At 59.9% G+C, this 55,853-nt stretch carries 55 protein-coding genes and 2 tRNA genes (2 of these 57 cut by a window edge); 17 read left to right on the plus strand and 40 right to left on the minus strand.

Annotation, left to right across the window (positions count from 1 at the left end; all coding sequences use genetic code 11):
• The 7 genes from L7A15_RS00535 to L7A15_RS10720 all read right to left on the minus strand — a co-directional run.
• On the minus strand, positions 1 to 1,034 hold the 5' portion of the coding sequence (locus L7A15_RS00535; RefSeq protein WP_237207862.1) for an App1 family protein. The gene continues 52 nt to the left of window position 1, outside the view; 1,034 of the gene's 1,086 nt are visible here — the first part of the coding sequence; its start codon is at positions 1,032 to 1,034; the stop codon falls past the left edge of the window.
• Between the two features lie 141 nt (positions 1,035 to 1,175).
• Positions 1,176 to 1,616: a hypothetical protein gene (locus L7A15_RS00540; protein WP_237201310.1), complete on the minus strand. Its 441-nt coding sequence runs from the start codon at positions 1,614 to 1,616 to the stop codon at positions 1,176 to 1,178.
• 110 nt (positions 1,617 to 1,726) lie between these two features.
• Positions 1,727 to 2,767 carry a winged helix DNA-binding domain-containing protein gene (locus L7A15_RS00545; RefSeq protein WP_237212235.1) on the minus strand — a complete coding sequence of 347 codons (1,041 nt, stop codon included), beginning with the start codon at positions 2,765 to 2,767 and terminating at the stop codon, positions 1,727 to 1,729.
• Between the two features lie 94 nt (positions 2,768 to 2,861).
• Complete coding sequence (locus L7A15_RS00550; RefSeq protein WP_237207864.1) at positions 2,862 to 4,262, minus strand: glycoside hydrolase family 1 protein; 1,401 nt, start codon at positions 4,260 to 4,262, stop codon at positions 2,862 to 2,864.
• 43 nt (positions 4,263 to 4,305) lie between these two features.
• Entirely contained in the window at positions 4,306 to 4,761 is a 456-nt protein-coding gene (locus L7A15_RS00555; RefSeq protein ID WP_237207865.1) for a 23S rRNA (pseudouridine(1915)-N(3))-methyltransferase RlmH, read from the minus strand.
• Positions 4,758 to 5,936, minus strand: coding sequence for a class I SAM-dependent methyltransferase (locus L7A15_RS00560; RefSeq protein ID WP_237207866.1), 1,179 nt, complete (start codon positions 5,934 to 5,936; stop codon positions 4,758 to 4,760). The genes L7A15_RS00555 and L7A15_RS00560 overlap by 4 nt, the downstream gene beginning before the upstream one ends.
• A 33-nt stretch (positions 5,937 to 5,969) precedes the next feature.
• On the minus strand, positions 5,970 to 6,650 hold the full coding sequence (locus tag L7A15_RS10720) for a DUF1801 domain-containing protein (protein ID WP_336603513.1): 681 nt from the start codon (positions 6,648 to 6,650) through the stop codon (positions 5,970 to 5,972).
• 91 nt (positions 6,651 to 6,741) lie between these two features.
• On the opposite strand from L7A15_RS10720, the gene L7A15_RS00570 reads away from it, so the two are divergent.
• Complete coding sequence (locus L7A15_RS00570) at positions 6,742 to 8,100, plus strand: amidase family protein (RefSeq protein ID WP_237212236.1); 1,359 nt, start codon at positions 6,742 to 6,744, stop codon at positions 8,098 to 8,100.
• A gap of 76 nt (positions 8,101 to 8,176) precedes the next feature.
• Here the strand turns inward: L7A15_RS00570 and L7A15_RS00575 are convergent, their stop codons facing one another.
• Positions 8,177 to 9,172 (minus strand): acyl-CoA thioesterase, encoded by a 996-nt coding sequence (locus tag L7A15_RS00575; RefSeq protein ID WP_237201315.1) that lies wholly within the window; start codon positions 9,170 to 9,172, stop codon positions 8,177 to 8,179.
• 566 nt (positions 9,173 to 9,738) lie between these two features.
• Between L7A15_RS00575 and L7A15_RS00580 the strand changes: the two genes are divergently transcribed.
• The 3 genes from L7A15_RS00580 (at position 9,739) to L7A15_RS00590 (ending at position 12,310) form a co-directional block, all read left to right on the plus strand.
• Complete coding sequence (locus tag L7A15_RS00580; protein WP_237212237.1) at positions 9,739 to 10,830, plus strand: hypothetical protein; 1,092 nt, start codon at positions 9,739 to 9,741, stop codon at positions 10,828 to 10,830.
• Between the two features lies 1 nt (position 10,831).
• Positions 10,832 to 11,353 (plus strand): NUDIX hydrolase, encoded by a 522-nt coding sequence (locus L7A15_RS00585; protein ID WP_237207869.1) that lies wholly within the window; start codon positions 10,832 to 10,834, stop codon positions 11,351 to 11,353.
• A gap of 216 nt (positions 11,354 to 11,569) precedes the next feature.
• Positions 11,570 to 12,310, plus strand: a complete 741-nt coding sequence (locus L7A15_RS00590) for a hypothetical protein (RefSeq protein WP_237207870.1) — start codon at positions 11,570 to 11,572, stop codon at positions 12,308 to 12,310.
• Between the two features lie 159 nt (positions 12,311 to 12,469).
• On the opposite strand, the gene L7A15_RS00595 is transcribed toward L7A15_RS00590, so the two are convergent.
• Complete coding sequence (locus L7A15_RS00595) at positions 12,470 to 13,723, minus strand: MFS transporter (protein ID WP_237207871.1); 1,254 nt, start codon at positions 13,721 to 13,723, stop codon at positions 12,470 to 12,472.
• A 107-nt stretch (positions 13,724 to 13,830) separates the two neighbouring features.
• Here L7A15_RS00595 and L7A15_RS00600 point away from each other — a divergent pair, with 107 nt between their 5' ends.
• Both L7A15_RS00600 and L7A15_RS00605 read left to right on the plus strand, forming a co-directional pair.
• Complete coding sequence (locus L7A15_RS00600; protein WP_237207872.1) at positions 13,831 to 14,523, plus strand: LysE family transporter; 693 nt, start codon at positions 13,831 to 13,833, stop codon at positions 14,521 to 14,523.
• Positions 14,524 to 14,581: 58 nt separating this feature from the next.
• Positions 14,582 to 14,851, plus strand: a complete 270-nt coding sequence (locus L7A15_RS00605; RefSeq protein ID WP_237207873.1) for a type II toxin-antitoxin system RelB/DinJ family antitoxin — start codon at positions 14,582 to 14,584, stop codon at positions 14,849 to 14,851.
• Positions 14,852 to 14,958: 107 nt separating this feature from the next.
• Here the strand turns inward: L7A15_RS00605 and L7A15_RS00610 are convergent, their stop codons facing one another.
• Complete coding sequence (locus L7A15_RS00610; protein ID WP_237207874.1) at positions 14,959 to 15,945, minus strand: dienelactone hydrolase family protein; 987 nt, start codon at positions 15,943 to 15,945, stop codon at positions 14,959 to 14,961.
• A gap of 120 nt (positions 15,946 to 16,065) precedes the next feature.
• On the opposite strand from L7A15_RS00610, the gene L7A15_RS00615 reads away from it, so the two are divergent.
• Positions 16,066 to 16,638, plus strand: coding sequence for an NADPH-dependent FMN reductase (locus L7A15_RS00615; RefSeq protein ID WP_237207875.1), 573 nt, complete (start codon positions 16,066 to 16,068; stop codon positions 16,636 to 16,638).
• Here L7A15_RS00615 and L7A15_RS00620 read toward each other — a convergent pair.
• Entirely contained in the window at positions 16,635 to 16,985 is a 351-nt protein-coding gene (locus tag L7A15_RS00620; RefSeq protein ID WP_237212238.1) for a DUF2200 domain-containing protein, read from the minus strand. The genes L7A15_RS00615 and L7A15_RS00620 overlap by 4 nt on opposite strands.
• A 48-nt stretch (positions 16,986 to 17,033) precedes the next feature.
• A complete protein-coding gene (locus tag L7A15_RS00625) occupies positions 17,034 to 17,672 on the minus strand; it encodes a DUF1643 domain-containing protein (RefSeq protein ID WP_237220840.1) in 639 nt (212 codons plus the stop codon).
• 235 nt (positions 17,673 to 17,907) lie between these two features.
• On the opposite strand from L7A15_RS00625, the gene L7A15_RS00630 reads away from it, so the two are divergent.
• Entirely contained in the window at positions 17,908 to 18,378 is a 471-nt protein-coding gene (locus L7A15_RS00630) for a DUF3817 domain-containing protein (RefSeq protein ID WP_237212240.1), read from the plus strand.
• A 126-nt stretch (positions 18,379 to 18,504) separates the two neighbouring features.
• On the opposite strand, the gene L7A15_RS10730 is transcribed toward L7A15_RS00630, so the two are convergent.
• Both L7A15_RS10730 and L7A15_RS00635 read right to left on the minus strand, forming a co-directional pair.
• Positions 18,505 to 18,852 (minus strand): DUF952 domain-containing protein, encoded by a 348-nt coding sequence (locus L7A15_RS10730; protein ID WP_369127736.1) that lies wholly within the window; start codon positions 18,850 to 18,852, stop codon positions 18,505 to 18,507.
• Positions 18,837 to 19,385: a GNAT family N-acetyltransferase gene (locus L7A15_RS00635; RefSeq protein WP_237212241.1), complete on the minus strand. Its 549-nt coding sequence runs from the start codon at positions 19,383 to 19,385 to the stop codon at positions 18,837 to 18,839. Before L7A15_RS00635 ends, L7A15_RS10730 begins: the two co-directional genes overlap by 16 nt.
• A 260-nt stretch (positions 19,386 to 19,645) precedes the next feature.
• Here L7A15_RS00635 and L7A15_RS00640 point away from each other — a divergent pair, with 260 nt between their 5' ends.
• Complete coding sequence (locus tag L7A15_RS00640; RefSeq protein WP_237212242.1) at positions 19,646 to 20,371, plus strand: phosphotransferase; 726 nt, start codon at positions 19,646 to 19,648, stop codon at positions 20,369 to 20,371.
• A gap of 81 nt (positions 20,372 to 20,452) precedes the next feature.
• Here the strand turns inward: L7A15_RS00640 and L7A15_RS00645 are convergent, their stop codons facing one another.
• Both L7A15_RS00645 and L7A15_RS00650 read right to left on the minus strand, forming a co-directional pair.
• Entirely contained in the window at positions 20,453 to 20,800 is a 348-nt protein-coding gene (locus L7A15_RS00645; protein ID WP_237212243.1) for a type II toxin-antitoxin system PemK/MazF family toxin, read from the minus strand.
• Positions 20,797 to 21,021: a ribbon-helix-helix domain-containing protein gene (locus tag L7A15_RS00650; protein ID WP_237187891.1), complete on the minus strand. Its 225-nt coding sequence runs from the start codon at positions 21,019 to 21,021 to the stop codon at positions 20,797 to 20,799. The genes L7A15_RS00645 and L7A15_RS00650 overlap by 4 nt, the downstream gene beginning before the upstream one ends.
• 122 nt (positions 21,022 to 21,143) lie before the next feature.
• Here L7A15_RS00650 and L7A15_RS00655 point away from each other — a divergent pair, with 122 nt between their 5' ends.
• Both L7A15_RS00655 and L7A15_RS00660 read left to right on the plus strand, forming a co-directional pair.
• Entirely contained in the window at positions 21,144 to 21,947 is an 804-nt protein-coding gene (locus L7A15_RS00655) for a tRNA threonylcarbamoyladenosine dehydratase (protein WP_237201326.1), read from the plus strand.
• A 1-nt stretch (position 21,948) separates the two neighbouring features.
• Positions 21,949 to 22,737: a TatD family hydrolase gene (locus L7A15_RS00660; RefSeq protein WP_237212244.1), complete on the plus strand. Its 789-nt coding sequence runs from the start codon at positions 21,949 to 21,951 to the stop codon at positions 22,735 to 22,737.
• 120 nt (positions 22,738 to 22,857) lie between these two features.
• Here L7A15_RS00660 and L7A15_RS00665 read toward each other — a convergent pair whose 3' ends face one another.
• The 14 genes from L7A15_RS00665 to L7A15_RS00730 all read right to left on the minus strand — a co-directional run bounded on the left by L7A15_RS00665 (position 22,858) and on the right by L7A15_RS00730 (position 35,724).
• Entirely contained in the window at positions 22,858 to 23,085 is a 228-nt protein-coding gene (locus L7A15_RS00665) for a helix-turn-helix domain-containing protein (RefSeq protein ID WP_272878551.1), read from the minus strand.
• Positions 23,082 to 23,558 (minus strand): DUF2975 domain-containing protein, encoded by a 477-nt coding sequence (locus L7A15_RS00670; protein ID WP_237207880.1) that lies wholly within the window; start codon positions 23,556 to 23,558, stop codon positions 23,082 to 23,084. Before L7A15_RS00670 ends, L7A15_RS00665 begins: the two co-directional genes overlap by 4 nt.
• Before the next feature lie 138 nt (positions 23,559 to 23,696).
• Positions 23,697 to 23,772 (minus strand) — tRNA-Ala (locus L7A15_RS00675).
• Position 23,773: 1 nt separating this feature from the next.
• Positions 23,774 to 23,846 (minus strand) — tRNA-Ala (locus L7A15_RS00680).
• A 202-nt stretch (positions 23,847 to 24,048) separates the two neighbouring features.
• Positions 24,049 to 24,501 (minus strand): ribosome silencing factor, encoded by a 453-nt coding sequence (gene rsfS, locus L7A15_RS00685; RefSeq protein WP_237187886.1) that lies wholly within the window; start codon positions 24,499 to 24,501, stop codon positions 24,049 to 24,051.
• Positions 24,502 to 24,561: 60 nt separating this feature from the next.
• A complete protein-coding gene (locus tag L7A15_RS00690) occupies positions 24,562 to 25,689 on the minus strand; it encodes a hypothetical protein (protein ID WP_237207881.1) in 1,128 nt (375 codons plus the stop codon).
• A gap of 89 nt (positions 25,690 to 25,778) precedes the next feature.
• The gene (gene nadD / locus L7A15_RS00695) at positions 25,779 to 26,468 is read right to left on the minus strand and encodes a nicotinate-nucleotide adenylyltransferase (protein ID WP_423817289.1); all 690 of its coding nucleotides are present in this window, start codon (positions 26,466 to 26,468) and stop codon (positions 25,779 to 25,781) included.
• 93 nt (positions 26,469 to 26,561) lie between these two features.
• The gene (locus L7A15_RS00700) at positions 26,562 to 26,813 is read right to left on the minus strand and encodes a hypothetical protein (RefSeq protein WP_237187884.1); all 252 of its coding nucleotides are present in this window, start codon (positions 26,811 to 26,813) and stop codon (positions 26,562 to 26,564) included.
• A gap of 140 nt (positions 26,814 to 26,953) precedes the next feature.
• A complete protein-coding gene (locus L7A15_RS00705) occupies positions 26,954 to 28,225 on the minus strand; it encodes a glutamate-5-semialdehyde dehydrogenase (RefSeq protein WP_237187883.1) in 1,272 nt (423 codons plus the stop codon).
• A 100-nt stretch (positions 28,226 to 28,325) separates the two neighbouring features.
• Positions 28,326 to 29,429 carry a glutamate 5-kinase gene (proB, locus tag L7A15_RS00710; protein WP_237208121.1) on the minus strand — a complete coding sequence of 368 codons (1,104 nt, stop codon included), beginning with the start codon at positions 29,427 to 29,429 and terminating at the stop codon, positions 28,326 to 28,328.
• A 199-nt stretch (positions 29,430 to 29,628) separates the two neighbouring features.
• Positions 29,629 to 31,245 carry a GTPase ObgE gene (gene obgE / locus L7A15_RS00715; RefSeq protein ID WP_237187882.1) on the minus strand — a complete coding sequence of 539 codons (1,617 nt, stop codon included), beginning with the start codon at positions 31,243 to 31,245 and terminating at the stop codon, positions 29,629 to 29,631.
• 210 nt (positions 31,246 to 31,455) lie between these two features.
• The gene (rpmA, locus tag L7A15_RS00720; RefSeq protein ID WP_135013898.1) at positions 31,456 to 31,713 is read right to left on the minus strand and encodes a 50S ribosomal protein L27; all 258 of its coding nucleotides are present in this window, start codon (positions 31,711 to 31,713) and stop codon (positions 31,456 to 31,458) included.
• 53 nt (positions 31,714 to 31,766) lie between these two features.
• Positions 31,767 to 32,078 (minus strand): 50S ribosomal protein L21, encoded by a 312-nt coding sequence (rplU, locus tag L7A15_RS00725; RefSeq protein ID WP_135013897.1) that lies wholly within the window; start codon positions 32,076 to 32,078, stop codon positions 31,767 to 31,769.
• Positions 32,079 to 32,454: 376 nt separating this feature from the next.
• Positions 32,455 to 35,724 carry an Rne/Rng family ribonuclease gene (locus L7A15_RS00730; protein WP_237207882.1) on the minus strand — a complete coding sequence of 1,090 codons (3,270 nt, stop codon included), beginning with the start codon at positions 35,722 to 35,724 and terminating at the stop codon, positions 32,455 to 32,457.
• A gap of 541 nt (positions 35,725 to 36,265) precedes the next feature.
• Between L7A15_RS00730 and L7A15_RS00735 the strand changes: the two genes are divergently transcribed.
• Complete coding sequence (locus L7A15_RS00735; protein WP_237187880.1) at positions 36,266 to 36,886, plus strand: vitamin K epoxide reductase family protein; 621 nt, start codon at positions 36,266 to 36,268, stop codon at positions 36,884 to 36,886.
• A 64-nt stretch (positions 36,887 to 36,950) separates the two neighbouring features.
• Here the strand turns inward: L7A15_RS00735 and ndk are convergent, their stop codons facing one another.
• From ndk to L7A15_RS00760, 5 genes are all read right to left on the minus strand, one after another.
• Positions 36,951 to 37,367 (minus strand): nucleoside-diphosphate kinase, encoded by a 417-nt coding sequence (gene ndk, locus L7A15_RS00740; protein ID WP_237187879.1) that lies wholly within the window; start codon positions 37,365 to 37,367, stop codon positions 36,951 to 36,953.
• Between the two features lie 158 nt (positions 37,368 to 37,525).
• Complete coding sequence (locus L7A15_RS00745) at positions 37,526 to 37,963, minus strand: DUF4233 domain-containing protein (protein ID WP_237201333.1); 438 nt, start codon at positions 37,961 to 37,963, stop codon at positions 37,526 to 37,528.
• A gap of 10 nt (positions 37,964 to 37,973) precedes the next feature.
• On the minus strand, positions 37,974 to 39,398 hold the full coding sequence (locus L7A15_RS00750) for a bifunctional folylpolyglutamate synthase/dihydrofolate synthase (RefSeq protein ID WP_237201334.1): 1,425 nt from the start codon (positions 39,396 to 39,398) through the stop codon (positions 37,974 to 37,976).
• Positions 39,399 to 42,701, minus strand: a complete 3,303-nt coding sequence (ileS, locus tag L7A15_RS00755; RefSeq protein ID WP_237212245.1) for an isoleucine--tRNA ligase — start codon at positions 42,699 to 42,701, stop codon at positions 39,399 to 39,401.
• A gap of 727 nt (positions 42,702 to 43,428) precedes the next feature.
• On the minus strand, positions 43,429 to 44,538 hold the full coding sequence (locus L7A15_RS00760) for a hypothetical protein (RefSeq protein WP_237212246.1): 1,110 nt from the start codon (positions 44,536 to 44,538) through the stop codon (positions 43,429 to 43,431).
• 300 nt (positions 44,539 to 44,838) lie between these two features.
• On the opposite strand from L7A15_RS00760, the gene L7A15_RS00765 reads away from it, so the two are divergent.
• The gene (locus L7A15_RS00765) at positions 44,839 to 45,051 is read left to right on the plus strand and encodes a tautomerase family protein (protein WP_237212247.1); all 213 of its coding nucleotides are present in this window, start codon (positions 44,839 to 44,841) and stop codon (positions 45,049 to 45,051) included.
• Positions 45,052 to 45,170: 119 nt separating this feature from the next.
• Positions 45,171 to 46,076 (plus strand): restriction endonuclease, encoded by a 906-nt coding sequence (locus tag L7A15_RS00770; RefSeq protein WP_237212248.1) that lies wholly within the window; start codon positions 45,171 to 45,173, stop codon positions 46,074 to 46,076.
• Positions 46,077 to 46,168: 92 nt separating this feature from the next.
• Here the strand turns inward: L7A15_RS00770 and L7A15_RS00775 are convergent, their stop codons facing one another.
• Positions 46,169 to 47,608: an APC family permease gene (locus tag L7A15_RS00775; RefSeq protein ID WP_237212249.1), complete on the minus strand. Its 1,440-nt coding sequence runs from the start codon at positions 47,606 to 47,608 to the stop codon at positions 46,169 to 46,171.
• A 272-nt stretch (positions 47,609 to 47,880) separates the two neighbouring features.
• On the opposite strand from L7A15_RS00775, the gene pdxY reads away from it, so the two are divergent.
• The gene (pdxY, locus tag L7A15_RS00780) at positions 47,881 to 48,735 is read left to right on the plus strand and encodes a pyridoxal kinase PdxY (protein WP_237207884.1); all 855 of its coding nucleotides are present in this window, start codon (positions 47,881 to 47,883) and stop codon (positions 48,733 to 48,735) included.
• A 104-nt stretch (positions 48,736 to 48,839) separates the two neighbouring features.
• On the opposite strand, the gene L7A15_RS00785 is transcribed toward pdxY, so the two are convergent.
• Together L7A15_RS00785 and L7A15_RS00790 are read right to left on the minus strand one after the other, a co-directional pair.
• On the minus strand, positions 48,840 to 49,649 hold the full coding sequence (locus L7A15_RS00785) for a hypothetical protein (protein WP_237207885.1): 810 nt from the start codon (positions 49,647 to 49,649) through the stop codon (positions 48,840 to 48,842).
• A 111-nt stretch (positions 49,650 to 49,760) separates the two neighbouring features.
• Complete coding sequence (locus L7A15_RS00790) at positions 49,761 to 50,567, minus strand: SDR family oxidoreductase (RefSeq protein ID WP_237201342.1); 807 nt, start codon at positions 50,565 to 50,567, stop codon at positions 49,761 to 49,763.
• A gap of 123 nt (positions 50,568 to 50,690) precedes the next feature.
• Here L7A15_RS00790 and valS point away from each other — a divergent pair, with 123 nt between their 5' ends.
• Positions 50,691 to 53,330, plus strand: a complete 2,640-nt coding sequence (gene valS / locus L7A15_RS00795; protein ID WP_237207886.1) for a valine--tRNA ligase — start codon at positions 50,691 to 50,693, stop codon at positions 53,328 to 53,330.
• Positions 53,331 to 53,479: 149 nt separating this feature from the next.
• The gene (locus L7A15_RS00800) at positions 53,480 to 54,052 is read left to right on the plus strand and encodes a hypothetical protein (RefSeq protein ID WP_237187862.1); all 573 of its coding nucleotides are present in this window, start codon (positions 53,480 to 53,482) and stop codon (positions 54,050 to 54,052) included.
• A 71-nt stretch (positions 54,053 to 54,123) separates the two neighbouring features.
• Here the strand turns inward: L7A15_RS00800 and L7A15_RS00805 are convergent, their stop codons facing one another.
• Positions 54,124 to 54,753: a DsbA family protein gene (locus L7A15_RS00805; RefSeq protein ID WP_272878648.1), complete on the minus strand. Its 630-nt coding sequence runs from the start codon at positions 54,751 to 54,753 to the stop codon at positions 54,124 to 54,126.
• A 78-nt stretch (positions 54,754 to 54,831) separates the two neighbouring features.
• On the minus strand, positions 54,832 to 55,853 hold the 3' portion of the coding sequence (clpX, locus tag L7A15_RS00810) for an ATP-dependent Clp protease ATP-binding subunit ClpX (RefSeq protein WP_237201344.1). 265 nt of this gene lie beyond the right edge of the window; the window shows 1,022 of its 1,287 coding nt (coding positions 266-1,287); its start codon lies beyond the right edge, outside the window; it ends in the stop codon at positions 54,832 to 54,834.

Raw genomic sequence — 55,853 nt, forward strand, 5'->3', positions numbered from 1 at the left:
CCTTCGAGCCAGAGGTCGCCCTTGACGATGTCTCGGGCCCGGTGATCGCCCCAGACCCGCCCGGAGGACAGCACAGACTCCCCGAAGGTGAGGTTTCGGATCAGGATCGCCTCGACGTTCTGGGGGTAGCGCACAGCGAAGCCGTTGTAGATTTCGGGGTCGCGCTGCCCGTCGTCGCCAATGAGGATCCAGCGCATATGGGGGAACTCAGCGGCCAGCCGCCGTAGGGCATTGACCTTGTGCTGGGAGCCGGAGCGGAACCAGCGGTCGGGGGTGGGCCCCCAGTCGGTGAGCAGGAAGGTGCCCTTGGGGTAGCCGTTGCGGTGGAGGAAACGACGCAGGGTGGGGGTGACGTTCCAGGCGCCGGTGGAGAGGTACATGAAGGGGGCCTCCGGGTGGGCCCGGTGGAGGCGGTCCATCATGACGGCCATGCCGGGAGTGGCACTGCGGGCGTGCTCGTTGAGGACGAAGCTGTTCCAGGCGGCCACGAAGGGGCGGGGCAGGGCGGTGTTCATGACGGTATCGTCGACGTCGCAGATAATCCCGAGGGTCTGTTCCTCGGGCACGATGTAGACCGAGGTGGTTGCCAGCTGGCTGCCGGGGGTCTGCATAGTGACCGTGTGCAGGCCAGGGCTCAGGTCTACTTCCAGCTTGACGTCGACCACTCCCCCGCGGTCGGCGTAGACCGTAAACGACCTGCCCTCAATATCAATCACAACCTTGGCGTTGGCAATAGCAACAGAGGTAAATGACCGCCACCCGCGCACCGGGTCAACGGTGGGGTCTTCTTTCTCAACGGAGTTGAAGAACTCCTCAAAGAGGTCGGTCTTGTAGAGGGCCCGCCCCAGAAGACGGACCCAGCCCCGGGTGCCGTAGCCGACGCTCGGCACGATTACCGGCTCCAGCCCGGCCTTCTTGGCCCTGCGCTCCCGGAATGAGTGGATGTTATCTCCGATTCGGTAGCCGATATTGACGGCTTCATCGGCGGCCTCAGCGACAATGGTTCGGATTTCGTGTGCCCCTGGTGTGGTCATACCCCTAGTATTTCATCTTCCTGGCTTGCCTATCACAGGTGGGCCCGTGGTTTGTGTTACTCCGAGTGAGACAGAAGGTGAGCACCGTCTTTGGTGCCCACCTTCTTTGTGTGCTGTGTGTGATGGATGGTCGGGGCCGTTTTAGTCGACCTTGAGGACGCAGGTTGCGCTACCGGTGCCGTCAGCCTCGTTGGCGTGGTTGACGTGGTCGCCTGCTTCTAGGGCGTAGCCGGTGCCCTTGATGGCGCAGGTTACGTCTGCGTTAGGGTCGGCTGCTGACACGGCAACGCGGATGGTGGAGCCTGCCAGGTCTGAGAGCTGGTCGTAGGTCAGCTGGTAGAAAGCTTCGCCCTCAAATTCTGCCTTGTTGCCGTCAAAGCTCATCTGATCCTGGTAGACGGTGACGGTGGCGGGTGCTTCCTTGCCGTCGAGCTGGGCAGTTACCTCGAAAGTGATGTCATCGCGGCCACCCCAGCCGTCAATTTCTTGGAAGCCCATGCCGGGAACGATGGTTTGAGCGCAGCCTGCGAACAGGGCGGTCGCCGCAAGCGCGGATACAAGGGTAACTTTTTTCTTTGCCATATATAAAAATATAGCGTCTTCACAGGCAGTTAGGGTAATGCTACGCGCGGGTGTCTGAACAGTTTGTCAGTAAACTTTACCGCCCGAATCTTGCCAGGCAACCAACCTTTTTAGGGGAGGTAGCGTCCGGTGATCTGCCCGCCTTCGACGGTGAAGGGCCAGCCGATCCCGTTTTTAGTCATGACGCTGTGGGGGTCTACCCCGGGGGCAAAGAGGTGGGAGCGGTTCTTGTAGGCGATGAAGTATTCGTCGAAGGCCGGTAGGTGGAAGGTTAGGGAGAGGGCGTGGTCGAGGTCTTGGGTAGTGACGTCCTGCTGCCAACTGCCCATGTAGTAGATGGTGCCGTCCAGGACGAAGCTCATCAGCTCGCCGGAGGCAACCAGGGCCTCTGCAGTGCGGGTGATGGTGGACTTAGGCAGGGTGGACCACCAGTTGAAATCATCGACGGAGGCCGGGCCCCGGGTGGAGAAGTAGCGGGCAGTGAGTTCCCGGGTTTTCTCGGCAGGGGTGCGGATGGTGGCGTCAGCAACCTGCTCAGGAATGGCTACCTCTGAGGCAACGAAGGTATCGTCCTGACCCGTTCGGCGGGTCTGGATGATGGCACCGCCTGAACCTAGCCGCCGCAAGTGGTGGCCCAGCAGCTCTCGGGGGTAGCCCGCCTCAGCGAAGAGGGCCCGCAGCTGGTCGCGGCTCACCGGTTTACTAATAGCGCTTTCAGCCAGCGACCGGGCTGCCTCGTAGCCCTCAACGCTCAGACCGAACTGCTCAGCTAGGCGCTCCAGCTTACCGGTGACTGAGCGGGGCCCGAGGAGGGTGGTCACCCAGTGGTCGCTGCGGTGCAGGTAGTGCAGGGTGCCGCGCTGGGACCAGGTGCGCACCAGTTCATAGTCGGCGAGCGCGGTGTCCAGGTGGCTGGTGTTGGTGGTGAGTGGTTTTTCGTCCAGTCCTGCTCGGAGGGCGAGGGCGGTGAGGCCTCCTGCGTAGTTTTGGCCTTGGGTGGCGATCATGTAGTGGGCTGCGTCGGTGATGGTGGTGGGGGTGGTGGGTCGGGCGGACGCTGGTGCGAGGGCTTGGGCGATGAGTCTGCGGGGGGCGATTTCGGTGCGGTGCATGGGTTTAGTGTACTGGGAAGGTTGAGCGGGGAGACTCATGAGCTCTTTGGGGTTAGCCTATCGGTTGGGCAGCTCATAAGTGTTAGTTGTGCCCCCACCTGTTCAGCAGATGGGGGCACAGCAGCAATGTGTATTAAATATTCAGGGAGGTGCCGTTGGTAGCTATGGCCTGGCGGTACCAGTGGAAGGATTTTTTGCGGTACCGCTTGAGGGTTCCGGTGCCGTCGTCGTTGCGGTCAACGTAGATCACCCCGTAGCGTTTGGACATTTGGGCGGTGGACATGGACACCAGGTCGATGCAGCCCCACATGGTGTAGCCCAGCAGGTCCACCCCGTCGGCGATTGCTTCTTCGGCCTGGAGCAGGTGCTCACGCAGGTAGCTGATTCGGTAGTCGTCCTCAACCGTGACCCCGTCTGACCCACCTTCCACCAGCTGGTCCTTGGCGCCCAGACCATTTTCGACGATGAAGAGGGGCTTACCCCAGCGGTCCCAGAAGTCATTGAGCACGAGGCGCAGGCCGACCGGGTCAATCTGCCAGCCCCACTCGGAGGCCTGGAGGGTGGGGTTGGGCACTCCCCCGATGATATTGCCTTCCCCGGTTTCTGCTGTACCAGCGGTTTCGCAGACGGACATGTAGTAGGAGAAGGAAACAAAATCGACGGTGTTGAGCAGGTCCTGCCGGTCTTGCTCGGTGATATCAAGTTCAACACCAAGCTCCTTGAGTTTACGTTTGAAGTAGCCGGGATAGGTGCCTCGGCAGTGGACGTCGCCAAAGACGTAGTCGTCGCGGGAGGCTACCTGGGCGGCGAGTACGTCGGACGGGTCTGGGGTCAGCGGGTAGCGGGGCACAGCCAGAATCATGCAACCTACCTTGTTCTGGCCCTCAATCTCATGGGCCAGGCGGGTGACGCGGGCTGAGGCAACCAGCTCATGGTGAACTGCCTGGTAGAGACGCTGGGGGCCGATCTCCTCGGGGGTTCCCTCAAGGCCCGAGAAAAAGGGGAAGTGCAACACTGAGTTGATCTCGTTGAAGGTAATCCAGTAGCGCACCCTACCGGCAAAGTGGGTCATGACCGTGCGGGCAAACCGCTCGAAGAAGTCAATCAGGGCCCGGTTGGCCCACCCGCCGTACTGGCGGGCCAGGTGCAGGGGTGTCTCGTAGTGGCTCAGGGTCACCAGCGGTTCAATACCGTGTTTCAGCAGTTCGTCAATGACCCGGTCGTAGAAGGCCAGACCCTCGGGGTTGGGTTCTGCCTCATCGCCGCGCGGAAAAATCCGCGACCAGGCAAAGGAGAGGCGGAAGACCTTAAAACCGAGTTCGGCAAAGAGGGCGATATCCTCGATGTAGCGGTGGTAGAAGTCGATGCCCTCAAGTTTGAGGTTATCGGCGGTCGGCTGATCCGTGGGGGCAGTCCTCAGCCCCTGGGGCAGAACGTCCTGGACGCTCAGCCCTTTCCCGCCCTCGGCGTAGGCACCTTCAATCTGGTTGGCGGCCGTAGCCCCACCCCACAAAAATCCTTCAGGAAAACTCATTGCTCACTGTCCTTATCTACGAATAAACCCTAGCCCTACCAGCCTAGACGTGGTGGTAGGGGCGGCCAGCGGCAATCTCACCGGCCCGATAAATCTGCTCGGTAATGATCAGGCGCACCAGCTGGTGGGGGAAGACCAGATCAGAAAGGCTCCAGACGGTATTAGCCCTCGCCCGCACGGTATCGTCCACCCCGTAGGCCCCACCGATGACCAGCACTACCTTCTTGAACCCCAGCTGCCCTTCCAGCAGGCGGGCCAGGGCCGGGGAGGAGAGCATTTCCCCCCGTTCATCCAGCAGCACCAGGTAGTCGTCGCGCTCAACCTTCTCAAGGATCCGGCGGGACTCCTCAGCCCGGGCTGCCTCCTCAGCGAGGGAAGAATGGGCCAAGAACTGCCAGGAAATATCCCAGGGCTTACGCAGGCGGGTTTCATACCGGTCAATGCCGTCCTTAACCCACTTCTCATGCTTCTTGCCGATCGCAATAATTTTGATGGTCACGCTTCAGTTACCTCCTGGTGATGGACGGACGACACTGCCCCGGCCGGGGCTGTTGCGGTGAGCACGGTAAAGGTGGGGGTGCGCTCCAGCTGCTGTACCTGCTCAAAGCGGGCCTCAACCTGAGGCCGGTAGCGGGCATGGGAATTATGCACCAGAAAGAGGCGTCCACCCGGGGCAAGCAGGCGCACGGCAGAGTCCAGCAGGGGCCCCACCAGGCTCAAGTCCACCGCCGTACCGGTATGGAAGGGAGGGTTCAGCAGCACATAATCCAGGCTCTGCTCCTGCAAGCGGGAGGCGGCGTTATCCCAGGTCACCTCAACCCGAGCGTCCTGGCCCAGGTTCAGGGAAGCTGAGCGCACCGCGTCCAAATCCACATCACTGGCCCACACCCGGGCTACTTCAACCCCCGCCGGTAAGTTCTTGAGCACCTGGGCCGTCACCGACCCGTTACCGCAGCCCAAATCAAGCAAAGTCACCGGGCCGGACGGACGCGCATTGGCTAGGTGGGCCAAGGCGCAGGCTGCCAGCAACTGCCCGCCTCGATCAGGCTTGGCTCCGGAAAAGACCCCGCCCACCGCTTTCAAGGGCCCAGCCTGGTGGGCAGGTGAGTCAGCGGGCTGGGGGCCGGTAGCCAGCAGGCACCGGTGCTTACCCTGGCCGCGCAACCCCTGCACCTGCGAAAGATCCCGGCCCAGGGTCTGATTGAAACTGACCTGCATATGCTTGGTGTTCCCACCCAGCAGCAGGGCTGCCTGCCGCCCAGCCCCTACCTGGTAGCTGGCAAAATCGTGGGCTATGTCAGCGAGCGCCGCATGGCTCTTGGGTAGCCTGCCGATGGCGAGGGTGCCGTCAAAGGCGTGGGCCTTGAGGAAGTCACCGAGGCCGAAGGTGGTAGGCTCGATCTGCCCCTGGGGGGTGAGGCCTGCGATGATCAGGGCCGGGTTGGGGTAGCGGGTGCGGAGGTTCTGGGCGTCGGTGTAGAGGCGCTGGCGGCTTAGGACTCGGCCACCCTCCCCCACCTGGTCCAGGGCCCAGCCGGTGAGGGCGCCGGTGGGGTCATCGAGCACCAGGAGGTCCCGGCCTGGGGTGGCTGGCATGTGGGTTGTGGCGTCAGCGATGATAAGGCGGTCGAGGGCTGTTGGGGTTTGAGGGGTGCTTGGTTCTGTTGGACTCACTCCCCTATTGTCTCACGGACTGTTCTGCTGACCTTACCCGTCTAAGGGGGCGGCCCAGGCGTCCTTGATGAGTTGTAGGAGTACCTGCCGGTCGATGTTTTTGAGGGAGGTGATGTAGAGGCAACCAGCACCCAGCCGGTGTTTGCCCAGGTGGGTGGTGAGTTCCTTGAAGGTGGGGGCGCCTTGCATGCCGTAGAGGGTGAGGGAGGCCTTGCGCGGGCTGAACCCGATTTTGAACCAGTCCCCGTGTCGCCCTGAGGAGCTCTCATAATGCACCTGGCCGAACCCGACCATGGTGGGGCCCCACATGACCGGCTCCTGCCCGGTGACCTGGGTAAAGATCTGGAGCAACTCAAGGCCATCTGCCCTGCGGACCGGCCATTCTACGGCCTCGCAGAAGGCACGGGGGTCGACGGCGGTGGGCTTGGTTTTGATGTCGGCGGCCACCTTCCCGGTGTGCCCGGCAGTGATAGTCACGGTAGGGGCCTGGGCGTGGACGTCTTCGGGGGTTGGGGCCTCAAGCATGTCCCCGCCTGTTGCTCGTAAAGCCGTGAGCAGGCGTCCTAACCCCTTGGCCCCTACCCCGTGCAGGACTAGCAGCTGCCGGTAGTTGGCCCCGTCAAGTTGGGCCAGCTTGGTGTAGCCGGCTTCTGCCAGGGCCCGACGCAAGGGGGCACCCACCCCGGGAAGGTGCAGGCTGGTGGTTTGGTTCATGGCCCCTCCTTGAGCCGTGAGGTTTTCATCGGTAGGTGTACCCTGCACCCTAGAATAGTGCAAGAAACAGATGGTTCCGGAAGGAGGCACCATGGTGACCTGGCATACCCTGGACGCCCACGACTGGCGGCAGGCCGTGGCGGCCAGCTCAGCTGCAGAGGGGCTCGACGCTGCCCTGACCCACATCACCCAGCTGAACCCTACCCTCAACGCTTTCACCCTGCTCCTTGAGGATGAGGCCCGTGCAGCCGCCCAAGCCCTGGACCGTCTTGCCCCCGGCGAGCGCGGCCCCCTGCACGGGGTGCCGGTAGTCATCAAGGATGAAAACGACGTTGCCGGGACGGCCACCAGTTTCGGCACCGCGGCTAACACCTCGCCCAAGGCTGAGGATTCCCTGACGGTTCAAAGGCTGAGGCAGGCTGGGGCCCTGATTCTGGGCAAGACCACCATGCCAGCTTTTGGGGCTTTCCCGGTGACCGAGTCTGAGGCTTTTGGGGTCACCCGCAACCCGGTGGATCCCCGGTTCACCCCGGGTGGGTCTTCGGGTGGGTCGGCGGTTGCGGTTGTGTCGGGTATGGTTCCCCTTGCCCTGGGTGGGGACGGCGGTGGTTCCATTCGGATTCCGGCGGACCGGTGCGGTGTGGTGGGCTTCAAACCTGCCCGAGGCACGGTGCCTACTGCCCCCTACGGGCACCTGTGGCATGATTTGGGCACGGCAGGGCCGATTACCCGTTCTGTGCGGGACGCTGAGCTGATGTACCGGGTGCTGGCAGGGCTACCTCAACCGGCCCCCTGGGCTGACGCTGTGCCCGTCCGGCCCCTGAAGATTGCGGTGTCGGCGCGGCCTGCTAGCCCCCTGGCGAAACTGCACCCCGACCACCGCAGGTCCCTCTGGGCAGCAGCCCAAGCCCTCCGGGCCGCCGGGCATACCGTGACCTGGGTGGATGAGCGCGTCCCTGACCCCACTGCCGCCTTTACCGTGCAGTTCTTTGCCGGGCTCATCGACGAGATCCAGGCCCTGGAGGCCCCTGAAAAGATTGAGCCCCTGCACCGGCACACCGCTCAGCTGGGATTCTGGGCCACCGGCCCGGTGCTGGCCCGCGCCAAGGCCGCCGGGGCCGTTATCTCTGAGCGCCTGGACACCACCTACTTCACGGACCACGATCTTCTGCTAACCCCCACGACGGCCAGCCGCCCGGCCCCCGTCGGCACCCTAGGCCGGGGCCTGGTGGGGCGGCACGGGGCTTTCCTCAAGGCCATGGCCGAGGCGGTTCCGTCCGTGGCCTACACCCTGATCTGGAACGTGGCAGGCAACCCCGCCCTCAGCATTCCGGCAGGACGGGCCCGCGACGGCCTACCGACCTCCGTCCAGCTGGTAGCCCCCCGCCGCCCCGGCGCAGAAGACCTGCTCTTTGAGGCAGGCCAGCACCTCGAGCGCCACCTAAGATAGCTGACCTGCCACTAGCCCCCACCAATCGCAAAAGCCCCGCACCTTGACCCGGTGCGGGGCTCTTCTGCTCTGTTACCTAGTCGACGAGTCTCTGGGTTTCAACCAGCGGGGCCACCAGGGGCATGGGCTCGTATTCGGCCCTCAGCTCCCGCAAGCGGGTGACGTGGGCGTGCAGGGCCCGGTCCTCATCCGTGCTGGGGGTGAACTGGCGGGCAGGCAGGGCCTGGCCGTCAAGGTCAGTAGCCACATAGGTCATGGTTGCGTGAATGGCCAGCGGCAATTGATCATGCTGCTCCCTGGGGTTACCAGCCCGCAGGTGGATGATGACTCCCATGGAGCGGGTGCCGGTATGCACCAGCCGGGCATTGACCTCCACGAGATCCCCAATATGAACCGGCTTGTAAAAACGGATTCCCCCGGCGTAGACGGCGACGGTGCGCTCGCCCGTCCAGCCCATGGTCACGCTGGTGGCTGCCTCGTCGATCCATTCCATGGCCGTGCCGCCGTGGACGTTCCCGCCCCAGTTCACGTCCGTCGGCTTGGCCAAAAAGCGGTGGGTGATTTCGGGGGCAGTGGAGTTGCTGGTGTAGACCTGGGCTTCCATCTCCTGCTCAATGGCCTTGCGCAGGTCAATGCGGGAAAGTGCTGCCTGCTGCACCCGCTTCTCTTCATCAGTTACCGGAAGGTAGGGGGTTACGGGGCTGGGCTTTTTGTCTTCTCCAATGGACACGAATATGACGAGGCAGTCACAGGCCCGGGTGAAGATTCCGTCTCGTGGGTCGGCGGAGAGCACTTCGTTGACGATGTGCATGGTGGAGCGGCCTGTGTAGACGATGCGCGAGCGCACTTCTACCAGGTGGCCGGAGGGGATGGGGCGGGTGAAGTGGATGTGGCCGACGTAGGCGGTGACGCAGTAGGTTCCTGCCCAGCCAACGGCGCAGGCGTAGGCGGCCTTGTCAATCCATTCGAGGACGCGGCCCCCGTGGACGCCCGCGGCGCCGGCGATGAGGATGTCAGTGGGGGCGGCGAGGAAGCGGAGGGTGATGGCTGATTGTGGGGTGGGTTGGGTCATGGTGGTGCTCTTGGGCTCGGGTGGTGGTGTCTGGTTGTCCCCAGGTGGCTTTGGAGCTTGGGAGCTTCTTTGCTCTGTGGGCTGGGCCTGGTTGGGGATTGATTTATTGTAGCGGGGCAGGTGCCTGGCGGGGCAAGCAGGGTGCAGAGTGTGAGACGGTAGGTCGTGATAGGGATTTGGGGTGGGGCTGGCTCAGTAGACTGGTGGGTATGGTTTCTGTTTCTTCTGGTATTCAGGTGTTTGATTTTGATTCGGTCCACCAGGCCAATATGTGGCGTACTTTGGGGGCTGAGGAGGCTGTGAAGAGGTTGGATGCAGCGGTGCGGATGGCGCTGTTGATGGGTACTGAGTTGGTGTTGGACCGGAACCAGGTGCTGGATGGGGTCTATTTCTTGTCTCGTGGGCCTGAGGGGCTGGCTGCTGTTCTGGGTTTGGGGCCTGGGGAGCCTTTGCCTCTTAGGGTTAAATGTGCGCCGGGGTCTTTAGCCCAAGTCAGTGGTCTGGCGGCTTCCCAGGACGGCGAGCGCTGGGTTCCTGTGCAGCGTGGCTGGGGTGGGGGCGCACGGGTGTCCCTTGATGTGCAGCTTGCCCAGGTTCGTCAGGAGGAGTTTGTGGCCATGTCTTCGGCGCGTATGGCCCTGTTAGGTGATGTGGCTGATCGCGCCTGGTTGTGGGCTCCTAGTGATTCTCGGGTGTGGGTGCGGGGTGCTGGTTTTCGGTTTTTCTCTGGCCCTGTGGAGGATACCTCCGTAGTGGAGGCACTTGAGGCTGCCCAGGATGAGTGGGTTGCGGCGATGGCCTGTGGCCGGGTTGCTGTTGATGATTGGTCCCAGACGCGCACTGGCCCCCTGGAGATGGGGCGGCATTTGGCGTCCTTGCGGTCTGAGATTTTAGGACGCGGGGTGCAGCTGACGGGTCTGGGTGAGTTTGTCACAGGGTTGGAATTGAACCGTCGTACTGAGGTGGTAGATGAGGTTCACCGGTGGGTTCTGGCTAATATGGGGCCGGAGGATAACCCTTTTGCTCATGCCCGGTGTGCTTTGGAGCTGTGGTCCCGGGGCTTTTACAGGGCCCTGTCTGCTGCTGAGGGTATGGGGCATCTGGCCTTTTTTGAGCCTGAGATGGATGAGGGTTTTGCTGACCAGTACGGGCTGAGTCTGCCAGTGCGTAGTAGAAGGCAGCGGGTGAAAGATCGGTTGGTGCCTAGGTCTGCCCGGTTGAAGGAGGGTCAGACAATGCGTGTAGATGGGACCTTGATTGATGACATGATTGATATTTCTGGGTCTGAATATGCCCGCCTGAGGGCGGTGTGTGCTTCTGCCACAGGTCAGCTGGCAGGCCCGTCCCCCGAAGAGGCCCTGCAGGATATTGCTTTTTATGCGATGGAGGCAACGGGGGCCCCGGTGCCCCGGCGGGTGAGCCGTCGTCAGGCTTGGTGGAGGATTATTTCTGGCATGGCCCTGGCTGTCATTGTGACGGGTATTTCCCTGTTTGCTGATTTGGCTGAGTTGAGCCGGAGCCAGTCTGTTGTTGTGGTGGTGGCTGCTGCGGTGCTTGGTGCTGTGGTTGGTTTACCCTGGCAGGATATGAGAGAGGTTTTGAGGTTGAGAAAGCATAAGATGACTGCGACGATGACCCTGGTGGCAGGTGAGGTTTAGGATGGGTTTTCGCCCTGAGTGGAGTCCGGTTTTTCAGGCACCGGGTACTGAGCTTGTGGTTCAGCGGTGGGTTCGCCCTGATGGTCAGGTGTGGTGGCGGGTGTGCCCGTCGGCCCAGCAGGTAGCCGGGGCTGTTGCCGTCCTGGTGTCTGACGAGGGCAAGGTGTTGCTGGTTCGTCAGGACCGCCCTGCTGTGGGGCGGGTCTTGTGGGAGTTGCCCCGGGGCGGTGCCTTGGGTGAGGACGCGGACGCGGTGGCCACGGCTGCCCGGGAGCTGGTCGAGGAGACGGGGATCGTGGGGAAGGGCCCTGTGGACTGTGGGGTGACCTACCCTGATTCGGGGCTTTTGGGTTCTGAGGTAGGTGTTGTGAGCTTCAAGTGTGGACCGGTAACCGGCACCCCTGACGGGGAGGTTGAGGGGTGGGCTTGGTTTAGCCCCGGTGAACTGCGGGATTTGGTGGTAGCAGGTAGTTTGCGGGATTCGATGTCTCTTGCGGCCCTGGTGGTGGCGGGAGTCTTCTAGCTTGGTTGACCAGCAGGTGGATACAGTTATTACCTGTTGAGGGCTGGGTGATTTCGCTGCATGGTGGTCTGACTTGCTTCGGCCCTTCTCGTTACTGCCGAAGCTCACCGGGCTGAACTGGCCTGGTGCGGACGGCGGTAACCTCCCGTCATATTACTTGAAAAGGAAAGTATTGAGGTTTTAGACTGGCACCACCCCACCTTCAAAGGAGAAGCCATGAAACCCCTCAAACCAACCCTCGCCGTCCTGGGCGTCCTCACCCTAGCTGCCTGCGGCTCCCCCCAGGCAACCACCTCGCACACCAGCCAGCAGACCCCAACCGTCCTGGCCTCGTCCGCCCCCGAAACCAGCAGCGCCGCAACCAGCTCACCAGATACCCACCAACTCGTCACCGCTACCAGCACTGAACTCGGTGACACCTCACGACGCATCCCTGAAGATCTCTCCAACCAACTCACCCAGGGAGGCCTCGTCATCGTCCACCGCTACACCGGGGCCACCTACCCCAGCCAAACCACCCCAGCACCAGATGGTTTTATTGACGACGGCCAGCGCATCTCCAACACCAGCATTGACCGTATGAACCAGCTTGCAGCACAATACCGTGACCTAGACATTCCCGTCTCACAAGCACTTTCTAGCGAATACTACTTTGTCTACCAGCACGCAGACCAAGCCATGGACGTTCCTGTGGAGGTCAATCGCGATCTCACCGGCTCACTCAACTTCAGCGACCCGAAGGAACTCGAAACGTCCCTCCAGGGCCTGCGCAACCGCACCGTCACTCCCCCACCTGCGGGAACCAACACCGTCCTCTTTACCCACCAGGGCAAATTCGATAAGGCCTACGGCTTCTACCCGGACGCCGGCTGGACCCTCATTTTCGCCCCTGACGGCACAGGCACCCCCAACCTCATCGCCAGTATGTCCCTCGATGATTTCCTAGCCCTAACCTAACGATTCCCCAGTGGCTTCTGAGCACTCCTCTGCCAGGCGCCACCGGGGTTAGCCTATGAACCTAGGTTTACCAGGTCCTCGAGGGTCGAGGGTTCCTGGGCAAGGACAGGTACATGGTAGAGGGGAATGTCCTCCCCCAATGAATACCGTTGAAGCACCTCAGCCTGCTGCCTGATCTACGACCCTAGAAGATGACCGAACCATCACCACCGCTGGAATCAAGGCCAGCGCAGAGAGGCAGGCTAGGGCAGGGAAGGACGTTGCGGCCATCACCAGCCCTGAGAGCAGGGCCGCTGTTGCCGCCCCCAGGTTGGTGAGGGAGTCGAGGCCACCGGATGCCCGGGTGCGGGTTTCAGCTGGTAAAGACGCCGCAAAGAGGGCTGAGGAGGCCACAAAGGTTGCCGACCAGCCCAGCCCCAGCAGAATCAGGCTGGTCACCATCGCCCCGGACGAGTGCGGTGCCAGGGCGCTGAGGGCCAGGGCAACCCCCAGGATAAGGGTGCCCAGCAGAATCATGGGGCGCTCCCCCAGCCGGTCTGCGCCCCACCCCATCAGGGGTGAGAGCCCGTACATGCCCAGCACATGCAGGCTGATGGTCAGGCTGATGATTTCGATACCGGCGCCCTGGTGGTTCATGTGTACAGGGGTCATGGTCATCACCGACACCATCACCATGTGAGCCCCCAGCAGGCTGATAGCCGCGTATCTTGCCTGCCGGTTGCCCGCTATTTCTCGGGTGAAAGCCCCGATCTTGGCAGCTAGGCTGGGTTTTTTCTGACCGGACGCACCTGCCCCCTTCCCTGCGGTGGGCAAGCCGGGGGCGACGTCCTTGGTGCCGGGCAGGAGGGCGAAGACCAGCAGGGTTGCAGCCCCCAGAGCTAAGGCAGCCAAGGCAAAGGCTGCACTGTAGAGGGTGGTGCCCAAAGATGAGGCGAGCGCAGCGGCCGGGGTGCCAATGTTAGGGCCGAGGACGGACCCGATGGTGCCGACCCAGACGATGAAGCTGAGGGCTGAGCCGCGGGTGGCGTCGGTGGCGTGGTCGGTCGCTGCGAAGCGGGCTTGGAGGGCGGCGGCGGAGCCTGCTCCCATGAGGAGCAGGCCTAGTGCTACCAGGGTGATACTGGTGCCGGCAGCTGCGAAGGCCAGCAGGGTGGCGCCGAGGGTGGCGGTGGCCCAGCCGGTGGTGAGGGCGGTGCGGCGGCTGGTGCGGGCTGCGAGGTTGGCTAGCGGTATGCCGAAGAGGGCAGCCCCGAAGGTGGAGGCGGTGCGGGCAATCCCAGCCAGCGCCTCGTTCTGGGTGACCTCGCTGGCCAGGAGCACACCGATGGAGGGGGCTGCACCTACGCCGATGGTGCCAAAGACCTGGGTGAGGGCCAGGGCCCAGAGGACGCGACGCTGCTGGTGGGTGTTCATGAGTTTTAGTTTACTGAGGTGCGGCAGGGTTCAGGGTCGTTGCCCAGGAATTCACTGTGTGAAGCAGCCTTCTCTGTGCTGTAGGTTTTTCGCTACTATGAGGAGCTATGACCCTTACCCTTTGGCTTTCCCTCGTCGCTGCCTGCCTGGTGATTTCTTTGACCCCCGGGGCAGGTGCGGTGAACACCATGACGACCTCCCTGCTGCACGGCTGGAAGAAGGCCTTTTTCACTGTCATGGGGCAGCAGCTGGCCCTGGTGGTTCAGATTGCTATTGTGGCCGCTGGCCTGGGGGTGGTGGTCGCTAATTCACCGGTGCTATTCGACGTGATTCGCTACGGTGGGGCCGCCTACCTGGTTTATCTTGGGGTCCGCATGATTCTTGCCCAGCCCCAGACCCCGCAGCAGACCCGCGCCGAGGCAGAAAGTGGGGCGGGTGCGTCCGCCCAGCAGGGGCAAGGACGCAGCAGCCGCCCGGGTGCGCGGCTGAAGCCAGGTGCCCCCTTGGCACTGTTCAATCGGGGGTTTTGGGTGAACATGTCTAACCCCAAGGCTATTGTTTTTATTTTGGCTTTCATGCCCCAGTTTGTGCGGCCTGACACCCCGCAGCTGCCCCAGTATCTGGTGCTAGCAGGCACCATGGTGGCCATCGATATTGTGGTCATGTGGGGTGGGTTTGCTGTGGTTGCCAAGTCCCTGACCCGGCTATCACACTCGGAGCGCGGGCAGACGATCCTCAACCGGGTCTTTGGATCCCTCTTCATACTGGTTGCCGCCCTCATGGTCTTTTCGGGGCACTAGGGTTCCCGGCTGGGCAAGGACGGCATAAACTGGTTGTACGACAAAGGAGTGTATTTGTATGACAACATCGACTGTAACTGTGCGAGTTGACGAAGCAACCAAGCGCGAAGCAGCCCGTATTGCCGAAGATTTTGGGTTAGACCTATCGTCTATCACCCGCGCCTTCTACCGCCAGGTAGTACGCGAGCAGCGCATACCGCTTACTCTGGAATACCCCCAACCTAACGCAGAAACCCAGGAAGCCATTTCTGATTCGCTTGCGATGGAAAAGGAAGGTACCAGCAGATTTAAGAATGCCCAGGACATGTTTGATGACCTAAGAATCTAACGTGGCAAATGCCGGTGACTGGCTTTTAATCTGGAGAACAACCAAAACTCACGCCTATTTCCTGCGAACAGGAACGCACGACGACCTCTTTTGAGCCATCATGCCCTTTATGGGGATACGAGCCTGAGCCACTGGCAAACCACCAGGTCTTCGGGAGTTACTGGCATGCCTTCATCCCCCTCTGACCAGAAATTCCGGTGGGCACCCCACCATTCATCCCAGGTGTCAAAGCCTTCGCCTTCGGCCCGAACGAAGTCATCGGTAACGTCCTGGGCTCGCACCACATCTACCCGACGTGTTTCGAGCAGGCAGACGGGCTTACCCGCAGAATCAATCACCAGTTCCGTCTGCCCAACGGTGGGCAGGTCCTCGCCCGCATCGAAATAGTGCCGGTGCAGGGAAGAGGTTGCCGTCTTATGCCCGCTGACGAGCGCTTTTACCAGCTTGTCCCTGAGTGGGCCGGGCTCCCCGTACTCCCCTACTGTATCTGCTGTTGGTAGGCTAAAGCCCTCCCGGGTGTGCTCAGGCAAGGTAGCTAGCCAGGCTAGGGCCCGCTCAATCACCAGGTTAGCCTGCTCGGGCACATAGGTGGGCCAGCTGGAATCGGTAAAGAGGTGGTCGGCCCCCTGGTAGAGGTCGCACGAGGCAGTGGCTGAGGCCTTGGCGTAGGCGAGCGCGGCCGGGGCGTCCTCAGCGAACCAGGTATCTGCGCCACCGCCGTGAATAGCTACCGGGAAGGAAGCCGGCAGGGCACCGGGCAGGTAGCTGGGGTCAACGAAGCCTTCCATGGCGAGCAGGCCCTGGACTCGGGCGTCCGTCTGGGCCAGGGTCTGGGCGACCATTGCCCCGAGAGACACCCCGGCCACCACAAAGGGGCCAGTGAGTGGTGCTACGGCAGCCTGCGCCCGGGCAAGGAGCTGCTCATGGGTGATCTGCTGGTAATGGGTCATACCTTCTTCGATGGTGGTGAAGCGGTGCCCGTCGTACAGGTCAGGGGTAAAAACCAGGTGCCCGGCAGCCTCCAAGCGATTAGCGAGCGCGCGGACGCCGTCCGTCAGCCCCGCTGCGTGATGGAAAAGGACGATGGTGGTCATGGCCTTCTTTCTTCCCTGATCTGTGTACCTGGGTCAGCTCGTTTGGTTATACGTTACTGTATAGGGCTCCCTCCCCTTTAGACTGGGATAAACCGCCCTAATCAAGCTAGAGGAGTTGTTGTGGCGCGTATCGGTCTTATTCTTGGTTCTACCCGTCCTACCCGCATTAGCCCGGTGGTGGGCACCTGGGCGCAGGAGCGTCTGGCGGCTCTGGGCAATCACACCTACGAGATCATTGATTTGGCAGAGCAGAACTTGCCCCTCTTTGATGAGCCTGCTTCACCTAAGTCGGGGGCTCCTTACCAGCACCAGCACACTCGTGACTGGTCTGAGCTAGTTTCTGGGTTTGACGGTTTTGTGGTGGTTCTGCCTGAGTACAACGGTGGTTTGCCGGCAGTGTTGAAGAATGCCATGGACTACCTGTTTGCTGAATGGAAGGACAAGCCGGTTGCGGTGGTGTCCTATGGTTTTGGGGCTGGTATGAAGGCTGCGGCGCAGTTTGAGCTGGCCTGCCCGAACTACGGCCTAGTGCTGGTGCCCGCTGCGGTAAATATCAAGTTGGGCCGCGATATGTATAACGCTGAGGGGCAGATTGCGGACGCCGCCACCGCCTTTGCAGACTACAAGCAGGCCCTGCCCCTCTTAGATAAGGCGCTGGGCGAGGCGCTGGTACTGGCCCCTCAGCAGGATTAGGGTAGGGTTCGCAGGATTTTTTCGAGCGGACGCCCCTTGGCTACCTCGTCAACGAGTTTGTCGAGGTAGCGAATCTGCTGCATGAGGGGGTCTTCGATTTCCTGCACCTTGTACCCGCAGATGGAGCCGGTAATGAGGTGTGCGGCGGGGTTGAGTTGGGCGGAGGCGAAGAAGTCGCGGAAGGTCGTCCGCCCCTCAAGGTGGCTGGCCATGTCGGCGGGGCTGTAGCCGGTGAGCCAGCAGGTGACGGTCTCAACCAGGGCGGCATCCTGCCCCTTGCGTTCCACCTTGGCCAGGTAGTGGGGCCAGACCTCGGCGACGGGCATGTCAAAGATTTTGTGGGTCATTATTCGTACCTCTTTCTAGCGATGAAAGTATACTCGCTAGATTTTCTCTCAACGATCAACAATAGACAGTTCAGCTCTGGACCAATGTGAAAGACCACCAAAACCAGGGTGCATTGGATAACCAGCCTTCGATACATAGGCCTGCACTTTTGCCTCTGGTTTCTTAATATCCTCTATCATTTCTTGAATGCTGGCGAGTATTTCTTTTTTCCAGGGGAATCTGCGGTCTTGAGGATTACCCCACATCAAGTGAATTCGGTCAGCTTCAGCCAGACATACACTAAAGATGTGTCGAGTTACCTCTAAAGTTCTTTTAATTTTTTCTTTTCCCTCTTCATCACTCCACAGGGGTAAATCATGCGGCTGGCCGACCAACGGAATTAAGTTAATGAGTGTCATTGACTGAAACTGAACTGGTTTACCTTCTGAGTCGACGGGAAAGAAGCGCGTAATCATTGCGGTAGTTGGGTCGCCACCCTGCGTAAGGGAGCCCAAACATGTTGCAGTGGATGGATTGATTCCAATAAACACTATTTTTTCTGTCTGAGAATCATTGTTAGGCGTTCTGAGGAAGTACCGGCTGCCTACTTCTTGGGGGCGCTCTGGGAATACAGTTTTCCCTCCCCGCCACGCTAGGCCCAAGTCCTGAGCAATATCGTCTACTGATGTACCAGGCAAAGATTCCACCTCTCATGGTTACTCGTACTTCTAGGCACTGTGTTAAGTCTCCTACCAGCTACCGATACAGACAACTGTATGTTGAGTGCCTGCCGGTACGGGCAGGACGCGGACGGCTCCGGGTGGCTTGAACTGCGCTAGGGCCTGGGCGGTGGTTGGGTTCTGCCCCGCCGGGGCTGACCCTGTAAAGTAGGGTGCTGAATAATCAGTGTACTTTCCCCTATTCTCTTGTGCTGAGGACCCTATGCGACCAGATTCTAAGCCCACCCCTCGGGCGCTCTTCCGTACGTTTGCCACCGCTGAGATGATCACCTGGGCCCTGCTCATTACGGCCCTGGTTCTGCGGGGTACCGGCGTGACCAATATTGTGCCGATTGCCGGTGGTATTCACGGGTTTGTTTTTCTGAGCTACTGCGTGGTGACTGTCTTTACCTGGGTAAACCAGCAGTGGAAGGCTCCCGTGGGTATCGCCGGTCTGCTGCTGTCGGTGATTCCCTTTGCGACGGTTCCCTTTGAGCTTTTCCTCGATAAGCGGGGCCTACTGCGCGGGGGCTGGCGTCTGGCACCCGGCGGGGCGGCACCGTCCGGCCCGTTCGAGAAAGCCCAGGCCTGGGTCCTGGCCAAGCCCGCCCTGGCCAGCGCCCTGCTGCTTGCCTTCGTGGTTCTGCTCTTTGTGGTGCTCCTGCTGGTGGGCCCACCCGTGCCCAAGAACTAGCCCGGCATAACTGAGGTACCAAATCAACGACAGTGCGTCATATCGCCCACCGTGCACATGACAGGTGCACGATCAGCGATGTGACGCACTTTCGTCTATCACAATCTTTGGATGTGCTTGTATTACCTACTTGCGATGGAGAACTTTGAACAGGTACAGGGGTAGGTGTCCTCCATAAACATGCGGAAACAACTCGGAACTAGGATTAGAAGGGTCTGCTGGTTCCCATCGAACAGTGAACCCAGCAGGCTCTAATTTACGGGGGTCGATTTCAAGGACGAGAATATCTGGCCTGTCACCATAGATGAAGTCTGAAACTCGCTTTACCTGATCCATATCCGCGCAAGCGTGCAAGAATCCCTGCTCGTTGATACTCACTCCACGTGTCGAATGAACCCACACCTTAAGTTTCTGCGCTTGTTCCCAGTCTTCGGGCAAAGCTATGTGATAAATCGTCACTAAAGTTCCTCCCATGGAACAGGAGTCGTAGTATTTGTCTCCCAATCACTGCGCAGAATTGCATAGGCGACGGACGCTCGCGGCTCGGCGCCTTCTACCGGCCAGCCTTGGCGATAGTAGGCTTCCTTAACCCAACCAGCTTTAAGAAAGGTGTGGCGCATAGCAAGGTTATCGTCCCGAGTCTGCCCTTCAAAACGGTGAATCCTTGGTTTTTGCTCAAAAATCCATGATGTAGCTGCGTTAAGTACGTCTACTCCGAACCCTCGTCCTTGCCACTGGGAGGCTAGTCGTAGATCGAATACCGGGGTGTCATCGCACAGGTCCTCGAAACGAATGTAGCCGATACGACCGTGCTCAGAGTGTTCAATCCAGTAAGAATCGCGTTCCTCGTTCTGAAAAGCTCCAGAATCGAGCGCTTCTTCAACCTGCTGGCGGGACACAATGGGAGCCATGTGGTATGGCCACTCGTGCCCGGTCAGAAAAGCTATCAGCTCTTCTCTATCGATAACAGGGTCAATTCGCACCAATGAAATGGGTTCAGTGTTCATTACATTCTCGCCTTTCAAAGAAACATCTCTAGACGGTACTAGACAATCAGATTCACATATCTCAATGCTACTGTAAGGAGCAAACAGTAGCTCAAACCCTGTCACCTCGCACCATATCAACTATGCACAGACCTCAGCCCCAACAGCACCAGCTGACCCCTGAAATCGTCCAGACCCTCACTGAGCGTGCAGCTCCCGGTGAGCGCCTCCTTGAAATTCGTCAGGTAGGTACAAGCTCCGTAGTTGCGCTCACAGAACACGTGGCTATCCGTATTGCGCGCGATAGCGATACCGCCCGCACCCACATCAAGAAACAGCAACTCGTAGACGCCCTACCCGAGTTTTCATTCGCCCTACCCCGATCGGCGGGGCCTGCTATAGAACAGGACGGTATCGTAGCCGTCCCTACTATTCGCTTACGAGGTAAGCCTCACCCGGCAGGTAGTGGTGACCCAAAAGTGCTTGCGGCCCTTCTTGACGAGATTCAAGCGACCCCGGTAGAGCCTTTTTCCCGCCTGTTGGCAGAGCGCCATGCCTTTTGCGGTGGGCCACAGTGGCTTGATATCATGGCCAGCCAGGTGCTCCCGTTATTCTCACCCGCAGCCCAGAAAATTGCTCAGCAAATACTCGACCAGCTCAGCAGCTACGAAAGTGATATTAGTTCCGTTGACTTTGTGTTGTCTCACGGTGATTTGGCCGGCAGTAACATGCTCTTTGAGGGCTCAAAAGTCGTTGGGGTTCTCGACTGGGATTTAGCCGCCCTCGATGACCCCGCTGTTGATGTGGCCTGTCTGGCTGCATGGCACGGATCTCAGATAATTCAACAGATAGCTGGCGATTCGCCCCTGGCGGCTCGGGCACACCTTTTGCGTGCGTCCGACCCGCTCCAGATTGTGGCCTTTGATCTTTTGCACGGCCGTTCTCACAGGACGCTTTCTCAAACTGTAGCTAAAGCAGAACAGGGGTTACATAGGCTAGGCAGATGACCATCGCTCATTACCCGAGACCTCCGAGCGATACAGTTAGCCAGCATTCTTTGAGAATCACCTCTAACCTGAATTGACCACTTACAGATTCAAATGAACTTTCAAAGCCTCATCTAGTTCCCAAACTTTATTTCTCGACAAGGTACCTATATAGTCACCGATACAATCCACAGATACTGTTCTTATAAGTTCTGTTTGGGCTTTTGAGTCGGTAGATAGGCCGGTTTCGTCCTGGGCCAAGAGCACCTGAAACGAAGCAATAAATCTAGTATTAGAGGTCAATGGAACAACCGTCAGTGTCCCTATACCATGATGAGCTACATAAGTATTCGATTCATCCCTACTCACGATGATGGCAGGCCTTTTCTTGTTGGGCTCACTCCCTCGGGCAGGCTCAAAATCTACCCAGTAGACGTCACCCCGTCTCATACAAGACCGTCTCCTGAAGTCTGACCCCACACCTCTTCTTCACCAGACTCTGCCCATTCCCGATGTGCTCTAGCGTATTCATCAGTGAGGTCTACGGATGTCATCTGATCAATGGCTGCTTTTATGGCAGATGACCGAGAAGCAAATTTCCTTTGTGCGATAAAACGGTCGAGAGCCTCAACCGTTTCGTCCGCTAAGCTGATACTAATTTTGGTGGTCATACCCCAATCCTACCGACTGGGTTATCTGCTGCTCAAGACCTCAACCCATCAGGCACACGCCCTGGCCCCACCCATATGGCATAATGACCAGGTTAGACACACTGACTTTCCGAGGAGACCCCGTGGGTGTTGAGAGCGAACGTTTTGCCCGGTTGAGGCTACTTTTTAAGAACGAGGGCCTGCAGAAACTTCAGGACGCCACCGTCATGGTGCTGGGTCTTGGCGGCGTAGGTTCAGCCTGCGCTGAGGCTCTGGCCCGCGGCGGTGTGGGCAACCTGATCGTGCTGGACCGCGACGTCGTGGAAGAAAGCAACATCAACCGGCAGGCCCTGGCCTTTACCTCCACCCTGGGTAGGGTTAAGGCTGAGGTCATGGAGGGCATGATTAAGGAGATCCAGCCCGACTGCACCGTCACCGCCGAGCGGGTCTTCCTCACCCCCGATAACCTGGCTGAGACCCTGGATAAGTTCCCCCGCCCTGACTACGTCATTGACTGCATCGACACCATCACCCAGAAGCTGGCTGTCTACCAGTGGGCGGCGGAGCGGGGCCTGAACCTGGTGGCCTCCATGGGTGCGGCGAACCGTCTTGACCCGACCATGTTGGAGTTCGCCAACATTCGCAAGACCTATAACTGTTCGATGTCTAAGGTGATTCGGTCTGAGTGCCGCAAGCGCCAGATTTACGGGCTTGAGGTACTCTTTTCTACCGAGCTGCCCTTTAAGGTGGAGAAGGCCCCAGGCGCAAAGGCTAAGGGGGAAACTCTGGGGTCGATGAGCTACATGCCCCCGATTATGGGGCAGATGTTGGCCGGTAAGGTGATTCGCCAGCTGGCCGGTATGGAAGAGATCCCGGCCCCTCCCTACCTGGGTTCCCAGGCGGGTAAGCAGGACGACGTGGCTCAGCACCTGCCTCAGCCCCGCTAGCATGCTGCTTGATACCCATTTTCACTATGACTTCCTAGCCCCGGCGCTTCGGCCAGCTTTTGACGAGACGCTGCGGGACCAGGGCGTCCAGGTGGTTGCCCAGACCCTCAAACCCTCAGCCTACCGGGAGCTTCGGCAGGTGACTGATCCAGCTGGCCCCCTATTATCTCTTGGTTTTCATCCCTGGTGGGTTACCTCGCCTGCCCAGGTTGAGGCTGAGCTTGAGATTTTTGAGGCTGAGGTGAGTAGCACCCGGTTGATTGGTGAGATTGGTTTAGATTTTCTACCCCGACGCCTGGAGACCTCCCCTGCCGACCTGCAGGTTGAGGCCCTGCGCCGCATTTTGAGTGTGGTTCTCCAGGCAGCGGATGGGCAACCGGCTGAGAAGCTCTATGTGCTGTCTGTGCACGCCGTCCGCGCAACGACTGCGCTCCTTGATCTTTTTGATGAGCTTGATGTGCCAGGCTCCCCTCTTGTTCCAGTGATTCACCGGTTTGGGGGAACGAGCGACGAGCTGACCCGGCTGGTGAGGGCAGGTGGCTGTATTTCGGTTCATCCGCAGATGGTTGAGAGTAAGCGCGGACGGGCCTACGTCCGCCAGGTGCCCGCAGACCGCCTGCTGTTGGAGACGGACCTACCCCAGCAGCCTACCGACGCGCTTGACGTCCAGCTTTTTGCGCAGGAAGTGGGCGGACGCCTGCGCCGCCTTGTCGAGCGCATTTCAGCTGAGCGCGGCGAGGACTGTGCCCCGGTTCTGCGAGAGAACCAGAGGCGGCTCTACTCCCTATAGCCCTATCCGTGGTGTACCCAGCCCTAAGGTTTCACAGGGCTTGAAGATCTAAAGAACTCCTGGGCCCTTCGAGGTAAGACTCTTTAGGTCACTCCCCTGCCTAGTTGCTTCTCCAGTGCTCTACCGCTCGAAGCTAGCTGGCCCTTCGTCGTCCACGAATTCGAGAACGTCGCTCACACTACAGTCGAGTACCTTGCAAATGCTTTCGAGAGTGGTGAAGCGGATCGCTTTCGCACGCCCGTTTTTCAGTACAGCGATATTTGCTGGGGTAATGCCAACAGCCTCCGCGAATTCGTTGACGCTCATACCCCGTTCGGCAAGCAACACATTGAGCTTGACCTTGATCAAATGACGGCCTCCAATTCTTCATGTTCGGTGCGGGCCTTATCATAGGTGCGGACCGCTAAACAGGTGACGCAAATAAACCCGATTGCGGCCAGGATTGACATCACTAGGCCAAGCAGAATGAGCACGCCGCCGGCATTCATCGTGACACATAAGTGTATCGCCACCCCAGCAGGGATAACAAAGCCCAGGACGCAGAGCGCCCCCACCGCCTGAATAAGAGCCCGGGTGGAGCCATTCCAGAAGCCGAGTGTGGCGCTCTTTCCCAGTAGCTTGCACAGCAGGACGGCAGCTAGCTGAAAGCAGAGCAGGGAGGCTATTCCTAGGGTTGAATAGGGGGTTACAAGGTGGAGCACCTCGGGGTGGACCTCGGCTGATTCATTGGCTGCGATGGGCACAAGGAGCTGGCCGAGGAAGAGGACGACGATGAATAGGGTGAGTATGGCGATGAGGATTCGCCGTGCAAATGTATCCATATATCGATTATCAATAGCCACCTATCGAAAGTCAATAGTTTCTATGACTTAACACACCCTCAACCCGAGCGCCCACCCCAGTTCTGCCCTTAAGCAAAAAAGACCGCCCCTGTGAAACTTTCACAGGAACGGTCTTGATGGTGGAGGTAAGGGGATTCGAACCCCTGACCTTCTGCATGCCATGCAGACGCGCTACCAACTGCGCCATACCCCCGTGGAGCTAAGGGGATTCGAACCCCTGACCTTCTGCATGCCATGCAGACGCGCTACCAACTGCGCCATAGCCCCTTATTCATTTATTCCCCGCTCTCGCGGCGACTGTTCTATCTTATGGCACCCACATGAGCTGATGCAAATCGAGAACCCACCAAACACCATGAACTGCGTCACACAACTGTCTGGGTGGTTGTACCGGCCTCAAAAGCAAGGACACCCCACCCCCACTCCCCCTAACTCGGGGAAGGCGGGCGGGGCGTCCTGACAGAAGAACCTAGTCTTCGCGCTGGTTCATCAGGTCTGCTTCGGGAGTGATGATCTCGAAGTCAGCGTCAGCACCCTCGGTGTCAACGGCACCGGCTTCACTCTCCAGCCCCAGGTCAATGCGGGGGGCATCGCCCCAGAGTCGGTCCAGGGCGTAGAAGGCGCGGTCTTCTTCGTGCTGTACGTGAACCACAATGTCACCGAAGTCCAGTAGCACCCAGCGGCCCTCAGCCCGGCCTTCGCGGCGCAGGGGCTTGAGGCCCAGTTCTTCACGGAGCTTATCTTCAACCTCGTCAACAATTGCGTTGACCAGGCGTTCGTTGTGGGCTGAGACAACCAGGAAGCCGTCGATCAAACCCATAATGTCAGAAGCGTCGACGGCCAGCAGGTTGGTTCCCTGCATGTCGTCAGCCGCGCGTGCGGCTACCTTCAACGCTTCAATAGACTCTGCAGCTGCAGTCATTTCGCCCTTTCCGAGCAAATCATTCCCTCCAACCTTTGGAGGGCCTCATTCATCATGTTCTTAGCTGAAGAAAGAGAACCAGACGATACCCAGCACAACAAGCAACAGTAGGAGGGCTAGCACAAGCAGCGTAGCCTTACTGCGGGTTTTCTCAGCCTCAACAGCCTCTTTGCGGGCGTCTGCACGGGTGAGAGGGGTATGGGGGTTCTCCGACTCACCCTGGGTTTGGGGAGCCTTGCCACCGGCTGGGGCAGCCGGGTTGGTTGCCTCGGTGTTTTCCTCAGAACTATCAGAGTCTACCGTACTGGTGGCTGCCGGGGCTAGGGTCTGGTGAGCTTCATCAGTCACATCACCGGCGTCGAGGTCATCGAGGTTGAGGCCTTGGGCGTCCTTGGCCTGGACAGGTTCGGGCAGGGGCAGGACGGGCGCCGGGGTGCTCGGTGCAAACAGTTCGGTGACGGCTACGGGTTCGGGTTCTTCCAAGGTGGGCTTGGTGTCTTCAAGTTCGGGGTGGGCGGCCTTGTAGGCTGCGTCCTTCTCCTGGGCCCGGGCAATAATGTCAGCGATAACTTCGGGGTTCTTCGCTTCCTGCTCTGCCGTGAGGGCTGCAGCTACCGTGCCCGGTTCGGGGGTTGATGATGTGCTGGTTGGAGCCTGCTGGGCGGCTTCTGGTGCCTCGGGGCCGTCAGATGTGGGGGGTAGCAGTACGAAGTCGTCTTCTGGGGCTGCTTCAACCAGGGTAATTGCCAGGTTGGCCTCGGGAGCCAGGTCAGCTGAAGGCTCAGGCTGGGTTCCCTGGATCTGGCTGTCGATGTCAGCCAGGGGGTCCTTCACGACAGTACGGGTCGATTCGTCGACTTCGGTGGTGATCGATTCGGGATTTTCTGAGCTGATAGACCCCATGGCAGATAGGGCAGCTAAACTTTCGTCCGTTTCGCTTTCAGGGGGAACAGGTAAACCGTCTACATGGCCCATGTAGAGGGGGACTTCAGGGAGCTCTTCATCGCCCCTGCGGACGGCCCGGATGTAGTCGGCTACTTCAGCGTAGTAACGGGTCAGTCGGCGGGGTCCCATGGGACGGGTCGGCGGGGGAACCTCAATACCGTCTTCGGTAAGGTGCGGTTCGGTGAGGTAGGTTTGGTCTTGGTCGGCCGGGGTGCCGGTTACAGATTCGGGGGTGCTGGTCACAGGTTGTCCTCGGGGAATATCTAGGTATATGCATAATGCTATCAAGGGCGGCAGGCCTCTGTGGCTGAGTTTGTCCCCAGAAATTGTCCCTATTTAAGTACCGGTAGGCCTGCGCTGTAGCTGCCGTCGTAGCCGTCGTGATCGCGGTACAGATTGTATTTTTTGATGTATTGGACGACGCCGTCCGGCACCAGATACCAGACCGGAAGTTCATTGCGGGCGCGGTCGCGCACCGCCGTTGAGGAGATGGCCATGGCGGGAATTTCTAGGACGTGGACGCGGCCTGCAGCTTCTTCGGGTACTTCCAGTTCATGGCCGGGCCGGGTCACTGCTACGAAGGTCGCGAGGTCCCACATCTGGTCGGCGTCTTTCCAGGTGGTAATTTGGCTCATGGCGTCGGCGCCGGTGATGAAGAAGAGTTCTGCGTTGGGCCTTTGGGCTTTGAGGTCCCGGAGGGTGTCAATGGTGTAGGTTGGCCCGTCGCGGTCGACGTCTACGCGGCTGACGGTAAAGGTGGGGTTGGGTGCAGTTGCAATGACTGTCATGAGGAGCCGGTGTTCGGGGTCGGTCACCTTTTGGTTGGCTTTCTGCCAGGGGTTGCCGGTGGGGACGAAGACGACTTCATCCAGGCCCATGATGGCAGCTGCTTCGCTGGCGGCGACGAGGTGCCCGTGGTGGATGGGGTCGAAGGTGCCGCCCATGACTCCTAGCCTGGTGGTTGCGGTGTCGGGTTCGGGGATTCCAAGTTCTCGACGGATTTCTTGGGCTGGGCGAATCACGGGACTCCTGGACGGTGTGGGTGGCTGGGGTACAGTTTCGGCGCGGCCCACCGCCTGAGGGGTGGAACCGCGCCGATGACGTGAGCTGGGTCTTTAGTGCTTGTGCTTGCTCTGGTAGTCGCGCAGGGCTTCAGCTTCTTCAGCTGAGAGGTGGTCACCTGCGTGGTCAGGACGGACGACGCCGCGGCCTGAGAAGGAGATGGTGATGAGGAAGAGGGCGCCAAAGAAGACGAAGCCAAAGATTGCGAACCACCAGGTCGGGATACCAAAGAGCTCGAGTGCGTGACCTTCTTCGGACGCTACCAAAGCTGCTGCCTGGGTTGCTGCAACAAGAGAGGAAATCATGTGTGTACCTTTCAAGGCGCAGGTGGTGTGTGGTTACCTGCGCGAATCAACAGTATGGGTTTATTACCATGCTACCGGGTTGTGCCACCAGTTGGGCAACATTACCCGGTAGCTGGTGGCGGGTTTTTTACCTTTTGGGGCTAGGAGCGGGTGTGCCAGTCGCCGCGCACAATCCACTTGGTGGTGGTGAGCTGTTCTAGGCCCATGGGGCCGCGGGCATGGAGCTTTTGGGTGGAGATACCCACCTCGGCACCCAGGCCAAACTGGCCGCCGTCGGTGAATCGGGTGGAGGCGTTGATGTAGACGGCCGCCGAGTCGACGTCGCGGACGAACTTTTCGGCGTTGGTGATGTCGTTGGTCAGAATCGCCTCTGAGTGGCCGGTGGAGTATTGGCGGATGTGGGCGATGGCTTCTCGCACATCTGCGACGGTCTTGACGGCCAGGTCCAGTGATCCGTATTCAGTGGCCCAGTCTTCGTTGGTGGCAGGTACTGCCTGCACTCCGGCAGGGAGGAGGGCCCGGCTGGCCTCGTCAACATGCAGGGTCACACCGGCCTTGGCGAGAGCGGCGAGGACGGACGGGGCGGCAGGGGCTCCCTGGGCGATGAGGAGGGTCTCAACTGTGTTGCACGTGCCGGGACGCTGGGTCTTGGCATTGACCAAGATATCAGCGGATTTGGCGGGGTCGGCAGTCACGTCAAGGAAGATATGGCAGTTTCCTTCCCCGGTTTCGATGACAGGCACCCTGGAGTTCATGACAACCGATTGAATGAGGCTGTGGCCACCGCGTGGAATCAGAACATCAATGTGGCCCCGGGCCTGCATGAGGGCGTTGGCGCCGTCGCGGCCGAACTCGTCCACCGACTGCACCGAATCAATGGGCAGGCCGGTGGCGTGCAGGGCGTCACGAATAATACGCACAATCACCTGGTTACTCTTGGCAGCAGCCGAGCCACCCCGCAACATCACAGCGTTACCTGCCTTAATAGCCAGGCCAGCAATATCTACAGTCACATTGGGGCGGGCCTCGTAGATCGCCCCGATGACGCCCATAGGGACTCGCACCTGCTGCATCCTCAAGCCATTGGGCAGGGTCGCGCCACGCACAACACCACCCACAGGGTCAGGAAGGGCGACGAGCTCCCGCAAGGCTGACGCCAACTCCCCCACCCGCGCCTGATTCAGGGCCAGTCGGTCAAGCATAGCCTCACTCATCCCCTTGTCCCGTTCACGGGCAAGATCAAGAGCGTTCTGCTCTACAATCACAGCAGCATGGGCCTCCAGGGAGTCAGCCACAGCAAGCAGGGCCCGATTCTTCCACTGGGTATCAGCCTTAGCCAGTCGACGGGAGGCGATACGGGCGTCCACGGCCATATCGACAACCTGCCGCATCACGTCCTCAGGTACTGTCATCAAGTCACCCACAGGGTTCTCTCTTTCGTCGGTTGAATCCTAACCCCCATGCTACCGGCTTCACTTCCCGCTGTCTGTCTTGGGGGTGTAACAGTGTCTCTTAGAGGGTTACCAGGGCGATATTGTCGGCGTGGGCCACAGTACCGTCATAGGTATCCCCCATCTGGTCCTGAATCTGCTCGGTATGCAGACCCACCATCTGGGCGGTTTCCCCTGACGTGTAGGAGCTCAGGGCGTGGGCCAAGACAGTTCCAGTCTCATCCGCAATGGCCACAGGGCTACCACCGTCGAAAGTCCCCTTGACGGCCAGGACGCCTGCCGCAAGCAGGGAGCGACGGCGGCGCAGGGCAGCGGCAGCACCCGCATCGACCACGATAGTGCCCTCAATATCGGCAAGGTGCTCCAGCCAGAGGGTCTGGACGGGGCGGCGCTCGCCGGTGGCGTAGAACCAGGTGCCGACGTCCTCACCGGCAAAAGCAGCACGGGCATTGGCGGCGCTGGTAACCAAGGCCGGAATACCGGAGGCAGCGGCCACTTGGGCGGCCTTGACCTTGGTGACCATGCCGCCGGAGCCTACCCCGGCTGAGCCGATGGACCCGATACTCAAACCCTCTAGGTCGGCAACGTCCTTCACGGAGCTAACCCGCTCCCCGCCCTCGTCGGGGTGGCGGGTATAGAGGGCGTCAACGTCCGACAGGAGCACCAGGGCGTCAGCCTTGACGGTGTGGGCCACCAGGGCCGCGATTCGGTCGTTGTCCCCGAAACGGATTTCGCGGGTGGCAACGGCGTCGTTTTCGTTGATGATGGGCATAACGCCCAGGTCAAGCAGGCGCTCAAGCTGGCGGTGGGCATTCTGGTAGCGGTCGCGGGCCATGAGGTCTTCAGCGGTGAGCAGGACCTGGGAGACGGTCACCCCGTAACGGGTAAAGATGTCGGTGTAGCGGCTCATGAGCAGAGACTGGCCGACGGACGCTGCCGCCTGCTGGGTTGCCAAATCTTTAGGACGGCGTGACAAACCCAGCGGGGCCAGGCCGGCCGCAATGGCTCCCGAGGACACAAAGACGAGTTCTACATCGGGGTGCTGCCGCTTCTTCTTAGCCAGGACATCAGAAATGGTGGCGATAGCCAGTTCGTCCAGGGAGTTTTCAATGGAGGTCAGGGAGGATGAGCCCACCTTTACCACGATCCGCTTGGCCCTGGGCATGTCCGAGCGTTCCACGATGGGGCTGCGGCGGTGCTTGCCGCGTGATTCGGCACTGGCCTGGAAGGCGTCCTTCAAATCCAATTCTTTAGCTCCCTTAAAGTATCAACTTTAGCTTCTATGAATATACAGCAGAGCCGCCCCGATCACGACACTCGGGGCGACTCCTTACACCAGGTGAGACGGCAGGTTCTCCCCTACCCTAGTTTTCCTCAGCTTCGTTCTCAGCCCGGCGGGCCGCCCGCTTCTCAGCCTTGGCAGCCTTAGCCTTGGCGGCGCGGGCCTCGTCGACGGACTCGGTCCAGACGCCAGCAATACGCTCGGCTTCCAGCTCGGCGCGGGCTTCAGCCTTGGCGTCCATACGCTCATGGAACTCAGCCTTACGCTGGGCACGGGTGGGGCGAATAATTTCTTCCAGACGGGCGTCGGTACCACGCGGGGACGAGAGTAGCTCGGCACCGCCGACCATGGTGGGCTCCCAGTCAAAGACCACGGCGTCCACTTCTTCACCAATCACCACTGCGTCACCAGCCACAGCACCGGCCTTGAAGAGCTCGTCCTCAACGCCCAGGCGGTTGAGGCGGTCAGCCAGGTAGCCCACGGCTTCGTCGTTGTTGAAGTCGGTCTGCTTAATCCAGCGTTCAGGCTTTTCGCCGATGACACGGAAGAGGGGTTCCAGGTTGCGCTCCTCCTTGCGGATGATGAACTCCTGGCGCTTCTTGGAGCGGAAGCCCTTGGGCTTGACGATGACGGCGTCCTCGGCGGGGGCGTCCTTGGCCTTTTTACGGGCCTTCCGGTCTGCTTCTACCAGCTCTGCCATAGCAAAGATTAGCTGCTTGAGGCCCTCGTGGGAGGCGGTCGAAATTTCAAAGACGCGGAATCCCCGCTCTTCAAACATGGGGCGGACGAACTCGGCCAACTCGCGGGCCTCGGGTACATCAATCTTGTTGAGGACGATGATCTGCGGGCGCTCGTTGAGGGGCACGGTGACGCCGGCGGTGGGGTCTACCTCGTAGTTTTCCAGCTCGCCGCGAATCACGTCGAAGTCGCTGATGGGGTCGCGGTTGGGTTCCAGGGTGGCGCAGTCAATGACGTGCACCAGGGCGCTGGATCGCTCAACGTGGCGCAGGAAGCGGTGGCCCAGGCCCTTGCCGTCTGAGGCGCCCTCAATGAGGCCGGGTACGTCAGCAACCGTGTAGCGGGTATCGCCTGCCTGCACCACACCCAGGTTGGGAATCAGGGTGGTGAAGGGATAGTCAGCGATCTTGGGGCGGGCTGCTGAAATTGCTGCAATGAGGGAGGACTTACCGGCTGAGGGGTAGCCGACCAGGGCGATATCTGCAATGGACTTGAGTTCCAGCACGATGTCGCGGGTTGAGCCGGGAATGCCGAGCAGGGCGAAGCCGGGGGCCTTGCGCTTGGTGGAGGCTAGGGCTGCGTTACCCTTACCGCCGATTCCGCCCTCTGCCGCAACGAATTCGTCGCCAATACGCACCAGGTCAGCCAGCACGTTACCGTCGCGGTCCTTGACTACGGTGCCCTGGGGAACAGGAAGAATGAGGTCCTGGCCGTTGAAGCCGTGGGACATATCCCCTCGGCCGATGTCGCCGTTGGGGGCGTGCTGGTGGGGGCTGTGGTGGTATTCCAGCAGGGTGGTGGTCTGGGCGTCCACCCGCAGGATGACGTTGCCACCATTGCCGCCGTTACCGCCGTTGGGGCCGCCGAGGGGCTTAAACTTTTCACGGCGAACCGAGACACAGCCGTGCCCGCCGTGCCCACCGGTAACGTGAAGCACCACGCGATCTACAAATTCTGCCACAGCAAAAGCTCCTTAAGCTTGAAAAAATATCAGGTTCTAGTTTATCGGGGCCTCTCCCCAGATTCTGCTCGACCGGCCAACGAGAACGCTGGTAGGTTTAGCACAATCTGCCACCCCTGTACCCTGCCTAGGGCAGGACGGCGGAAGAAAAGGAAAAGGGCGACCTCGGGTTCTTCCCGTGATCGCCCTCTTCTGCGTGAGGTCTAAACCTTACTCAGCTGCTGCAAGGATGTTGACAACCTTGCGGCCCTTGCGGGTACCGAATTCGACCTTACCTGCTGCCAGAGCGAACAGGGTGTCGTCGCCACCACGGCCTACGTTATTGCCGGGGTGGAAGTGGGTGCCACGCTGACGAACGAGGATTTCACCTGCGTTAACAGTCTCGCCGCCGTAGCGCTTAACACCGAGGTACTGGGGGTTTGAGTCACGGCCGTTACGGGTGGAGCTTGCGCCCTTCTTATGTGCCATTGATGCCTACCTTAGGTAAAAGAATGTTTTATGGTAACCAGTCGACGCTTGTCTTAAGCGTTGATCGCGGTGATCTTGACGGTGGTCAGTTCGGCGCGGAAGCCCTGACGCTTCTTGTAGCCGGTCTTGTTCTTGTACTTCTGAATTACGATCTTGGGACCGCGGAGGTCTTCGATCTTTTCTGCGGTGACCTTGGCTGAAGCCAGGGACTTTGCATCAACGGTGACCTTGTCGCCGTCAACCAGCATCAGCACGGGCAGCTCGATGGTGCTGCCGGGCTCGCCAGCGACGCGGTCAAGGGTAACCAGGTCTCCAACAGAGACCTTTTCCTGGCGGCCGCCAGCGCGAACAATTGCGTATGCCACTTGGGAACTCAATTCTATCTTGACGTCATTTTTAAGGGTTCACAGGGTGTTTGACTGAAATCTTGGAGCCGGGTTCACCGCAAGGTGGTGGCCCGGCACTGCTCAACACGGAGGTTGTGCGGCTTCAGGTTTTCGCTCTGTGAAGTGGTTTGGCCTCGCCACCGGTGGTGACCTGCCGAGTTGAGTCCACGCTAACGCTTGCTTGTGGAAACAACACCAGCTCACAATATTACGCTGTGGAGCCCGGTCGGGCAAGCAACAGGAGGCTGTGTGCTTAACCCCTCACTCCCCTGACCTGGTCTGGCCGGGGTAAAGCCCAGGTGGGGGCGCCAGCCTGTGTGCTGGCGCCCCCACCTGGTTGCATCTAGCCTAGGGCCTAGGCTGAGTGGCCCTCACGCTTAATATCTGCAGCGGAGACACCGACACCCAGCATGACGGGTGCGTCTGAGCTGGCCAGGTTGGGCTTGGTTACCTGCTCGACGCTGGCTACAACAGAGCTACCACTAGCTGCCGTGACCTCTTCGGTGCGAACCTCGGTTGAACCGGCCCCGGAGCTGACCGCCCGACGGGAGCGGCGCTTCTTGCGGGGAGCTTCTAGGTATCCCGTCTCGGGAGCTGCAACCGGTGCTGCCTCAGGCTGGGCGGGTGCCTTCTTGCCGGGGGTCGCTACACCGGTCACGGTGGGGTCCGCCTCAACGGAGATCGGCGCAACGTAGGTGACGTCGTTACTGGTTGCTCGACGCGACTTGCGTTCACGACGCTTGGGAGCGTCCGCAAAGTCCCGGTCACCCCGAGTAGAGCGACGATCTGAACGGTTAGACCGTTCTGCACCGTTGTTCGCTTCCCCATCCCGGTCGTATTCCCGTCCTGCCTTCTGGGAGGCGCGGGCCCGGGCTTCGCCGGCGCGGATGGCGTCCAGGCGGGAGGAGTTCTGGGTGAAACGAGAATCCACCTCGGGGTCTACGTCCAAGGAGGCGTCAGAGTTGGCTGAGAAATCGTTGACGGAGATGGTGTCACGACGCTTACCACCCCGGGTGCGCCCGCGGGTACGGGTACGGGCCTGGGTTGTCTCCTCTTGGTTGTCCTCGTCCTCAGAACGGGAGGATTCGGCGTCAAAGACGGCAGCTAGGGATTCGAGGGTGAAGGAGCCCTGCTCCCCCATGCTGTCCTCGTCCTGGTCGGCTTCGACTGCCGCAGGCAACTCGATGATTTCATCGCCGATGGTCAGCACCTGGTCGCTCTGGGGAGCGTCCAGGGGCTGGCCGGTTTCAAGGTCCAGCCCGGCCTCGGCCCGGCGGTTGCGCTTGCGGCGCTTGCGCTTGCGGGCAGACTTGGACTCGCCTTCTGGGGCGTCGTCCTCCTGCTGGGTGCTGGCAGCCACAAGATTGGCCAGGGCAGCCCGACGGGATTCAGTCTTCTGCTCGTTTTCTTCGTCCACGTCCAGGGGAAGGTCGTGGCGGTGGTTGGCCTTCTGGTTGCGATAGCGTTTCCGGTCATCGCGTTCCACGCGGTGGATGAAATCTGACGCGCCACCAGAGCGGCCCTTGAGGGGCTGGTCGTGCACGAGGATGCCGCGTCCGGCGCAAGCTTCGCAGGGTTCTGAGAAGACTTCAAGCAGGCCGGTGCCCATGCGCTTGCGGGTCATCTGCACCAGGCCCAGGGAGGTCACTTCAGCAACCTGGTGCTTAGTGCGGTCGCGACCCAAGCACTCGACCAGGCGGCGCAGAACCAGTTCACGGTTGGATTCAAGCACCATATCAATGAAGTCAATGACGACGATACCGCCAATGTCGCGCAGGCGCAGCTGGCGCACAATCTCTTCGGCAGCTTCGAGGTTGTTCTTGGTGACGGTTTCTTCCAGGTTGCCGCCGGAGCCGGTGAATTTGCCGGTGTTGACGTCCACCACGGTCATGGCTTCGGTACGGTCAATGACCAGGGAACCGCCGGAGGGCAGGTAGACCTTGCGGTCCAGGGCCTTGGCCAGCTGCTCTTCAATGCGGTAGTGATCAAAGAGGTCGTCGTCCTCTTCCCACTTCTTGAGGCGGTCCAGCAGGTCGGGGGCGACGTAGGTGACGTAGGCTTCAATGGAATCCCAGGCGTCGGCACCCTGCACCATCATGGAGGTGAAGTCTTCATTGAAGACATCGCGTACGGTCTTGATCGTGAGATCAGGTTCCTGGTAGAGCAGTTCGGGGGCCAGGACCTTGCGGGATTCGCTCTTGGCCTTGATTTCTTCCCACTGCACGCGCAGGCGGTTAATGTCGTTGCTCAGCTCTTCTTCGCTGGCGCCTTCAGCGGCGGTACGGACGATGACGCCTGCGTCCTCGGGGAGCTTGTCCTTGAGGATCTTCTTCAGGCGCATGCGCTCAACGTCGGGCAGCTTGCGGGAGATGCCAGTCATGGAGCCACCGGGTACGTAGACCAGGTAGCGACCGGGCAGGGAGACCTGGCTGGTCAGACGGGCGCCCTTGTGGCCGACGGGGTCCTTGGTGACCTGCACCAGCACCGAGTCGCCTGCCTTGAGGGCGTTTTCAATCTTGCGGGGGGCGCCGTCTAGGCCGGTGACGTCCCAGTTCACTTCACCGGCGTAGAGCACGGCGTTGCGGCCGCGGCCGATATCAACGAAGGCAGCTTCCATGGAGGGCAGCACGTTCTGAACCTTGCCCAGGTAGACGTTGCCGATGAGGGAGTCCTGCTGGGTCTTAGAGACAAAGTGCTCGGCCAGTACGCCGTCTTCGAGCACGCCAATCTGGATGCGGTCGTCCTTCTGACGGACCAGCATCTGGCGGTCGACGGACTCCCGGCGGGCCAGGAACTCGGCTTCAGTAATGATCTGGCGGCGACGGCCGGTAGCGCGGGTTTCACGGCGACGGATTCGCTTGGCTTCCAGGCGGGTAGAGCCACGGACGCCGGTAACCCGGTTGGTGCCGTGAGAGTCAGACAGGCGGGGGGCGCGAACCTTAACAATGGTGTCCTCAGGATCACCCTCAGTACCGCCTTCGAATTCGAGGTCGGCGTCCCCACGGCGGCGACGACGACGGCGGTGGGAGGTGATTTCGGGGTCCAGGTCAGCGAGACGACGCTCGCGCCGCTCAGCCTCTTCAGCCTCCCGGCGGGCCTGGATTTCGGCCTTGCGCTGGGCGGTGATAGCTTCAAGGTCGGGTGAGTAGAAGAGCAGGCTATTGGCGGTTGCTGCTGCAGCAATTTTTGCCAGTTCTTCTTCTTGGATTTCACGGAGGGTTTTCTGGGGCTCAGCAGGCTCTTCTTCTGCCTGCTCGCCTTCTTCAGACTCCCCTTCGACGGCGTCGTCCTGGCCCTCAGTCTCAGGCTGGGCCTCAGCCTGATCCTGAACCGCAGCCTCGTCCTCAGCACCGTCTTCTGCAGCCTCCTCTACTGGCTGCTGGGGGCTCTCGTCCTCAGACTCAGCCTGGGCAGCCTGGGCCTCGGGGGTAGCTGAGTCAGCACCTGCTTCAGCCTCCTGCTGGGCAGGGGCACTCTTGGTAGTGCGGCGACGGGCGCGGGTCTTCTTCGGCGCTTCTTCGACAGTTTCAGGGGCCGGTGTTTCGGTAGAATCCGAGGCTTCAAGGGCCTCCTGTTGGGGCTGATCTTCTACCAGATCAGGGGTTTCGTTCTGTTCGCTGCTCATGGGCTAGCTTCTCCTTGATTTTTCAGTGCCAACGCCGCACCGAAGGACTTATCCGTTCGTCGGTGGTCTCCACCCTGCTGAACATGCTGGCAGGGTCAATCCACCGAAATCCTCTCTACCCGGCAGCCCTCAAGCCAACGCTCGGCGAGGTTTTGGCAGGTCAAGGCTTCTGTGCTCCATACCAAGGTCCGGGCCAGGGGCAACAACCCGAGGCAGCTGCTTACGCGCCGCTCTTGAAGTTCTTTAGCCAGTTCAACCCCACATCGTATGTTTCGGGGTTCCCTGGCCCATCGAGGTGCCTCCTGGGCAGTGCCACCGTGTGCGGACGGCACACTGCCACACTCATTCTCTCATACCCTGGACCATTTGCCGTCCTCCCACGCCCACCCGTCCACCTGCACCGACCCCAACCTGACCAGAACCGTCGGGTAACCTGTGAAAATAGTCAAGAATTGAGCCGCCCCTGCCCCGCAAGCCATCAAGGCTCAGGGCAACCCCGTAGGATGGACAGAAAGAGACAATACAGTTATAAGGATTCACCGTGTCTTCACCAGTAAGCACAACCGACGTTGACCCCCAGGCCCAAGCGGACCGCTCCCTCGGGTTCTTTACACTACTTCCCGGCCTGCTGGCCTTTGCGTCAGCGGGAATGCTCGTCTACGAACGACTCCAAATTTATATGGACGCAGGACACAAGTCTGTCTGCGACCTCAACGCCCTGCTCAACTGCGGCACCGTCATGCGCACCTGGCAGGCTGAAGTTTTCGGCTTCCCCAACCCCTTTATCGGCATAGCCGGGTACGCCATCGTCCTGACCATCGCCACAGCTCTCATGGCCGGGGCCCGCTTTTCCCGCTGGTACTGGGTAGCTATGCAGGTGGGCCACACCCTGGCTATGGCCTTCGTTGTCTGGCTCTGGTACAACACCACCTTCGAGATTAATGCCCTCTGCCTCTTCTGCATGTTCGTATGGATTATGCAGACCGCCATTTTTGTGAAGGTCACTACGCGCAATATCCAGGCCGGGGTCATTCCTGCCCCCACCTCGATTAGGGAGGCAGCCCCCAACTGGACCTGGTTCAGCATTGCCCTGATCTACATCCTGCTGTTTGGAATTATTTTCATCCGCTTCTTCGATGTGATCATGGGAATGTTCTCCTAACCCCCAGCCAAAACTGAGGCCCTACCGGTAGCAACCGGTAGGGCCTCAGTTTTTTCTAGGGCACTTAGGCGCCGAACCAGAGGGCAATTTCACGTTCTGCTGACTCAGCTGAATCTGAGCCATGCACCAGGTTCTTCTGAACGCTCTCGCCCCAGTCCCGGCCGAAGTCGCCGCGAATAGTGCCAGGGGCTGCAGTGGTCGGGTTAGAGCCGCCCATGAGGGTGCGGGCCCCCTCAATCACGCCGTTACCTTCCAGGACCAGGGCAACGACTGGGCCTGAACCCATGTAGCTCACCAGGGGCTCGTAGAAGGGCTTCCCCTCGTGTTCTGCGTAGTGGTTGGCCAGCAGCTCGGCACTGGGCACCAGCATTTTCAGCTCTGCGATTCGGTAGCCCTTACGCTCAAAACGGGCGAGGATTTCACCGGTCAGGTTACGGGCAACACCGTCAGGCTTGACCAGAATGAGGGAACGTTCAGTCACAATACACTCCTAGGAAATTTGAGGTAGGTCACTTCCTATCCTACCTGAGGCCGGGCTCGTGCAGGGGGCCAGCTCCCCCACGTCCGCCCCAGGGAAAGGAAAATCCCTGCCCCAGCAGGTACCGGGGCAGGGACGATGAGGCTGGGGGGGAGGTAAGTCTAGAGCGGGTTAGCCCTTTCCCATTCCTCCTGTTCCTTGGCGCGGACGGCGTTCTCCGCGTCCAGGCGGGCCCCGCGCGTCACCCCAAACCAGTAGGCCACGGCAAAGGCCCCACCCACGAAGAACATGGAGGGCAGCTCAAAGCCCACAGCAATGAGACAGATCTGCAGGACATACCCCAGGTGGTAGCCCCAGGGTTTCTTGAGGAAGGCCGGGGTAAGTAGTAGAGCCAGGGTCAGGGCCAGGCCCAGCCCCCAAATCAGGTACTTTACCCCCGCCGGATCGTTGAAGTGGTGACCAAAAATAGCCAGGGTTGCAAAGAAGGCAACCAGGGCTTCAAGCGACAGCACCATGGAGGTGAACATGACCTTGATGGAACGTGGCTTTTTCGGCTGGCCTGGGCGCCATTCGCGCTGGGCACGAGTCATTCTTGCCATGGAGTTACCTCTACAATCCAAGCAGGGTGCTGGCCTCACCCACGACGGTAATGGAACCGGTGACAAGCACCGCCGAGTTGAGGTTAGGCACGTCTGCTGCCGCCGTCACTGCCGCAGACAGGGCCTCAGGAACGTTCTCGTAGGTAGCCAGGTTATCCTCCTCGAACCCTGCCTGAAGGGCCAGATCAGCTAACTCTTCCGGGGCAATAGCCCGCGGGGAATCTGACTTGGTCAGGTGCAGCACCGTGCGCCAGTCAGCCCGGTCAACGTACTCGTCGAAGAGCAGGTTCAGCATGGTCGCGGCGTCCTTTTCACCCAGGATACCCACCACCAGGTGCAGCTCTTCAAAACTGAAGGACTCCTTGAAGGCCTCGGCAGAAGCCGCGACCCCGTGGGGGTTGTGGGCTGCGTCCAGCACCACAGGCGGCTCGGTGCGGGCTACCTCAAGACGTCCCGGCGAGCGCACCTCACCAAAGGCCTGTTTGACCAAGTCTAGGTTGAGTTCTTTCTGGCCTCCTCCAAGGAAGGCTTCAACAGCGGCTAGGGCAACTGAAGCGTTCTGGGCCTGGTGGGCACCGAAGAGGGGTAAGGCTAGATCCTCGTAGTGGCCAGCTAGGCCCTGAATCGTGAGGAGCTGCCCTCCTACACCAGCGGTCCGTTCGAGCACCTTGAATTCCAGGCCCTCGAAGCGGTAGTCAGCGTTGTGGGCGCGGGCGGCTTCGAGCAGGACCTGGGCGGCGGACGGGTCCTGGGCGGCGGAGATGAGGAAGCCGCCGTCCTTAATAATCCCTGCCTTCTCACCGGCAATTTCGGCGAGGGTCTCCCCCAGCATGTCGGTGTGGTCCAGGCCGATGGGGGTAACCACCGATACGGTAGCGTCGGCGACGTTGGTGGCGTCCCAGGATCCGCCGATACCCACCTCGAGTACCATCACGTCCACCGGCTCGTCGGCGAAGATCGCGAAAGCCAGGATGGTGAGGGCTTCAAAGTAGGTGATGCGGGGGGCACCGGCTGCCTCAAGTTCAGCGTCCACAATCTGCAGGTAGGGCTGGATTTCCTCCCAGATACGCACAAAGGTGGAGTCCGCTACGGGTGCCCCGTCAATCGAGATCCGCTCGGTGACCTTAGAAATATGGGGGCTGGTGTAGCGGCCTACCCTAATGTCGTGGGCCATGAGCAGGCGCTCGATCATGCGGGCGGTTGAGGTTTTACCGTTGGTGCCTGTGACATGAATGACCGGGGCGGCCTTGTTGGGTTCGCCCAGGATCTCCACGGCGCGGGCCATGGCGTCGAGGCGGGGGGCCATCTTGTGCTCGGGGGCGCGGGCCAGTAGGTCGGCGTAGACCGAGGCTACGCCGAGGGCGTCGTCAGCGAGGACGCCCTCGGCAGCAATCTCGGCAAACACGGGGTCGAGCTCCATGTTGTCCTGGGTCATTTAGGCCTTCTTCACGGCGGCTGAGAAGTCAGCGCCCTCGAGGTAGGTCACAGAGACGGCCAGGGTCTCAGCGGCCACCAGGTTCTCGTGCTTCTTGAGGGCCTCAAGGTCAGCGGCGGGGGCGGTGATGGTCAGCTCGATGCGGTCTGAGACGTTGAGGTCAGCTTCCTTACGCTCGGACTGGATGGCGCGGATGGCGTCGCGGGCGGTACCTTCGGCCAGGAGTTCCTCGGTGAGGGTGGTGTCAAGGACGAGGAAGCCGCCACCGGGCAGGACGGACACGGCACGCTCGGCAGCGCCCTCAGCTTCAGCGACGACGGTTTCCAGCTCGTACTCGCCGGGCTCCAGGGCCATCTTGTCAGCACCAACTACGACGGTGCCGTCCTCGGTGACAGCCCAGTCCCCGCTCTTAGAAGCCTTGATGGCAACCTGTACCTGCTTGCCCAGGCGGGGGCCAGCGGCGCGGGCATTGACCTTGAGCTGCTGGGAGATGCCGAAGTCAGCAGGAGCCACCTCGGAGGCGTCCAGAAGCTCAACCGCCTTGATGTTGAGCTCATCAGCGATGATGGATTCGAAGGTACCGGCCAGGTCCTTGCCACCGGCAACCGCCACAGTCAGGGCAGCCAGGGGCTGGCGGACGCGCAGCTTATGAGCCTTACGCAGGGCAGAACCGGCAGAGGCAACAGCGCGGGTGGTTTCCATGAGGGCCAGCAGCTCAGCCTCGTCCTTGAAGTCCTCCGGTGAAGGCAGGTCGGTCAGGTGAACCGAACGTTCCCCGGTCAGGCCACGGTAGATTTCTTCAGTGGTCAAGGGCAGCAGGGGGGCAGCCATCTTCACGAAGGTCACCAGGGCGGTGTAGAGCACGTCGAAGGCCGCGGTGTCTTCGTTGAAGAAGCGCTCGCGGGAGCGGCGTACATACCAGTTGGTTAGGGCGTCGGTGTAGGTGCGTAGAGCCTCGCAGGCGGCAGACACATCGTAGGCGTCCATGGCCTCGGTGACCTCGGCTACCAGCTGACGGGTCTTGCCCAGGATGAAGCGGTCCATGACGTGCTCAGCCTCGGTAACCAGCTTGGCCTCGTAGCCTGCACCGCCGTTGGCGGCGTTGGTGTAGAGGGCAAAGAAGTGGTAGACGTTCCACAGGGGCAGCATGACCTGGCGGACGCCCTCGCGGATGCCCTGCTCGGTCACAATCAGGTTGCCGCCGCGCAGGATCGGTGATGACATGAGGAACCAGCGCATGGCGTCCGAACCGTCGCGATCCAGAACCTCGGAGACGTCCGGGTAGTTACGCAGGGACTTAGACATCTTCTGGCCGTCCGAGCCCAGCACGATGCCGTGGGCAATGACGTTCTCGAAGGCGGTGCGGTCGAAGAGGGCGGTGGCCAGAATGTGCATGGTGTAGAACCAGCCGCGGGTCTGACCGATGTACTCCACGATGAAGTCTGCCGGGTAGTGGGCCTCGAACCACTCCTTGTTTTCGAAGGGGTAGTGGAACTGGGCGAAGGGCATGGAGCCGGAGTCGAACCAGACGTCCAGGACGTCTTCCACACGGCGCATGGTGGACTTGCCGGTGGGGTCGTCCGGGTTGGGTCGGGTCAGCTCGTCGATGTAGGGACGGTGCAGGTCGACTTCGCCGTCCTTGTTCAGGGGCAGGCGGCCGAAGTCGGCTTCGAGCTCAGCCAGGGAGCCGTAGACGTCGGTGCGGGGGTAGTTGGGGTCGTCAGATACCCAGACCGGGATCGGAGAGCCCCAGAAGCGGTTGCGGGAGATAGACCAGTCGCGGGCGTTCTCAACCCACTTACCGAACTGGCCGTGCTTGACGTTCTCGGGGATCCAGTTGATGTCCTCGTTCAGCTCGCTCATACGGCTCTTGAAGTCGGTCACGCGCACGTACCAGGAGGTGATGGCGCGGTAGACCAGGGGGGTGCGGCAGCGCCAGCAGTGGGGGTAGGAGTGAACGTAGGACTTCTCGCGGATCAGCACACCGTCTGCCTTGAGGGTGTTGATGATGGTGCGGTTAGCCTCAAAAATCTGGACGCCGGCAATCTCAGCCAGGGGGGCGTCCTCGGCCAGGGAGGAGTCGGCGAAGAGGTCCAGGAACTTGGCGCCCTCGTCGATGGACAGAATGACGGGGATACCGTAACCCTCACAGACCTTCTGGTCGTCCTCACCGTAGGCGGGTGCCTGGTGGACCAGGCCGGTACCGTCGGTGGTGGTCACGTAGTCGGCGACCAGAATCTGCCAGGCCTTCTCGGTGCCGAACTTTTCTGCGTCGGTGAAGTAGTCCCACAGGGGTGCGTAGCGCACGCCTTCGAGCTGGGTGCCGGTGTAGGTGGCAAGGACGGCCTCGCGGGCGGCGTCCGCGGGCTTTTCAGCCTCCCCGTATCCCAGGTCCTTGGCGTACTCGCCCAGCAGGTCGGCAGCCAGCAGGAAGCGGCGTCCTTCTAGATCACCGGCGCCGGGCACAACAACGTAGCTGATTTCAGGGCCAGCGGCCAGGGCCTGGTTGGTGGGCAGGGTCCAGGGGGTGGTGGTCCAGGCCAGGGCTTCAACACCGGCTAGTTCGGCAGCTACCTCGGGGTGCTTAGCCAGGGTGGCGTCGTCGGTGATGCGGAAAGCCACGGTGACGGACGGGTCCTGACGCTCCTTGTAGACGTCATCGTCCATGCGTAGCTCGTGGTTGGATAGAGGGGTTTCGTCCTTCCAGCAGTAGGGCAGCACGCGGAAGCCCTCGTAGGTCAGGCCCTTATCGTGCAGCTGCTTGAAGGCCCAGATGACGGACTCCATGTACTCCACGTTCAGGGTCTTGTAGTCGTTCTCGAAGTCCACCCAGCGGGCCTGGCGGGTAACGTACTCTTCCCATTCCTTGGTGTACTTGAGCACCGAGGCGCGGGCAGCGTCGTTGAAGTTGTCGATGCCCATCTCGATGATCTGCTGCTTGTCGGTCATGCCCAGCTGCTTCATGGCTTCCAGCTCAGCGGGCAGGCCGTGGGTATCCCAGCCAAAGCGACGCTCTACCTTGTGGCCGCGCTGGGTCTGGTAGCGGGCGACCAGGTCCTTGACGTAGCCGGTCAGCAGGTGGCCGTAGTGGGGTAGGCCGTTGGCGAAGGGAGGCCCGTCGTTGAAGACGAACTCGTTGGCGCCGTTTTCACCGGCGTCACGGTTATCGATGGAGGCCTGGAAGGTGTCGTCCTTCTTCCAGTAATCGAGCACTGCTTCTTCGAGTGCGGGGAAAGAGGGGGAAGCGGCCACAAAGCTGGCTCCGCTTGCGCTTGCCTTGGGGTAAACAGGCTTCTTGGTCATGGTTGCGCCCTTAGGTTCTTGTTTGCCTAGTACTTGGGGTGCAAGGACGCCTGCCCTCCCCCGTCCTACTGACGGTAAGGAACCTGCGCGGTACCACCTTGCTTACCGGCTTTCACCGGTCGCTTCATGACAGCTATGTCGGGCATACCCGCCCGGTTCTACTGAGATTTTCATCTGTTCTTCCGGGGCGCTCACCGGTGATTGCCGGGTCAAAGCGCTAGTTCTGTTCTATTCTAAGTGGATTTCAGAATACTGTCTAACCTACCAATCCAGCCGGGCAGGGGGTGCCCAAAAAACAACTACGCTAGCAATTTATCTCCGCGTGAGTGGAGCTAAATCGCTAGCGTAGTGTGTCAAAACGGGGATTAACCGCTTCTAAAGCTGTTACGGGCTAGCCCGTCCTACTAGTAGCCACATCTATTCCGCGCCCTCCCCTCGTCGCAACGAATTACGGGGGTGTGCAGGTATAACTACCAGCAGGATTGCTCACCGGTAATCAACCGGGTCTGTGCAACTGTTACCTATTTTATGTCGGTTACCGACTGGTGTCTAACGGTTTAGCGTGCCACAAAGGCCTGCTAACCCACCTGTAACTGTCGAGTTACACGAGTGTGAGACTATATATAGTGCCCACCCCGACCTTCGACCCCCATATAAGGGAACTCGGCGTCCACTAAGTGTGAGCGAATGGGCAGAAATTACAATTTTTTTGTCTCCCCATCTACACTTATCGAGCTTGCACTGGATTATCGAGGGCAGAGGTACCAAAGTACTGGCCTACAGTTACTGTCCCGTATGACTTAGTCGCTGCGTTAGCATCCCCTGCGTTTACACCTACACAGTTAGAGCCAGAAGCTTCTTGATCGGCAAATGCGGAGATACGATTAGCTACTGAATCATGCGTTTCAGGTGAGTAGCCAACTTCCAAAGAAGTGTATGCGAGTGAGCGCCAAGTATGAACAGCCCCTCCAGCTTCAGTTGAGTTAACACCAGTTTCGTTGAGTTGCTCAGGCAATGCCTTTACAGAGCAGAGCAGACCCCACGAGCCCAGGCCACCTGCATTGTGAAGTTCCTGCTGCTGAGCAGGGCTAAGAATAATGAAGGTGATGTCATTACCCTTCATCGTTGTGCCTCTAAAAACTGTTTTATCAGCTACATCATTCACCTGAGTGTTGCCCGTAGGCTCGGCAGAGCTTCCATCAGCAGAGGCGTTATTTGAGCCAGAAAAATCGGGGATTTCTAGTGGTTCAGCAGCAATAGACAGATCAGCACCCTGGGTTGAGGCTTCCAGATTGATGTCACCAATGTAGGCCTGGACGATTTGAGTGAAGTAAGGCTTGTTGCTAGCCAAATACAGAGTGATTTTCTCACCCTTTGCAACGGTGTACTCTTCTTCATTGAATCGTTTGGCTACATTCTCGATGAAGCGGGTCTCGTCAGAAGAAAGCCCTTCAGGTTTCTCTGACTCCAGGTTTAAGAAGTCACCAATCGATCGATACTCAACGTTATTACCATTCGGGTCAGTAAAGTTTACGCGGGGAAGCGGGTAAGCCTCCTTGCCGTCTCGGTTATCAATAGTGACAGCCAGGTAGTTTAGATCGTCAGCACCACCCTTGATTAGGGCACGAGCGAAGGTGGCGTCAACAGGCCCATCGATATCTGCTGAGATGGTCAGTGATGCACCGGATTTGGTTTGTGCAACCCAGTTTTCAACATTATTTTGCACATTTTCAGCGCTCGTTCCAGAACCAGCTGAGTTTGAAATTGACTGTCCGTTTCCGCAACCAGTTAGAGCGATTGCAGCCACAAATCCTAGCGTGATGAGTTGTTTTTTCATGTGATCTCTTTACAGTGCAAGTGTGAACGCTTCAGATGAAGGTTTTGCAACTTATCTGAAGGTTTGGGTGTAATACAAATATTTTAGCGAGCAACTAGTAAATTTAGTGGCATAGCCAGTGTGTTAAGAGCTAACTCCTCCTGTTTTGAACTCGTTTCGTAGCAGAGTGCACCCATCAGGATAATCCCTCGAGTGCAACCGGAGGTTAGATCCTGGCGCAGCTGAAGCTACCCTCGATATGTGCTGCCAGCAACAATCAACGTATCAGCACTTGGGTGAAAAACTACTGAGGAGAACCCCATGCCCCTAATCAATGTTTCGTATGCGTCCATTCAGTCTGATGACAAGAAGTCGGAGCTCATTGCTGAGCTCACCAAGACCTACGCCCGGGTGATGGGGACGGCCGAGCGTTCAGTGTGGGTTGTCCTGAATGAAGTACCCCGCACCGACTGGGGCGTTGGCGGTCAGACACTGGCAGAAATCGACCAAACAAGTAAGCCGGTCAAAGAATGAGCACACAGAATCCTGACTGGGTAGGGGCCCTGAAAATTCTGGCCAGTTGCCTCCAATCAAGCCAGAAATCTTACACCCGAGAAGAACTCATAAATTTAGGCCGGTCAAAACAAAACAAGGTGGGCAAAACTACTACCCAAACCCCTGAACAATTCGCCAACGGTTTCAACACTGCCCTCAATAAATTGCAGGCTTTGGACTGGGTTGAAGAAACAGGGGACAACCGGTTCCGACCTACACCCAGGCTCACCACATGGGTGCAGAATAATTCCCTGAAATCCCTCAACCAGTCAGCCATTGACAGGTTAGTTACAGCCCACAAGCTTGACCAAGCCAAACACAAAACTCAGACAGGAAAAGGCACACCTGCCCATAAGCCTGTACCCGTCAATATCCCCTGGGCTAAGGAGCCCCAGCAGCCTACCAAGAACTCCCCCAGCCCATCACCCCAGCCAAATAAGGCTAGTGAGCAAACAATTATCTGCCAGCTTCCACAGGCTACCGAAGCTCAACCCTCAACAGTACAAGGTATTCAGCAGACCCTATTAGACCGGCTGCACGAGGCAACCATCACCCAACTAGAAACCTTCCTCGATGAAATCACTCCCGAGAAATTCGAGATTCTTTGTGGTGATCTCCTCGAAAAACTTGGGTACGGTCGGGCCAAAGTCACAGGTGGCTCCAACGACGGCGGAATTGACGGCATTGTCTCCTCCGACCCATTTAACATCAGGGCCGTGGCCTACCAGGCTAAGCACTTTCGGGCTGACCGGCTGATTACCCAGGTCCATATTCAGCGATTTATAGGTGCTGTTGAGACCTACCCTCAGCAGAGGTTTGAGGCGGCTTTCTACATCACAACCAGTAGTTTCCACCAAGGGGCTATCGAAACAGCTCAGCGAGCGCCTTTCCCGGTTAAGCTCATTGACCGGCACATGCTGATCAACCTCATGTTCACCTACAAGCTTGCCCTCACACCCCATACCCTCACTGTCTTGGCTCTGGACGAGAACTACTTGAAGTAGACCCAGCCAACCCCTATAACCAAGGACGCCTGCCCCAACAGACCGGTTGGGGCAGGCGTCCTTGTGGTTAACCTGAGGCAACAAGGCTCGATTTAGAGCTTGCCAGCCTTTCTCATGTATTCGGTGACCTGTTCTTCAGCATCAGGCCCAGGCTCAATACCTGAGGGAATGCGGAACATAAAGATCAGGCCAACGATCCACCAGAGCCCAAAGATAGCCCAGGACTGCCACACGATATTGCTACCTGCAGGCATACCCGGGATGTACAGAGATACGAGGAAGACAGCTACCAGAATCGCCAGGTAGCCAATCACAACACCGCCGTTACCTGAGCCGCCAACCCGCAGGGGCCTGGGCATAGCAGGATCCTTCTTGCGCAGAACAACGAAGGAGACCATGACCAGCAGGTAGGCGATAACGATCATGGGCGAACCAGCATCAACAACCCAGCCCAGGGCTGCCCGGCCAAAGAAGGGGGCCAGGGTCGCAAAGAAACCAAGCACCAGCAGGGCATTAATGGGGGTGCCGTACTTGGGGTGGACAACGCCCAGCCACTTGGGCAACATACCGCAGCGGGCCAGGGAGAAGAGCAGGCGGGAGGCCCCCATCTGCAGGGAGTTCCAGGAGGTAATAATGCCTGCGATACCTGCTGCAATCATCAGCTTAGCCATGAAGTCGTTGCCAAAGAGGACGCCGATAGCGTCAGCTGCGGGAAGTTCTGCAGCTTTCAGGGCTGAATCGTCCAGGGCGACTGAGACGGTCAGAACGATGAGGATGTACCAGAGGGCAGCAATCAGAACAGAGATGACTGAAATCTTGCCGATTGAGCGAGGGGCCATCTTGGCCTCTTCAGCAGTTTGAGGGATGACGTCGAACCCAACAAACATGAAGGGCACGATAATCAATACCGCGAAGAAACCAGCTGTGCCGCCGGTAAAGAGCGGGTCCATTTTGGCAATTTCACCACCGGTAAAGGATCCGAAGAGCTGCAGGGCGCCGATGGCGAAGAGGAAGGCCACCACAAAAATCTGGACGCTACCTGCAATTTTTGCGCCCAGGATGTTGATGATGGTGATGATGATGGCTGAAACAGAGCCGACCAGGGCCCAGATCAGGTAGACGTCTGATTCTGCAACCGTATAGAGCTTGATGTGGTTGAGGTCGATTACGTAGCCGAGAGCTCGAGGCAGGGCAACCGCCTCAAATGCAACGACCGTTGCGTAGCCACCGGCGATAGCCCATGAGCCGATCAGGGACCAGCGGGGGCCGAGGGCTCGGATAATGTAGTTGTGCTCGCCACCGGCCTGGGGCATCGCTGCCACCAGTTCAGAGTAAATGAGGGCCATCAGGGCCATCATTGCCCCACCGACAGCGAAGGCGAGCATCGCCCCAACGGAGCCTGCGCTGAGAATCCAGTCGCCGGCTAGAATAACCCAGCCGAAGCCGACCATAGCGCCGACACCCAGGGCCAGCACCGCTGCTGGGCCCATCGATTTCTTGAGTTCGCTTTGAGTTTCATGCTGTGTAGACATGATTCCCCCTAGGTTCGAAAACACGTGTGAGGTGTAACACCAATAGAATGTGAAAACTCTACAAAAATTTTTGGGTGTTCTTGCGGAAATTATCTAAGGACGCGCCAATCTTGGTTTGATTGCACAAGGCAGGTCCCCTGACAAGCACAGATAGCCTGTAACAATAATGCACATTTCAGCTGCTGGCTGGGATGCGGGGGATACACAGAGTTTTTCAGGATTTGGGAGTGAAGTGCCCTCCCCCTCCTTACACCCATGCCACAATGGTCACTATGCGTATTCTTTCTATTCAGTCCGCCGTCGCCTACGGCCACGTCGGCAATTCAGCGGCCGTCTTCCCACTGCAGCGCCTTGGCCACGAGGTCATGCCCGTCAACACCGTCCTCTTCTCGAACCACACCGGGTATGGAGCCTGGCGGGGTCCCCTGATTTCCGGCGATGACGTCCGTGAGATTGTCACCGGTATCGAAGAGCGGGGCGGGCTGAAGGACACCGGGCTTGTGATCTCAGGCTACCAGGGCGGTTCCTCCATTGGAGACGCTATCCTCGACGCCGTCGCCAAGGCCCGCGCAGCCAACCCGAACGTCCTGTACTCCTGCGACCCCGTCCTGGGTAATGCCACCAGCGGCTGCTTCGTCTCCCCCGAGGTGCAGGAGCTGATTCGTGACCGCGTCATTCAGCACGCTGACATCATCACCCCTAACCAGTTTGAGTTGGGTTTCGTCACCGGCACCAACCCCCAGACCATTGAGGACGTCCTCGAGTCCGTTGCCAAGGCCCAGCAGATTGGCCCCCAGACCGTGCTGGTCACCAGCGTGAACACTCCCGAAACCCCGGAGGATTCGATTCAGATGCTGGCAGTTTCTGGCGATGAAGCCTGGCTGGTTACCACTCCGCGCCTCCCCATGAAGGCCAACGGGTCGGGCGACGTTACCCAGGCCCTCTTTGCCGCCCACTTCGCCTCGGGCAAGAGCCTGAAGGAAGCCCTGGAACTGACCACTGCCAGTGTCTATGAGCTGCTGAAGAACACCCTGGCTTCAGGCCAGCGTGAACTGCAACTCATTGAGTCCCAGCAGGCCTATGTTGAACCTGCTGAGACTTTTGAGGCTGTTGCTGTTGCCCTCTAAACCTGCCTCTACCGGCTGTTTCCGGTAGTTCCAGGGAACTCTGGGGCCGGGCCCGGTGAGCGCTTGCTTGCCGGACCCGGCCCCTGTGTCATCTCCGGGTTGTCCTATGGGGTGATGGTGAAGCCACAGAGGGGTTCTGGGTGATCACAGGAAAAGTAGGTGAAGTTCTGGTCTTCGGTGAGGGGGCCTGTGACGGCTACGTATCGGTAGGTGGTGCCGTCTGTGGAGCCGAGGGAGATGTGGGCATGGCCTTGGTCATTGATGGTAAGACCGGCCTGGGGCAGGTTATTTTCGTCGTAGAAGGGGATGATCTCGAAAGCTGGTTTGGGCTTGTTCCCCTGAGGCAGGGTTCTAGCCTGATCATAACCGTCGTGGGTGGGGGCCAGTACCACGATGGTTCTATCAGTGGCGAAGTAGAGGTTGCCGTAGGCGTCCTGGTTGTGGCCCTCGTGGAGGTTCCACATCATGGTGCCCTGGGTGGGAGCGGCGCTTATGAAGCTGTAGGTTGCACCGGTGGTTTCGTAGTAGCTGATGAGGTTCTCGCCCTGGTAGACGGCGTAGGCTGGGTGCACCCGAGTGGGGTCGGAGGCTGAGGTGATGGGTTTGCCGTAGGTTCGGACGTGAACTGGCCCGAGGGTGGGGTGGGTGGTGTCCAGGGTGTCGTAAACCTGGCAGGTGTCTTGGCAGGCGTCGGTAACTTCGGCTTGCTGGGTCTGGGCGGACGGTGTGGGGCCCGACGAGGGGGTTGGGCTAGCTGGGCTCGTGGTTGAGCTGGTGGCGAGGTTGCCTGCCTGGGTGTCTGTTGACGCTGAGCCGGAGCAGGCTACGAGGAGGGGCAGGGTGGCCAGGATGAGCAGGGGTGCTGACCAGCTGGTGGTGGGGTGCGGGGTCTTGGTGGGGTGGTTGCGCTTCACGGTCATCATCTCCTTCGATGGTTGGTGTACCGTTGTGGGCTTCCTTCCCCATATTGTAAGCCTACTTTCAATATAGGGTCAAGACCCCGCCCCGTCAGCCCCTCCCCCGGCCTAACCGTTGGGCAGACGACGAATCACCTTATACTGGGCCGCCTGGGCGACCGGACGCATGGTGATATGGTCCAGATTGATGTGGTGGGGTACGTTTACCGCGAAGGTGATGGTCTGGGCAACATCCTCAGCCAGGAGGGGCTTTTCAACCCCGGCGTAGACCTTGGCTGCTGCCTCTGCTGATCCGAGACGGTTGAGGGCAAATTCGTCAGTTTTGACCATGCCGGGGCGCACCTCGATCACACGCACGTTGTGTTCTGCCTCTTCGAGGCGTAGGGTTTCGGTCAGGGCCCGCTGGCCAAACTTGGCGGCGTTGTAGCCCGCCCCTCCCTCGTAGCCAGCTTCGGCGGCAGTGGAGGTGAGGTTGAGGACAGTCCCGGCCCCGCTGGCTCGCAGGGCTGGTAGGAAGGCCTGGGTCATGTGCAGGGTGCCCAGGACGTTGACCCGGTACATCCCCTCCCAGTCGGAGGTCTTTCCGGTGCCTACTGAGTCTGCCCCGAGGGCCCCGCCGGAGATATTGACCAGGGTGTCGAGGCGGCCGCCGGTTTCGTCAAGAATCTCTTGGGCCCGGGCGGCTACGGCGTCGGCGTCCGTAATATCAAGGACGACCGGGCGCACCCCGGTGCGTTCAGCCAGCTCCTGCAGGCGGTCGGCTCGTCGGGCCACGGCGTAGACAGTCCAGCCGGTGGCTGCCATCAGCTCAGCGGTGGCACGGCCAATACCAGAAGAAGCCCCTGTGACAACGGCAATCTTGCCCCTCTGGGCGTCGGGAGCAAAAGGGTTAGCGGGAAGTGATGAAGTAGTCATACCACTAGACTAAGGCCCCAGGCCGGGACTCAATAGCCCCTGCAGCCTGTATGACCTAGATTTTCTGACGAGGCAAGCTCAGTGTGCCTGCACAAGAAAACTATCCGTGAGAGAATGGTTGGCATGGCTGAAATCAATCAGGGCACAGACACGCCCGCAGAAAACACCGTAGACATTACCGTCCCCGCGAAGCCCGGCCTTGAAGGCCTCGAAAAGAAGTTCACCGAGAACTGGGCCGCCAACAAGACCTACGCATTCGACCCCAACACCACCCGCGAGCAGGTCTACTCCATCGACACCCCGCCGCCCACCGCGTCCGGCTCCCTGCACGTCGGTCACATGTTCTCCTACACCCAGACCGACGTCATCGCCCGCTACCAGCGCATGAAGGGCAAGAACGTCTTCTACCCCCTGGGCTGGGACGACAACGGCCTGCCCACCGAACGCCGCGTGCAGAACTACTACGGCGTACTCTGCGACCCCGCAATCCCCTACGACCCCGATTTCAAGGCTCCCGAAAAGCCCGCCAAGAACCAGCGCGACTGGCCCCGTATCTCCCGTCAGAACTTCATCGAACTGTGTGAAATCCTGGCGGTAGAAGACGAAAAGGTCTTTGAGGAGCTCTTCACCACCCTGGGTCTGTCCGTTGACTGGTCACATACCTACCGCACCATCGACGCCCACTCCCGCAAGGTCTCCCAGCTGGCCTTCCTCAACGATCTGGCGAGCGGCGATGCCTACATGGCAGAGGCCCCCACCATGTGGGACGTCACCTTCCGCACTGCGGTAGCCCAGGCAGAACTGGAAGATAAGGAACGCCCCGGCGCCTACCACCGTATCTCCTTCCACCGGGAAAACGGCGAGAAGGTCTGGATCGAGACCACCCGCCCCGAGCTCCTGCCCTCCTGTGTCGCCCTGGTAGCCCACCCCGACGACGAGCGCTACAAGCCCCTCTTCGGCACCAAGGTCACCTCTCCCCTCTTCGGTGTAGAGGTCGAAATCAAGGCCCACACCCTGGCCCAGCCCGACAAGGGTGCCGGCATCGCCATGATCTGCACCTTCGGCGACACCACCGACGTCACCTGGTGGCGCGAACTCCAGCTGCCCACCCGCGCCCTCATCGGCCGCGACGGCCGCTTCGCCACCGACACCCCCGAGTGGATTACCTCCCCCGAGGGCCGCGAACGCTACGAGCGCATGGCAGGGGCTACCGTCTTCACCGCTCAGAAGACCGTCGTTGAAATGCTGGTCGAAGCCGGTGAAATGGACGGCGATCCCAAGCCCATCACCCACCCGGTCAAGTTCTACGAGAAGGGCGACAAGCCCCTCGAAATTGTGGCCTCCCGCCAGTGGTACATCCGAAACGGTGGCCGTGACGCTGACCGCCGCGACGCCCTGATTGAGCGCGGCCGCGAGATCACCTGGCACCCTGCCTTCATGCGCTCCCGCTACGAAAACTGGGTTGAGGGCCTGAACGGCGACTGGCTCATTTCCCGCCAGCGCTTCTTCGGCGTACCCTTCCCCATCTGGTACAAGCTCGACGCCGACGGTGAACCCAACTACGAGCAGCCCATTATCCCCAGTGAAGACATGCTCCCTGTGGACCCGGCCTCAGAACCCGCCCCCGGCTACACTGAGGACCAGCGTGGCGTGCCTGGCGGCTTCATCGCCGACCCCGACGTCCTCGACACCTGGGCTACCTCCTCCCTGACCCCCCAAATCGCTACCGGTTGGGGTGTGGACGAGAACCTGCACAAGGTCACCTTCCCCATGGACCTGCGTCCCCAGGGCCACGACATCATCCGCACCTGGCTCTTCTCCACCGTGGTACGCTCCAACTCCCTGGAGAACTCCGTGCCCTGGACCGACACTGCCCTCTCCGGCTGGATTCTGGACCCGGACCGCAAGAAGATGTCCAAGTCTAAGGGCAACGTAGTCGTCCCCAACGAGGTGCTTGAAAAGTACGGTTCGGACGCCGTGCGCTACTGGGCAGCCAGCGCCAAGCTGGGTGCCGATACCGCCTACGACGAGGCCCAGATGAAGATTGGCCGTCGCCTGGCTATCAAGCTGCTGAACGCCTCCAAGTTCGTGCTCGGCCTGGGTGCGACTTCAGCCTCCGTCGTGACCACCGCCGAGCAGGCAAGCGTCCTGACCAACGAGCTGGACCGCTCCCTGCTGGCCCGCCTGGCCGCCCTGGTTGAAGAAGCCACCACCGCCTTTGAGAACTACGAGTACGCCCGTGCCCTGCAGATCTCAGAGACCTTCTTCTGGCACTTCACCGACGACTTCGTCGAACTCATCAAGGACCGCGCCTACGGTAACGTCGGCGACGTCGAACAGGCCTCCGTCCTGGCAGCCCTGGCCACCACCCTGGACGCCCTGCTGCGCCTCTTCGCCCCCTTCCTGCCCTTCGTCACCGACGAAATCTGGTCATGGTGGCGAGCAGGCTCCGTGCACCGCGCCTCCTGGCCCACCGCCGAGGGCTATGCTGCCCTGGCAGCCCAGGCCGACGCAGAGGTCCTACCCACCGTGGCAGCCGCCCTGGGTGGCCTACGCAAGGCAAAGTCAGAAGCCCAGGTCAAGCAGCGCACCGAGGTTGAAACCGCAACCATCACCGGCTCCGCCGCAGATATCGCCCGTATTCGCGGCGGTCTCGGCGACCTCAAGGCAGCAGGTAACGCCCGCGACATCACCCTCACCGAGGGCGAAGGCGAACTCACTGTTTCTGACGTTGTCCTCGTAACCGAAGAAAACGCAGAATAGTACTAGAAAAGCCGCACAACAATAGGTTGTAGAGCACATCAAAACTGGCCACTGGGTACAACCCCAGTGGCCAGTTCTAGGTAGAATAAAAAAAAGAATTGTTGCGGTTCACCTTCCGCTTCGACACTCCACCACAGTAGAGGCTTACTATGAAAAATTTGAAGACCAGCAGCACTCGTGTCGCTGCACTGGCCCTGGTAGCCGTTGCCGCCCTGTCAGCTTGCGGCAATAACGCCACCACTGACCAGGCCGCAGAATCAACTCCCGCCCCCACCTGGGCTGGCGCTACTGCCCCTGCAGACGTCCAGCTTGATGATTTCCGTGACTACGAGAAGGTTGAGGACGTCGAAAAGGCTGTAGCTGACCTTAAAGATACGGACATCATCAACTACTACAACGTTATGTGTGCAGGCCATGTCCTTCCCACCAAGGATGAAATCCTGAACTTTACTGTCCGCGCTGACTTCACCACCGACGTCAAGGCCGCCTACAACTTCGTCAACGACGCCCCCGACATCGTCCGTCAGATTAGCGATCGCAACCTAGAACTGCGCCAGTCAACTGACGCTAACCGTCCTTCAACCACCACTGATTCCCGTTGCCTGGATTCAGCTATCATCAAGAAGGCTAAGGCCGCTCAGGAAAAGCGAAGTGCAGCTACCTCAGCACCCGCATCTGAGAAGGCAACTGACAAGGCAACTGCTGAGTCAACTAAGAAGTAATTCTTTTTACTGTGTGCATACAAGAAGGGGCCCCGGTGATGACCGGGGCCCCTTGGTTTTTCTGTGATCGCTTATGCCTTGTCGATGTTGAAGATGGGCCCGACGGTGCGAGGCCGCTTAATTTCATAGAAGCCGGGGTAGGAGGCAAGGGCCACAGCACCGTCAAAGACCTTAGCTGCTTCTTCGCCGGTCGGGGCAGGTGACATGACGGGGCCAAAGAAGGTGACACCGTTAATGCTCATCAGGGGCACACCGATATCGTCACCGCCGGCTGAGTCCAGGCCGTCGCGGGTAGAGGCCCGCATGGGTTCGTCGAACTCTTCGGTAAAGGCCACCTGGGCCAGTTCGGCGGGCAGGCCGGTTGCTGCCAGGGCCGCTTCGATTGCTTTCTCGAAGTAGGTGCCTTCCTTGTTCTTCCGGTGGTGGATTTCCTCGCCCAGGGCGGTGTAAAGTTCGTCGAGTTTTTCCTGCCCATACTTCTCTGCCACAGCAGTTGCTACACGGGCCGGGCCCCAGGTGTTGTCGATGTGCTTGCGGTAGCCGGGGTCAAGATCCCGTCCCTCGTTCAGGACGGCCAGGGAGAAGGGGTGCCAGGTTACCTCAACATCGCGGAGGGTCTCGACCTCCTTGATCCAGCGGGAGGTCATCCAGCACCAGGGGCAGGTGGGGTCAAACCAAAAATCAACAGTATTGTCAGCCACGGGGGCGTCCTTTCATTCGAGGGTAAAAGTGAAGAACCCGCTACCGGCTGTTTTGTTGCCGGTAGCGGGGTTGATTGCTTAGGCCGATTTTTTCTCGGGCGTTTCCAGCACTAGGATTGGTTCCTTCTCCCCCGCCACGACGGCCCGGTCGATAATGACGGAAGTGACATCGCTCCGGCTGGGCACATCAAACATCACCGGCTGCAGAATTGATTCCATGATGGAGCGGAGCCCTCGGGCGCCGGTATCTCGTTCAACGGCCTGGCGGGCAATAGCTGAAATCGCCTCGTCCTCAAAAATGAGGTCTACCCCGTCGAGGGCAAACATACGCTTATACTGTTTGACCAGGGCGTTCTTGGGTTCGGTGAGGATTCGCTTGAGGTCGGGTTCGGTCAGCTTACCCAGGGTTGCCAGCACCGGCAGGCGACCTATGAACTCGGGAATCAGGCCGAACTTGAGCAGGTCCTCAGGCATGAGCTTGGTGAGGATGTCGTCGTCCTTGGCCGCCTGGTCGATAGAGGCCCCAAAGCCGATCCCCTTGCGTCCTACCCGGCCCCCCACAATCTCTTCGATACCGGCAAAGGCGCCAGCCACGATGAAGAGGATGTTGGCGGTATTGATCTTGAGGAACTCCTGCTGGGGGTGCTTGCGTCCGCCCTGCGGGGGTACGGAGGCTTCGGTTCCCTCTAGGATTTTGAGCAGGGCCTGCTGGACGCCCTCGCCCGAGACATCCCGGGTGATGGAGGGGTTATCTGCCTTGCGGGAGATCTTGTCGATTTCGTCGATATAGATGATTCCGCGCTGGGCTTTTTCGATATCGCCGTCAGCGGCCTGGATGAGTTTGAGCAGGATGTTCTCGACGTCCTCCCCCACATATCCGGCCTCGGTCAGGCTAGTGGCGTCGGCGACGGCAAAGGGGACGTTGAGTTTCTTGGCTAGGGTTTGAGCCAGGTAGGTTTTTCCGGAGCCGGTGGGACCAACCAGGAGGATGTTGGACTTGGCAATATCGACGTCCTCCCCCTCAGTGGCCAGGAGCTCCTTGGCTTCCATGGCGGGGTTGTCCTGGGCTCGGATTCGCTTGTAGTGGTTATAGACCGCAA

It is taken from the genome of Rothia nasimurium (assembly GCF_928391935.1).
GTDB lineage: Bacteria > Actinomycetota > Actinomycetes > Actinomycetales > Micrococcaceae > Rothia > Rothia nasimurium_D.

What these genes read in the sequence shown, in the direction of transcription:
- L7A15_RS00540 (WP_237201310.1), bottom strand. Translation starts at nt 1,616, where the DNA reads ATGGCAAAGAAAAAAGTTACCCTTGTATCCGCGCTTGCGGCGACCGCC.
- L7A15_RS00545 (WP_237212235.1), bottom strand. Translation starts at nt 2,767, where the DNA reads ATGAGTCTCCCCGCTCAACCTTCCCAGTACACTAAACCCATGCACCGC.
- L7A15_RS00550 (WP_237207864.1), bottom strand. Translation starts at nt 4,262, where the DNA reads ATGAGTTTTCCTGAAGGATTTTTGTGGGGTGGGGCTACGGCCGCCAAC.
- L7A15_RS10720 (WP_336603513.1), bottom strand. Translation starts at nt 6,650, where the DNA reads ATGAACCAAACCACCAGCCTGCACCTTCCCGGGGTGGGTGCCCCCTTG.
- L7A15_RS00570 (WP_237212236.1), top strand. Translation starts at nt 6,742, where the DNA reads ATGGTGACCTGGCATACCCTGGACGCCCACGACTGGCGGCAGGCCGTG.
- L7A15_RS00575 (WP_237201315.1), bottom strand. Translation starts at nt 9,172, where the DNA reads ATGACCCAACCCACCCCACAATCAGCCATCACCCTCCGCTTCCTCGCC.
- L7A15_RS00585 (WP_237207869.1), top strand. Translation starts at nt 10,832, where the DNA reads ATGGGTTTTCGCCCTGAGTGGAGTCCGGTTTTTCAGGCACCGGGTACT.
- L7A15_RS00590 (WP_237207870.1), top strand. Translation starts at nt 11,570, where the DNA reads ATGAAACCCCTCAAACCAACCCTCGCCGTCCTGGGCGTCCTCACCCTA.
- L7A15_RS00595 (WP_237207871.1), bottom strand. Translation starts at nt 13,723, where the DNA reads ATGAACACCCACCAGCAGCGTCGCGTCCTCTGGGCCCTGGCCCTCACC.
- L7A15_RS00600 (WP_237207872.1), top strand. Translation starts at nt 13,831, where the DNA reads ATGACCCTTACCCTTTGGCTTTCCCTCGTCGCTGCCTGCCTGGTGATT.
- L7A15_RS00605 (WP_237207873.1), top strand. Translation starts at nt 14,582, where the DNA reads ATGACAACATCGACTGTAACTGTGCGAGTTGACGAAGCAACCAAGCGC.
- L7A15_RS00610 (WP_237207874.1), bottom strand. Translation starts at nt 15,945, where the DNA reads ATGACCACCATCGTCCTTTTCCATCACGCAGCGGGGCTGACGGACGGC.
- L7A15_RS00620 (WP_237212238.1), bottom strand. Translation starts at nt 16,985, where the DNA reads ATGACCCACAAAATCTTTGACATGCCCGTCGCCGAGGTCTGGCCCCAC.
- L7A15_RS00630 (WP_237212240.1), top strand. Translation starts at nt 17,908, where the DNA reads ATGCGACCAGATTCTAAGCCCACCCCTCGGGCGCTCTTCCGTACGTTT.
- L7A15_RS10730 (WP_369127736.1), bottom strand. Translation starts at nt 18,852, where the DNA reads ATGGGAGGAACTTTAGTGACGATTTATCACATAGCTTTGCCCGAAGAC.
- L7A15_RS00635 (WP_237212241.1), bottom strand. Translation starts at nt 19,385, where the DNA reads ATGAACACTGAACCCATTTCATTGGTGCGAATTGACCCTGTTATCGAT.
- L7A15_RS00645 (WP_237212243.1), bottom strand. Translation starts at nt 20,800, where the DNA reads ATGAGACGGGGTGACGTCTACTGGGTAGATTTTGAGCCTGCCCGAGGG.
- L7A15_RS00650 (WP_237187891.1), bottom strand. Translation starts at nt 21,021, where the DNA reads ATGACCACCAAAATTAGTATCAGCTTAGCGGACGAAACGGTTGAGGCT.
- L7A15_RS00660 (WP_237212244.1), top strand. Translation starts at nt 21,949, where the DNA reads ATGCTGCTTGATACCCATTTTCACTATGACTTCCTAGCCCCGGCGCTT.
- L7A15_RS00670 (WP_237207880.1), bottom strand. Translation starts at nt 23,558, where the DNA reads ATGGATACATTTGCACGGCGAATCCTCATCGCCATACTCACCCTATTC.
- rsfS (WP_237187886.1), bottom strand. Translation starts at nt 24,501, where the DNA reads ATGACTGCAGCTGCAGAGTCTATTGAAGCGTTGAAGGTAGCCGCACGC.
- L7A15_RS00700 (WP_237187884.1), bottom strand. Translation starts at nt 26,813, where the DNA reads ATGATTTCCTCTCTTGTTGCAGCAACCCAGGCAGCAGCTTTGGTAGCG.
- L7A15_RS00705 (WP_237187883.1), bottom strand. Translation starts at nt 28,225, where the DNA reads ATGACAGTACCTGAGGACGTGATGCGGCAGGTTGTCGATATGGCCGTG.
- proB (WP_237208121.1), bottom strand. Translation starts at nt 29,429, where the DNA reads ATGCCCAGGGCCAAGCGGATCGTGGTAAAGGTGGGCTCATCCTCCCTG.
- rpmA (WP_135013898.1), bottom strand. Translation starts at nt 31,713, where the DNA reads ATGGCACATAAGAAGGGCGCAAGCTCCACCCGTAACGGCCGTGACTCA.
- L7A15_RS00730 (WP_237207882.1), bottom strand. Translation starts at nt 35,724, where the DNA reads ATGAGCAGCGAACAGAACGAAACCCCTGATCTGGTAGAAGATCAGCCC.
- L7A15_RS00745 (WP_237201333.1), bottom strand. Translation starts at nt 37,963, where the DNA reads ATGGCAAGAATGACTCGTGCCCAGCGCGAATGGCGCCCAGGCCAGCCG.
- L7A15_RS00750 (WP_237201334.1), bottom strand. Translation starts at nt 39,398, where the DNA reads ATGACCCAGGACAACATGGAGCTCGACCCCGTGTTTGCCGAGATTGCT.
- ileS (WP_237212245.1), bottom strand. Translation starts at nt 42,701, where the DNA reads ATGACCAAGAAGCCTGTTTACCCCAAGGCAAGCGCAAGCGGAGCCAGC.
- L7A15_RS00760 (WP_237212246.1), bottom strand. Translation starts at nt 44,538, where the DNA reads ATGAAAAAACAACTCATCACGCTAGGATTTGTGGCTGCAATCGCTCTA.
- L7A15_RS00765 (WP_237212247.1), top strand. Translation starts at nt 44,839, where the DNA reads ATGCCCCTAATCAATGTTTCGTATGCGTCCATTCAGTCTGATGACAAG.
- L7A15_RS00775 (WP_237212249.1), bottom strand. Translation starts at nt 47,608, where the DNA reads ATGTCTACACAGCATGAAACTCAAAGCGAACTCAAGAAATCGATGGGC.
- pdxY (WP_237207884.1), top strand. Translation starts at nt 47,881, where the DNA reads ATGCGTATTCTTTCTATTCAGTCCGCCGTCGCCTACGGCCACGTCGGC.
- L7A15_RS00790 (WP_237201342.1), bottom strand. Translation starts at nt 50,567, where the DNA reads ATGACTACTTCATCACTTCCCGCTAACCCTTTTGCTCCCGACGCCCAG.
- valS (WP_237207886.1), top strand. Translation starts at nt 50,691, where the DNA reads ATGGCTGAAATCAATCAGGGCACAGACACGCCCGCAGAAAACACCGTA.
- L7A15_RS00800 (WP_237187862.1), top strand. Translation starts at nt 53,480, where the DNA reads ATGAAAAATTTGAAGACCAGCAGCACTCGTGTCGCTGCACTGGCCCTG.